This window comes from Plantactinospora alkalitolerans, from assembly GCF_015690345.1.
Taxonomy (GTDB): domain Bacteria; phylum Actinomycetota; class Actinomycetes; order Mycobacteriales; family Micromonosporaceae; genus Plantactinospora; species Plantactinospora alkalitolerans.
Genome location: NZ_JADPUN010000226.1, coordinates 1 through 42209 on the forward strand (window position 1 = coordinate 1; position 42209 = coordinate 42209).

Below are 42209 nucleotides of genomic sequence, written 5' to 3' on the forward strand. Positions count from 1 at the left end.
CCCGCCAGCCCGTCCTTGGCGAACCGGGCGTGCGCCTCGGACGAATGCGCGAAGGTCAGCACGTCGGCGACCCGGAGAGTGAGGTGACCCCGCTCGACGAACTGGACCAGCTCGCGGAGCTGGGCGCCGTCGCTGTGCGGGCCGACGATCTCCATCCGGACGCCGCGCTCCGTCGGCGGTGTGGCCGGCGGTACGACGCTGACGAAGCCTCGTCGTCGCGGACCGCTCCTGGACTCGGATCCGGACCTGACCGTCGAGGGTTCGGGCAGGGCGACGTCGACGACGGACAGTACTTCCGGGCCACCGAAGGAGGTGAAAGCCACGGCTCACATAGTGTCTCCGGGACGTTGGTGGGAGAATTAGTTAGCCGCGTAAAGATTGTGCGCGTAGTTGGTTGGTGTGCAACCCGGAGGTCCACGGTGAAGTACGAGCAGGCCGACGCGCTCAACGGAGCGATTCGGGTGATCGCCATCCGGCACCGGGCCCGTGCCGCCGCGAAACTGGCCGAACTCGGCCTGCATCCGGGGCACGAGGCGATCCTGCTGCTGCTCGACGCGTACGGGCCGCAGACCCAGAAGCAGTTGGCCGTCGGGGCAGGCTGTGAGCCCCCCAGCATCACCCTGATGGTGCGCAAACTGGAGGCGGCGGGCCTGCTGAGCCGGCGCTCCTCGACCCAGGACGCCCGGGCGGTCGTCGTCGCGCTGACCGACCAGGGGCGGGCGGTCATCGCGCCCCTGAAGGAGCTGTGGCGCGATCTCGCGGACGAGACCGTCGCCAGCCTGACCAGCACCAGTGCCGAGCAACTGCTCGCCGTCCTGACCGACCTCGCCAACGGCCTGCGCAGGCCGTTGGCGGGCGACGGGTCGGGCAGCCCGGCGTCGGGCGACGGGTCGGGCAGGCCGTTGGCGGGCGACGGGTCGGTCTGAGGCGGCACCGGCCTTCTCGGGGCCGGCTGCCCGCGGCGGCCGGTTGCGGGGCTAACCTGCGCAGGTGACCGACCAACAGCAGGTGATCGAGGAGCAGCAGGCCGCGGATCGGAAATGGCCGTGGCCGGTCGGGGCGGCGACCGGCATCGGCTCGATGCCCGGCACCGACATCGCCGAGGCGCAGCGGATCGTGCTGGGCGAGCTGGCCCTGCCGCACCTGCCCGAACTGCCCGCGCGGGGGCCCGGTGCCGACCTGATCGGTCGGGCCGCCGCGCTGCTGGTCGACCTGCCGGTCGAGCTGTACGCGGCCCGGTGGCGGATCGCCGGACGCCCGGGTCGGGACCTGCGCCGTGCGCTGGACTTCCTGGAGCGCGACCTGGACCAGATGACCGAGCAGGCCGGCGAGTACACCGGCACCTTCAAGGTCCAGGCGGCCGGGCCGCTCACCCTGGCCGCCGGCCTCGAACGGCCGGTCGGTGGGCGGATGCTCCGGGACCCGGGCGCGGTCCGCGATCTCACCGAGTCGCTCGCCGACGGGCTGCGGGCACATCTGACCGAGGTACGCCGTCGGCTGCCCCGGGCGACGGTACTGCTCCAGCTCGACGAGCCGACGATGCCCGCCGTACTGGCCGGACGGATCCCGACCGAGAGCGGGCTGGGGGCGTACCGGCCGGTCGAGGCGAGCACCGCCGCCGGGCTGCTCCGGACCGTCATCGCGGCGGCCGGCGTACCGGTCGTCGTGCACTGCTGCGCGCCGGACGTACCGCTGGAACTGATCCGGTCGACCGGAGCGGTCGCGGTCGCGCTCGACCTGAACCTGGTGGACCGGCTCGATCCGATCGGTGAGGCGATCGACGCGGGCCTCGGGCTGTTCGCCGGTGCGGCGCAGACGCTGCCTCCGCCGTCCGGTCAGGAGCCGTCGTCGGCCCAGGTCGCCGAGCGGATACGCCAGGTCTGGGACCGGCTCGGCTTTCCCCGTGGCCAGTTGGCGGAACAGGTCGTCGTCACCCCGGCCTGCGGGCTGGCCGGTGCCTCCGACGGGTACGCCCGGGCCGTGCTCACCGCCTGCCGGGACGCGGGCCGACGAATCGCCGAAGAGTAGGTTTCCCGTCGTACCGGCGGGGCAGGATGTCGGCATGATTGGTCAACTGCGCAGTGTGGTGATCGACTGTCCGGACCCGCGCGCCCTCGCCGGCTTCTACTCCGAACTGCTCGGCCTGCCGGTCGACGATTCCGGCGCCGACGACGACGACGGCTGGACCGTGGTCGGTGGCGGGCTTGGACAGCATCCCCGGCTCGCCTTCCAACGGGCGACGAACCTGCGGGAGCCGCGCTGGCCCGACCCGGACCGCCCGCAGCAGTTCCATCTCGACGTGACCGTCGAGGACATCGACGCGGCCGAGGCCCAGGCGTTGAAGCTCGGGGCCACCCGGCTGCCCGGCCAGGGTGAGGGCTTCCGGGTGTACGCCGATCCGGCCGGCCACCCGTTCTGCCTCTGCTGGGACGACTGAGCCGCACCTCCCCGGGGGCCGCGCCGCCCGGTGGCGGTGCCCGGACGACTGGTGAATGATGGCCGCCATGGTTGATCAGGTCACCGGTTCGCGGAGCGCCCCCATCGACGTGCGGCGCGCCTCCGGGTCGCTGTTCGGACTGGCCTACGGGGACGCCCTCGGGGCGCCGACCGAGTTCCTGTCGCTGGCCGAGATCGAGCGGCGGTACGGGCCGGCCGGCCCGCGTGACCTGGCCGGGGAGCCGGCCCGGGTCACCGACGACACCCAGATGGGCCTGGCGGTCGGCTGGGCGCTGCACGAGGCCGGCTCGGCGGCCACCCCGGAGGTGCTGGAGCCGTTGCTCCGGCAGAAGTTCGTGGCCTGGGCGCACAGCCCGGAGAACAATCGCGCGCCCGGGATGACCTGCCTGCGGGCCTGCGGCGGGCTGGCCGAGGGACTGCGCTGGCAGGACGCGACGATCGCCGGCTCGAAGGGATGCGGCGCCAACATGCGGGTCACGCCCGTCGGCCTGGTGCCCGGATACGATCTGGACACCCTCGCCGGGGTCGCCCAGCTACAGGCCGGACTGACCCACGGGCATCCGACCGGGCTGGCCGCGAGCGAGCTGACCGCGTACGCCGTCAGGGTGTTGCGGGACGGCGCGGCCCTGACCGACCTCCCCGCCCTGCTCCGGCGCCGGGCCGAGGAACAGCGCACGGTCTACCGGGCGGACTGGTTGGGCGACCTGTGGCAGCAGCCCGCGGTCGAGGACCCGTCGACCTTCATCTCCCGGGGCTGGGACGAGTGCCTGGCGGTGCTGGCCCGGCTCGACGCGGCGCTGCTCTGGCCGGATGACGGAGCCGACCCGTGCGAGGCCACCGGAGCGGGCTGGATCGCCGAGGAGGCCCTGGCCACCGCGTTGCTCTGCGCCGTACGCCACCACGACGACCCGGTTTCGGCACTGGCCCGCGCCGCCACCACCTCCGGAGACTCGGATTCGATCGCCTGCCTGGCCGGCGCCTTCGTCGGCGCGGCGTACGGCATGGCGGCCTGGCCGGTCGACTGGCGGAACCGGATCGAGTACGCCGACCAGCTCACCGCCCTCGGTACGGCCTGGGACTGAGCGAACCGGCGTCCTGTGTGGGCGGACCGCGCCGCCCCTGCTCGCCGTCGGCAGAGCCACGGCGTCCGGTCTGCTCGCCGTCGGCAGAGCCACGGCGTCCGGCCTGATCGCCTAAGATCCTCTGGGCATGGTGGTCAATCGGGGAACGCGTCCGCCGGTTGGGCCGACCACGGCGGGGAAGGTCCGATGAGCGGCACCGAGGCCGGACTGTGGACACTGCTCGCCGGCACCGACCACATGGCACCCGGACCGGCGCGGACGGCGCTGCTCGAGGACGTCATGTGGCGCGCGGACATCGGCGGCCACGCCAAACTCGCCTCCGTCGCGCGTCGCCTGGTTGCCGAGGCGTACTGCCAGGACGGTCAGTGGGAGCGGGCATTTCCGCTGTTCGACCAGTGCCTGCGCGAGTTCGACCTCCGACCCTGGGAGTTCGGCCCGGCCGAGGTGACCGACCTGGTCCGGTGGCTCACCTTCACCGCCCAGTCGATGGCGGACTTCCCGGACATCCCGCTGCGGCAGATCCACGACACGCACCAGGAATTGGAGGAGCGGCTGCGGGCGGCCGGGCACAGTCCCCGGGGCCTGTACGCGGCGCGACGCCGGCTGGCCCAGATGACCGGCGACTGGGATGCGGAGGAGCGGGCGTACCGGCAGTGGATCGCTGCCGGTGGGCCGGATCCGCACGACGTGTGGGACTTCGAGGCCGAACTCGAACGGCTGGTGCTGCGCGGCGACGCGGCGTCGATGGACCGGGCGCACGCCCTCGCCGGGCCGGTGCTCTCCGGCGAGCGCCGGTTCGCCGAGCCAGCGGTGCCGGTCCAGTGCCTGATGTTGCTGCCGCTGGTCAGGGCCGGCGAGCACCGGACGGCGGCGCTGGTCGAGCGGCGGATCCGGCGGGCGATGGCCCAGGGCGCGCACCGCTACGAGTACCTCGGGATGCGGGTCGAGTTCTACGCGCACACCGGCAACGAGGAGGCCGGGATCGACCTGCTGGGGCTGATGGAGGGCTTCGACGCGTTCGAACGGCCGAGCGGCAAGCTGGAGTTCGCCGCCGCCGTCGCGGTGCTGACCGGGCGGTTGACGGAACTCGGCCGGGGCGGGTCGCCGATCGACCTCGGTGACGGCCGGGGGGCGGTCTCCTTCCAAGCGTTGCACGACCGGACCCGGGGGATCGCCCTCGAGTTGGCCGCGCGGTTCGACGCCCGCAACGGCAGCACCGCGTACGGCGACCGGATCAGGGCGCGGCTGGTCGCGGAACCGGTGACCGACTTCGTACCGCTTCGGCAGGGCAGCCGCCGACTGGTCGGTCTGCTGCCGTCGCCCGGTCTCTCCGACGAGCAGATGCTGGACCGGGCGGAGTGGCACAACCACCGCTGCGAACCCGACGAGGCACGGGCCTGCCTGGCTGCCGTCGGGGACCTGCCGGAGCGGCTGGCGGCCCGTGCGGTGGAGCTGCGGGCGATGTTCTTCCAGGGCCCCGAGACCGAGTCCGGGTTGCGCTGGGCCGCCGAGGTGCACCAGCGGTACGGCGACCGTCAGCGGTCCCTGCTCACCCGGTGCTGGCTCGGCCTCTGGGTCGCCTACGACGGACGTGCCGAGGAGGGCGTGGCGTTGACGGCGGAGGCCGTTTCGGGGCTGCGCGACGACGGCTCCGAGTGGGCCCGCGCCTGGGGCGAGCACTGGCTGGCGTACGTCCTGGCGGGGCAGGGGCGCCGCGACGACGCGTACGCCGCGCTGCGGCGGGCCGAGGCACACGCGGCGCGGTCCGGCGATTCGCTGGTTGTCGGCGTGGTCGCCGGTCTGGCGGCGACGTGGCGGAACGCCGACCTCGCCGATCCCCGGCAGGTGATCGAGCTGGCCACCTCGGCCGTGGAGTCCTTCGTCGCCGCGTCTGCGGGGCAGCGGGCGGTGGAGGCAGTCGAGCAGTTCCGGATCGCCGCCGTTCGGGCCGGAGCCGAACGGGAGTTCGCGGCGTTCGTCGATCGGCAGTTGGCGGTGCTGCCCGGAAAACCCGCCGGCGGGGACCGGGCCGATTCTCTCGACCGGTTCCGCGGACACCTGCGTTACCTGCGGGGCCGGCGGCTCGTCGAGGCGGGACGGGCGGCCGAGGCGGTCGACGACCTCTACGAGGCGGTCGGGCTGGCGGCCACGACGAGGCAGGACGGTGCGGAGCTGTGGTACCACCTGGTCGTCGCCGCGCACGCCGACGGCCGGTTCGCCGAGGCGGTCGACGCGGGCCTGCGGGTCACGGACTGGTTGGACCGGCTGCGGGAGACAGGTGATCCGGCCGGGATCGAGTGGGCGGACAACTGCCGGCTGTTGCTCGCCGACAGCTACCGGGGGATCGGTGAGCGCGTGGTCGCGCTCACCGAGTACGAACGGGTCGTCCGGAACATCGAGGACCACACCGGGGGCGTCGGCGTGCCTCCGGCCAGGGCGCTCTCGGCGATCGCCGAGCTCTACGCCGAGTTGGACCGGGGCGGGTGACCCCGGGGCCTGGCCGGTTCGCCGGAAACCGGTCGCACCGGCGCGCCTCCGCCGGTCGCCGTCGAGCCGGGCGTGGTCGAGTCGTGCGCGGCCCCGTCGGGAGCGCCTCCGCCGGGTGAGGTCCGGTCGGATGCGGTTCCGTCGGCCGGGTGTGCGGGTCGGGCCGGGCGGTTACGGTTGCGGGGAGTGCGATCACGGAGGTCGACGGTGTCTGAGGAAGCGATCCCGCAGCAGGTCAGCGCCGAGCAGGAGGCGGCGGCTGGCGCGGAACCGACCGCGCGGGCCCGGGAACGGCACGCCGAGCTGAGCACCGAGATCACCGATCACCAGTACCGCTACTACGTGCTCGACGCACCGGTCGTCTCGGACGCCGAGTTCGACGAGCTGCTGCGGAAGCTGGAGGCGCTGGAGAACGAGTTTCCGGCGCTGCGTACCCCGGAGTCGCCGACCCAGCGGGTCGGAGGCACCTTCTCGACGCTGTTCACCCCGGTCGCACACGTCGAACGGATGATGTCGCTGGACAACGCGTTCGCGCGGGAGCAGTTGACCGGTTGGGTGGAGCGGATCGAGCGGGACGCCGGTGGTCCGGTCGACTACCTGTGCGAGCCGAAGGTCGACGGGTTGGCGATCAATCTGACGTACGAGCGGGGGCGGCTGGTCCGGGCCGCCACCCGGGGTGACACCTGGACCGGCGAGGACGTCACCGCGAACGTCCGGACGATCCGGGAGGTGCCGGAGCGGCTGACCGACGGCACCGATCCGGTCCCCGAGCTGCTGGAGGTACGCGGCGAGATCTACTTCCCGGTCGAGGCGTTCGCGGACCTCAACGCCGGCCTGGTCGAGCAGGGCCGGCCGCCGTTCGCCAATCCCCGCAACGCCGCGGCGGGAAGCCTGCGGCAGAAGGATCCGCGGATCACCGCGTCCCGACCGCTGCGGCTGGTCGTACACGGTCTCGGCGCACGTCAGGGCTTCGAGCCGGCGGCCCAGTCCGAGGCGTACGCGACGCTGCGGGCCTGGGGGCTGCCGACCAGTGACCGGTGGCGGGTCGTGCCGGACCTGGCCGGGATCGAGGGCTACATCGACTACTACGCGAAGCACCGGCACGACGTCGAGCACGAGATCGACGGTGTGGTGATCAAGGTCGACCCGGTCGCCATCCAGGGCCGGCTGGGCTCGACCAGCCGGGCGCCCCGGTGGGCGATCGCCTACAAGTACCCGCCGGAGGAGGTGACCACGAAGCTGCTCGACATCGCCGTCAACATCGGTCGGACCGGCCGGGTCACCCCGTTCGCCGAACTCGAACCGGTCAAGGTGGCCGGCTCCACGGTGGCTCGGGCGACGCTGCACAACGCGCACGAGGTCGAGCGCAAGGGCGTACTGATCGGCGACACGGTGGTGGTACGCAAGGCGGGCGACGTGATCCCGGAGGTGCTCGGGCCGATCGTGGAAGTGCGTCCCGCCGATGCCCGCCGGTTCACCATGCCGACCCACTGCCCGGCCTGCGGGACCGAGCTGGCGCCGGCCAAGGAGAGCGACGTCGACATCCGGTGCCCGAACACCCGGACCTGTCCGGCCCAGCTCCGTGAGCGGATCTTCTACCTGGGCAGCCGGGAGGCGCTCGACATCGAGGTGCTCGGCTTCAAGGCGGCGGGTGCGCTGCTCGACTCGGCGGAGATCGTCGACGAGGGTGACCTGTTCGGGCTCGACTCCGAGCGGCTCGGCCGGGTGCCGTTCTTCGTGAAGAAGGACGGCAGCCTGGGCAGCAATGCGCGGAAGCTGCTGGACAGCCTCGTGGAGGCGAAGCAGCGGCCACTCTGGCGGGTGCTGGTAGCGCTGTCGATCCGGCACGTCGGCCCGACCGCGGCCCAGGCACTGGCCCGGGAGTTCGGCACGATGGCGGCGATCGAGGCGGCGGATGAGGCGGAACTGTCGGCCGTGGACGGTGTCGGCCCGACGATCGCGGCCAGCCTGCGCGAGTGGCTGGCCGTCGACTGGCATCGGGAGGTGGTGCGCAAGTGGGCCGAGGCCGGCGTACGGATGGCGGAGGAGCGCGTCGCGGAGGGGCCGCGCCCGTTGGAGGGCCTGACCGTGGTGGTGACCGGAACGCTCACGGGCTTCACCCGGGACCGGGCGGCGGAGGCGGTGCAGGCCCGGGGCGGGAAGGTGAGCGGTTCGGTGTCGAAGAAGACCGACTTCGTGGTGGTCGGCGACAATCCTGGTTCGAAGGCGGAGAAGGCAGCGGCGCTCAAGGTGCCTATGCTCGACGAGGCAGGCTTCGTCGCGCTGCTCGCCGAGGGTCCCGAAGCGGCAGGTAGGCTCGTTCTCAGTAACGATCAGTGATTGATTGCTCAGCTCTCTGTTAGCAAAGGCACCGAAGCAAGATGCGTAGTATTTCAAGTTAGTCACGACTCGACCCGATTCGCGTCTGTCGCCCCCCGCGCGGCATGGGTCAGGGCGTTTCATGGGAGGCATGCCGCGCGGTACCGGCCGCGCCCTGGACCGAAAGGCTCGGGAGGTCCCATGGAGGCCGCCGTGCTGCGGAACTCCGTTCCTCCGAATCGGACGGCGCCGTTCTTCGGTTTCGTCTGGGTGGTCGTCGGCCTGGCCGCCGGAGTCTCCGCCGTGCCGCTCGTCGGGCTGCCCGAGCGGATTCCCGGGCTGCCCGTGGCGTTCTGGTTGATGGCGGTGCTCGCGGTCACCTTCGACGCCCGCCCGTTCAGCCCGCACGGCGAGCGGCAGAGCCAGTCCGTCTTCCCGTCGATCTGCTTCACCTTTGCGATCGGCCTCGAATGGGGACTTGGGCCGGCGATCGCCGTACAGGCGGCGGCGGTGGTGGCCTCCGGCTGGCGGATGCGGTACGCCGCCTGGCGGACGATCTTCAACATCGGCCAGTACGCCTGCTCCCTGGCTGCCGCCGACCTGATCATCCGGTTCGGCCCCACCGGTGGACCCGGGTCGGAGGGCCACCTGCGGCTGGCCGAGGTGGCCGTCGCGATCGGCGCCGGAGCCGCCTGGCTGACCGTCAACCACGGCCTCGTCGCCACCGCCGTCTGGATGCGCTTCGGCGGCCGATGGCGATCCCGGATCCGGCAGGGGCTCGGTTTCGAACTGCTCGCCACCGGATCCCTGTTGCTGCTCGGCCCGGTGCTGGTCGCCGCCGCCCGGTCCAACGCCGCGCTGATTCCGATGATCGTGCTGCCGCTCTACGCGGTCTCCCGGATGGCCCGGCTCTCGGCCGAACGGGAGCAACTCGCCCGGCTGGATCCGCTGACCGGCCTGGCCAATCGCAAGGCGCTGCGCGACAGGGTCACCGAGCAGGTGTCGATCCACGCCGAGTTGGCCGGCAAGGAGACGCCCGGCGGCCAGTTGGCGCTGCTGCTGCTCGACCTGGACCGGTTCAAGCACGTCAACGACGCCCTCGGGCACGCCGTCGGCGACCGCCTGCTGGTCGAGGTCACCCACCGGCTGACCGCCGCGGTACGCCCACAGGACGTGGTCGCCCGGCTCGGCGGCGACGAGTTCGCCATCGTGGCGACCCGGCTCTGCGGGGTCGACGATGCCCGCCAGCTCGCCGACCGGATCGTCGGAGCCCTGACCGAGCCGGTTCCGCTCGACGGGCTGCCGCTCGACGTCGGCGGGTCGATCGGGATCGCGCTCTACCCGGAGCACGGCGCCGACTTCGCGACCCTGATGCGGCACGCCGACGTGGCGATGTACGACGCGAAACACCGTGGCGACCCGGTGGCGGTCTACGCCGCCGAATCCGACCACAACTCCGCCGAACGGTTGAGCCTGCTGGCCGACCTGCGCCGGGTGTTGGAGACCGGCGGCACCGCCCCACCGGCCGGCGGGTCGGACCCGGCCGACGGCGACTCCGGCACGTCGACCTCCACGGTGGCCGGCGGCGACGCGGGCGAGATCACCCTCTACTACCAGCCCCAGGTCGCGATCGACACCGGCGAGGTGATCGGGGTGGAGGCGCTGCTGCGCTGGCGGCACCCCCGGCGCGGCATGGTCGACCCGGAGGAACTGATCCGGGTCGCGGAGCAGAGCGCGGTGATGCGGCTGCTGACCCGCCGGGTCATCGACGACGTCGTGGAGCAACTGGCGAAGTGGGCCGCCGCCGGGCTGGACCTGCGGGCCGCGGTCAACGTCAGCGTCCGTGACCTGCACACCGGGGAGATCGCCGACCAGATCGCCGAACGGCTTGCCCAGTACGGCGTACCGCCGTCGCGGATCCAGTTGGAGATGACGGAGGGGGCGCTGATGGCGGATCCGCGCCGGGTCCTCGCCACCATCACCCGACTGGACCGGATCGGGGTGGCGATCGCGCTGGACGACTTCGGCACCGGCTACTCCTCGATGCAGCATCTGCGCCGGCTGCCGCTGGCGGAGGTGAAGGTCGACAGGTCGTTCGTACTCGGGATGGCGGCCGACGCCGACGACGCGGCGATCGTCCGGTCGGTGATCGAGTTGGCCGGAGCCCTCGGGTTGCGGGTCGTCGCCGAGGGGGTGGAGGACGAGCGCACCTGGCGGCTGCTGCACGCGGCGGGTTGCGACGCCGCCCAGGGCTGGTTCTTCGCCCGACCGATGCCGGCGGAGGACCTGGTCACCTGGCTGGCCCGGTACCGGCCGGTCAGCCCGACCGGCAGCGGAGTGGTCCGGGCCGACCGGCGGGCGGCGCCGGAGGCATCACCGGCGACCCGGATCGACCTTCCGGTGGACTCGGTGGAGCCGCCGACGGTGCTGGTGGTGGAGTCGATGGAGCCGCCGACGGGGCTGGCTGTGGAGTCGATGGAGCCGCCGACGGTGCTGATCGAGACCGTCCAGGCGCCGGTCCGGCCGGGGCCGGCCGAGTCGATCGCCGGGTTGCATCCGAGCGTGGAGTGACCTGCGGCACCCTCGCCCGGAGGATCTTCGGGGGAGCCGGGGACGGCGGCGGTCGGCGGCACAAATAGACTCGCTGCGGTCACGGCGCGCGTGCCACGCTGCGCCGGGAAGACGCCGGCGGAAGCCGCGTGGACGCCTGAGGCATGAAGGGGGCACCGATGTCCGCCATCTCCCGCGAGGAGGTCGCGCACCTGGCGCGGCTGTCGCGGCTCGCCGTCACGGACGAGGAGCTGGAGACCTTTGCCGGTCAGCTCGACGTGATCCTGCAGGCCGTCGCCCGGGTCGGTGAGGTGGCCGCCGCCGACGTCCCGCCGACCTCGCACTCCGTACCGCTGACGAACGTGCTTCGCGAGGACGTGGTGGTGCCCGGCCTGACCCGGGCCGAGGCGCTCTCCGGGGCGCCGGACAGCGAGGAGGACCGGTTCCGGGTGCCGCGCATCCTGGACGAGGACGAGCCACCCAGCCCGCGTGGTGAGGGCCCGGCGGATTCCGAAGGGAAGGCGTGACCACGATGACTGACGTGACCAGGATGACCGCGACCGAGATCGCGGCCGTTCTCGCCTCCGGCGAGGCGTCCGCGGTCGAGGTGACCCAGGCCCACCTGGACCGGATCGCGGCGGTGGACGAGCGGGTGCACGCCTTCCTGCACGTCGACACCGAGGGTGCGCTGGAGTCGGCCCGAGCGGTCGACGCCCGGCGGGCGGCCGGGGAGGAACTCGGACCGCTGGCCGGGGTGCCGGTGGCGGTCAAGGACGTGCTCACCACCAAGGGCGTACCGACCACGGTCGGATCGAAGATCCTGGAGAACTGGCGCCCGCCCTACGACTCGACAGTCGTGCAGCGGCTCCGCGCCGCCGGCACGGTGATGCTCGGCAAGACCAACATGGACGAGTTCGCGATGGGCTCCTCCACGGAATACTCCGCGTACGGGCCGACGGGAAACCCGTGGGACCTGGGCCGGATCCCGGGCGGCTCCGGCGGGGGCAGCGCCGCCGCGCTGGCCGCGTACGAGGCGCCGCTGGCGATCGGTTCGGACACCGGGGGCTCGATCCGGCAGCCGGGCGCGGTCACCGGCACCGTCGGGGCGAAGCCGACGTACGGCGGCACCTCGCGGTACGGCCTGGTCGCGTTCTCGTCCTCGCTCGACACCCCGGGCCCGTGCGCCCGGAACGTGCTGGACGCGGCGCTGCTGCACGAGGTCATCGGCGGGCACGACCCGCGCGACTCCACCTCCATCCCGCTGCCGGTGCCGGACGTGGTCGCCGCCGCTCGGGCCGGCGCCAACGGTGACCTGACCGGAGTACGGCTCGGCCTGGTCACCGAGCTCTCCGGCGAGGGTGCCGAGCCGGGCGTGCTGGCCGTGTTCCGGGAGGCTGTCGACGCGCTGACCAAGCTCGGTGCCGAGGTGGTCGAGGTCTCCTGCCCGCACTTCCAGTACGCGCTGCCGGCGTACTACCTCATCGCGCCGAGCGAATGCTCCTCCAACCTGGCCCGGTTCGACGGGGTCCGGTTCGGGCTCCGGGTCGGCGACGACGGTGTCCACTCGCTGGAGGAGGTCATGTCGCTGACCCGGGACGCCGGCTTCGGGCCGGAAGTCAAGCGGCGGATCATGCTCGGCACCTACGCCCTGTCATCGGGCTACTACGACGCCTACTACGGGCAGGCGCAGAAGGTGCGGACCCTGATCACCCAGGACTTCACCAACGCGTTCGAGCGGGCCGACGTGCTGATCTCGCCGACCACCCCGCTGGTGGCGTTCCCGTTCGGTTCGCGTACGGCTGATCCGTACCAGATGTACCTGGCGGACCTCTTCACCATCCCGACCAACCTGTACGGCGGGCCCGCCATCTCGGTACCGTGCGGCCTTTCCGAGGGGCTGCCGGTGGGTCTGCAGATCATGGCGCCGACGATGGCGGACGACCGGATGTACCGGGTCGGCGCCGCACTGGAGTCGGCGGTCGGCACTCTCACCCCGCCGGAGCTCTGACCGGAGGTCCACGTCCCCGTCGGAGACCCGCGGCCCCGACAGCCGGGTGCGTCAGGAGAGCGCCCTGTTGCGCATCCCGGTGATCAGTGCGGCGGCCTCCGACGTGTCCGGCACGATCCCGGAGTACCAGCGCATCGAGGTGTCCGGCTCTCCCGGACGCTCGCCGGGACGCCCTCGCCGGTAGATGGACAGGGTGCCGTCGTCCGACTCGTGCACCCGGACCACCTCGGCCCAGCGCAGTGACGGCTGCTCTCCGGGGCCCAGCCCGACGCCGCTTGTGACGGAGAGCCCGCCCTGCGTCACCGCCAGGTTGCCGAAGACCGCTCCGGCGCGGTGCAGCACCGCCTTCGCCGAGCGGGCGCTGGGCCGGCCCGCGCGGCGGGCCCGGATGGCGTCGACGAACCGGTCCTGGTGGCGGTAGCCGTGGTACTCCAGGACCAGCGGTTTTCCGTCGCGCTCGGCGACGATCCGGGCGGCGGCGCCGGTGGCGGTCACGGTGCGGGCCATCCCGGCCGGCACCATGCCGACGGATTCCCTGCTCTGGTCGACCCGCCGGATCTGTTCGAACCGCACCGGCCGGATGACCAGGTCGTGTTCGGGCATCCCGCCGGAGGGGTCGGAGAAGGGCCGGGTGATGTCGATCAGGCCGTGCTCGTAGAGCGCGACCCAGCGGTCCGGCCCGTCGGGTGGCAGCAGTCGGGCCGCGATCGGCCCGGACAGCACCAGGCCGAGGATGTGCAGCGTGGCGACGAAGGCGAAGTACGCACCGTCGGGGTAGAGACGGTACTGGTGGTAGCGGGAGTACTGCTGGTCCCAGAGCACCCAGAGCAGGCCGACGAAGAGGCCCCCGAGGATCAGCCACAGCCACCGGGCCCGGAAGCGGATCAGCGGCCGTTCCTGCCGGTGCAGGCTGACCAGCGAGCCGAGTTGGTGCCTCTCTGCCGTCGGGGCGAGCGCGGAGCTGAGGTACCGCTTCACGATCCCACCCGGCGCGGGACGCCCGGCCGCCGGACGCGTGCCGGAAGAGGGCGCCGACTCGATGCATCGAAGAACCGCACGACCGCAGACTACGGCGGCGCGGCCGGTTCTCGTGGTGGCCGGACAGCCACCACCGGGGCGTGGTGGTCCGCGATGCCGGTCACAGGGTCGGGGCTTATTGCCAATAGTTTGCAATAGTGTGGGGGCGACCCGGCCGCTCCGCGAGAGGAGAAACTCATGCCGTACGCCACCGATCCTGCCGCCCCTCGGGACAGCTACTCGGTGCCCGAGTTGACGATGGCGTGGGGGCGCGGCTGGGCCGTCTCCCGTGGCACCTCCGCCCCGGTCGGGGTGCCCGGCGGCTTCCGGGTCGACGTGGGCCTGCCAGGTCACCGGGTACGCCACGTGCTGCACACCCACGACGCGGACGTCCTCGGCCGGCTGGGCCGGAAGTTGACCGCCCCGGGCAACTGGATCAAGGCGTGTGGGGACCCGGACGAGTTCCGGTCCGCCCTGCCCGACGGATGGACGATGGACACCGCCGGATACCTGATGACCGTACGGTTCCGCGAAGGCGCGGCCCGGCCACAGCCGGGGTACGCGGTCCGGGTCGACACCGATCCCGACAGCGGGGTCGTCGTCGCCACGGTGCTCGACCGGGCGGGGGAGAAGGCGGCGTCCGGTCGACTGGCGCCGGCCGGCGAGTTCGGCATCGTCGACAAGGTCGAGACCGAGCCGAACCACCGGCGACGGGGGCTGGGCACCGTTGTCATGCGTACCCTCGCCGACCGGGCGGCGGCGGACGGTATGCGTACCGGAATCCTCGTCGCCACGGACGACGGACGAGCGCTGTACCGGTCACTCGGCTGGACCGTGCGCTCCGACGTCGCCGGCGCGTTCCGCCCGGGAGGAGGGAAGTGGTCCGCCGGTGGTACGGGCATGTACCGCGACCAGCGGGCGAGCGGGATAACGTCCAGGCATGACGCCACGACCGAGCGGTGACCCCGGCATCGGTGAGCGCATCCGCGCACGTCGCCTGCTTCGTAGCTGGAGCATCCGGTACGCCGCCAGCCGCGCCGGCATCTCGCACGCCACCTGGAGCCGGATCGAGCGGGGCAGGCAGGCTGCCGACAACCGGTTCACGCTGGCCGACATCGCGACGGCGCTGGACTGCGCGCCGGCCGAGTTGACCGGTGTGGTGGTGCCGGCGGCCGATCGGGACGTGGTGGCCGCGCACGCCGAGGTGCACGCCATCCGGCAGGCCCTGGTCGACGTCGACCTGTCCGAACCGGGCACCCGGCCGCCGGCCCCGATCGCCGAGCTGGCTCGTACGGTCACCCTGCTCGACACGTTGCGGCAGGCGTGTGACTACGCCGGCGCCGCCCGCCTGCTGCCAAACCTGCTGCGCGACCTGCACACGGAGACCGCCGGCCCGGACCGGGAAGTCGCGTTGCGGATGCTCTGCGACGTCACGTTCGTCGCCTCGTCGGTGCTGCGCAACCTCGGCCGCCCGGCCGACGCGTGGCTGGGTGCCGAGCGCTGCCGGGACGCGGCCGAAGCCGCCGACGACCTGGCGCTTCGCGGGTACGCCGCCTACGCCCGTGCCTGCGCGGCCACCGCCTGTGGCTCCTACCAGCGTGGCCTCACCCTGGCCGAGCGTGCGGTGGACGAGCTGCGCGGGCACACCGGCCAGCCGGGCATCGCCGAGGTGCTCGGCTCGCTGCTGCTCACCTGCGCGCTGGCCAGCCGCGGCCGCGGTCGCCTGGACGACAGCCGGGCCTGGTCGGCCGAGGCCGCCGGGCTCGCCGACCGCACCGGCGAGACCTCCACGATGGGCCTGTACTTCGGCCCGACAAACGTCGCCATCTGGCAGATCGGCATCGAGGCGGACGGCGGCGATCCGGGCCGGGCCGCAGTGATCGCCCGCGCCACGAAGCCGGCGGCCATCCCGGCCAGTTTCCGGCAGGTGTTCTACTACGCCGATACCGCACGGGCCCTGGCCCGGCTGGGCGGCCGGGACCGGGAGGCGATCCGCTTCCTGCTCACCGCCGAACGGCTGGCGCCCCAGCACGTACACACGTCGGCCCTGGCCCACGAGACCACCCGCGCCCTGTTGGATCGCTCGATCCGCCGTGCCGGTGGCACGGAACTCCGCGGCCTGGCCGAGCGCCTACAGATCACGGGCTGACCGCGACTGCCCGGAGGCGGTCGACGGTGGCATAGCTGGCGGCATCGCCGGGGTTGCGTCGGTCGCCGATCATTGACCGGTGATGAGCCCTGCCGCGCCGTCCGTGGAACCAGGCACGTTCTCGTTTGCCACCCCGCCGCTGTTCGCCGCCCTGGCCCCGGCCCGCAGCGTCCTGATCGCCGGTGCCGGCGGTGGTTTCGACGTGTACGCGGGTCTGCCGCTGGCCCTCGCGCTGTGGCACAGCGGCGTGCGGGTACACCTGGCGAACCTGTCCTTCTCGGAACTCGAACTGATGGACCGGAACTCGTGGGCGGCGGAGCACGTGGCCGCGGTCACACCGGACTCGACCAGCCCGGACTGGTACTTCCCCGAGCGCACACTGGCCCGGTGGCTGGCGGCTCATGACCTGCCGTCGACGGTGTACGCCTTTCCTCCGCTCGGTGTCCAGCCGTTGCGGGACGCCTACCGGTACCTGGTGGAACGCCTGGACATCGACGCGGTGGTGCTGGTCGACGGTGGCACCGACATCCTGCTGCGCGGCGACGAGACCACCCTCGGCACACCGGTGGAGGACATCACCAGCCTCGCCTCGGTGGCCGGCCTCGACCTACCGGTGAAGCTGGTCACCTGTCTCGGCTTCGGTATCGACGCCCACGACGGCGTCAACCACGTCCAGGTGCTGGAGAACATCGCCGCGCTCGACCGCGACGGTGGTTACCTCGGCGCGTTGTCCATACCCGGCGCGAGTCGGGAAGCGGTGCTGTACCGCGACGCCGTCGCCGACGCCCAGGCAGCCACCCCGACGCGGCCGAGCATCGTCCACGGCCAGATCGCGGCCGCCACCAGCGGCGCGTTCGGAGACGTCCACTTCACCAGGCGCACCAGCGGCAGCGCGTTGTTCGTCAACCCGCTAATGGCGATTCACTTCACGGTCGATCTCGACAAGCTCGCCGCCCGATGCCTCTACCTCGACCGTATCGAGCACACCCTCGGCAGGCGCCAGGTGATCGGGCGCATCGAGGCGTTCCGGAACGAGATCTCCACCCGCATCCCCCGCGCCTATCCCCACTGAACGCCGTGCAGTGGCACTCACGCCAGTTCGGCGATCACTGCCCGGACCATTCGGCGGCCGTGCTCGGCCATTCGCGGAAAGGTACGCCGGTAGTAGTCGATGCCGGTCAGTGACGGTGCGAGGGCCCAACCGCAGGCGCGGCGCCAGGTGGCGTCGTCGTACCCGATTGCGTCCCGGTAGGCGTCCCGGGCCGCGCCGGTGAAGGTCCACAGCGCCGGAGCAACGTCCGGCGCCGGATCGCCGACACCGAGTGCGCCGAAATCGATGACCGCGGTCAGCCGGCCGCTGTCGATGATCAGGTTGCCTGGCTGCAGATCACCGTGGATCCATACCGGGTCGCGGTCCCAGTCAGGAGCGGCCAGGCAGGCCTCCCAGGCCGCCTCCGCCGCGGTCACATCGAAGCCGTCGTCGTGCCCGGCGAGCCGGGGCAGCACCCGGCGGACGGCTTGGTCGGCGTGGAGCAGAGCGGATCCGCGGGAACCCGGTGGCTTGACCGGACCACCGGCCGGATCCACGCCGTGCAGGGCGTGGACGAACGCCGCCAGATCGCGGGCCAGGCGTACGTCGTCACAGCCGAGCCTGGGAGGCGTACTTCCCACGACCCACGGCACCACGGTCCACCGCCACGGGTACCCCGCGCCCGGCCCGCCCAGGTGAAGCGGAACGGGGATCCGCGCGGGCAGGTGGGACGCCAGCAAGGGCAGCCACCGCGCATCAGAATCGGCCTGGCCTACCGCCGAGGCAATCTTGGGCATCCGGGCGACGAGTTCGTTGCCGATCCGAAAGAGTACGTGGTCCGTGCCCTCCAACTCGTCGGGCAGGGGTGTCACGGGAAGGTCGGCCCACTGCGGGCACTGGGCCGCCACCAGACGGCGTACCTGCCCGACGGTGACTCGGACCTCGTCATCATGGATGGGCACGCGGTCACTCAGTCGAGACAGAACTCGTTGCCCTCGATGTCCTGCATCACGATGCACGACTCGTTGTCTTCATCGGCAGCCAGTAGTCGCTCGCGTACCGCGCCGAGCGCGACCAGGCGGGCGCATTCGGCCTCAAGTACGGCCAGCCGCTCCGCACCGACGAGCCCGGTGCCGACCCGCACGTCGAGATGCACCCGATTCTTGACGACCTTTCCTTCCGGAACGCGCTGGAAGTAAAGCCGCGGACCCACGCCAGTGGGATCAACGCAGGCAAACGCCGCACCCTGCTGCTCGGGCGGCAGCGCGCGATCGAAATCGTCCCAGGTAGCGAACCCCTCCGGTGGCGGCGGTACGACGTACCCCAACACCTCGCACCAGAACCGGGCGACGCGCTCGGGTTCCGCGCAGTCGAAGGTGACTTGGATCTGCTTGACCGACGCCATCGCTCAACCATAGGGGCGGGGTCTTTCGTCGGGTCCACGGGCCCCTGCCAGGGCCAGGTCGGGAAATCCGGCCCGACGAATTACCGCCCACCCGCTAAGTACGATGACGATGCGAACGGAAGGCGGCACGGGTCGATGAGCGGTGTGCGGGTCGCGGTGGCCGGTGCCGGCCTCGGCGGGCTGTGCCTGGCCCAAGGCCTCGTACGGGCCGGTGTCGACGTCCAGGTCTACGAGCGTGACGTCGCGGCCGGCATCCGCCGGCAGGGCTACCGGCTGCACGTGGACGCGCGGGCCGGCCTCGCACTCGACAGGTGCCTGTCGCCGGAGCTGTTCCGGCTCTTCCTCGCGACGGCGGGCCGGCCCAGCCGGAAGTTCAGCGTGCTCTCCGCCCAGTTGCGCGTCGTGCACGAGACACCGGAGGACCCGAACCGGGATCTGGACAGGCCGGAGACGCTCAGCACAGCGGTCAACCGTGGCACGCTCCGCGAGATCCTCGGTACCGGCCTCGACGACCGGATCCACCACGGCCGCGAACTCGTCGGGTACGAGCAGGACGCGCACGGTGTGACGCTGCGGTTCGTCGACGGCCCGACCGAGCGCGCCGACGTGCTCGTCGGCGCGGACGGCGTGAACTCGGCGGTCCGCCGTACGATGCTGCCCGAGGCGATGATCATCGACACCGGTTCACGCATCGTCTACGGCAGGACGCCGCTCGACGGCGAGACGCGGCGGCTCCTTCCACTACGGCTTCGCCGCGGTCGAAGCATTCCGGCAGGCGGAGGCGCAGACCACCCGGCGGAGGAACCCGCTGTGGCGCTGGATCATCAGCCACCTGCCGAGGTAGCACCGCAGCCAGCACCGCTGGCGACGGCACCGTGGTGTGGCAGAAGGGATCCCACCTGTCGGCCATCCAGGCCCGCTTCACCTGGTGAACCTTTGCCGGATCCGCCGCTCGGGGCGCTCGCACCGAGCCCCCGAGCGGCCTCCTCGGGTAGCCGCTTACCGCCCCTGCGGCTGTCCGTCCAGGACGCGGTCCCAGTCGACGGTGCGAGCCCAGTCGGCGTAGCTGTGCCAGGCCACATCCGGATACCTGCCGTGCAGCGCGTCGATGTCGAGGAAGTCGGTGTTGTCCTCGAAACGCTGGAACATGTCGGCGATCTCGTCGCCGGCCCACTGACGGACCTGGTCCAACGGCATCTGCTGGTACGGGATCTCGCGGCCGAGCACTTCGCTGAGGATCCGGGCCGCCTCTTCGCCGGTCACCCGGTCGGAGGCGACGTCGATCCGCTCGCCGACGAACCGGTCCGGGTGCTCGATGGCGTGCACGGCGAGGCCGGCAATGTCCCGGACGGTCACCTGGTCCAGCGGCTTGCCGGGAGAGAGCGGGTTGGCCAGGACGCCGTCGGGAAGGCGGCTGAACCCGGTGTTCAGGGCGTTCTCCATGAAGTACACCGGTCCGAGGACGGTTGCGCGTACCGGCTGGTCCCGCAGGTACGCCTCGACGAGCTGCTTGCTGTCGGCGTGGTCGAGGTCGGTTTCGCCCAGCCGGTCGGCACCGCGTACCGAGGAGTAGACGAGATGCGCCCCGGCCTGCCCTGCGGCGTCGGTCAGGAGGCGACCCTGGGCGACCTCCTCGTCCTTGCCACCGGAGCCGAACGGTACGGACAGGCCGAAGACCGCGTCGACGCCCTTGGTGGCACTGGCGAGCGCCTCCCTGTCGGCCAGGTCGCCGGTGACCAGTCGAGCCCCGGCGGCGGATAGTGCCCGGGCGGACGGCGACTCGGGTGACCGCACGTACGCGGTGACGTCGTGGCCGTGGTCGAGCAGCAGGTCGGCCACCGCGCCGCCCTGCTTTCCGGTGGCGCCGATGACGAGAACAGTGGTCACGAGGAGACTCCCAGATCGCATTGGTGGACAACGATGCCGATCCTGCGGGCTCAACTGCGGTTGAGGTCAAGCGCGCCGGACGGCCCCGTGCCGGAAGTTCGACCACATGCCGCCACCTTGATGGAGTTGATGCGGGTTTCTGAGAAGGTCGCCCCGCGGATCAAGGCATCTCCGCTGACCCGGGCCGGTTCGGGGTTCGCCGTGGCCTGGTGGTGATACGTCCGTTCGATGCCAGTCAGGATTGAACTTTCGGCAGTGCCGGATGGTCCGCGTCTTACATACCGTCATGTCTGTGAACGCGACCACGACCGGGAAGAGCGCGGCCGGAGGCAGCCTGGCTGGCTTCCGGCGGGTGTTTGATCCAGGCAACCTGCTGGCGGCGGCTACGACGGTAGCGGCCGGTTTGAGTGTGGTAAGTCCGTGGTGGGCCGTGCCAACCGTGGCCACCGCGTTCCTGGCAGGGCGGCGACCTGGGAAAATCCGTCCGACAGTACTGGTATTGGTTGCAGTTGTCGCGGCCGGAATAGTGTCCGCGTCCGTGGTGCCCTCGTGGCTGGGTGTAGGGAGTCGGTTCGTGGGGGTGGTGGTGCTCGCCGCCATGCTGCCCTGGTTCGCGGGTCGGTTCTGGCGCCAGTACCAGGAACTGATCAGGGCCGGTTGGGAGCGGGCCGAGCACCTGGAACGAGAGCAGCGGTTGGTCGCTGAGCAGGCCAGGCTGCTTGAGCGGGCTCGCATTGCGCAGGACATGCATGACGTTCTCGGCCATGACCTCAGTCTGATAGCGCTGTCGGCCGGCGCACTGAAGCTCGCGCCTGGCCTGGAAGACCATCATCGGCTGGCTGTTCAGAACATCAGGGCCAAGGCCGCGGCTGCGGTGGAGCGTCTCGGCGAGGTGATCGGTGTCCTGCGCGAGGAATCAGATGACGCACCGATGCGGCCGTCCAGGTCCAGCCTTACGCATCTGGTGGACGAGGCATCCGCGTCCGGGATCGCGGTCGAACTGCATGTCGATGGCGAGAGAGCAGGACTTCCCCCGGTGGTCGAGCGGGCCGCACATCGCGTCGTGCAGGAAGCGCTGACCAACGTGGCCAAGCACGCTCCCCATGCGGCGACGACCGTCCACGTGTCGCATACGGCGACAGAAACAGCGGTTTCGGTGAAGAACGGCCCCGCGTCGGCTGCGGCCGGCTCTCGTCCACGGAGCGGAGGCCGCGGCCTCATCGGTCTCGATGAACGAGTCCGGTTGGCCGGAGGCTTCTTCGAGTACGGCCCTCAAGGCGGCGGATACGCAGTCGTCGCCCGGCTGCCGCACATGCCCCCAGCGCAGGCACCGCTCCCGGCCGACCCCACTCCTCATCGACAGAGGGGCGAACTGCCGCAGGAATACCGCCGTGCTCGACTCCGTGCCGGCCGCACCCTAGTCACAGCGGTGATGCTGCCTCTTGTCACCGGCGCGGTGCTGAGCGGAACGCTGATGGTGTGGGAGACGCTGTCGGCGTCACGTTCGGTGCTGGATCCGCGCGACTACGCCCGCCTGCGGGTGGGGCAGGATCGCTCCGAGGTCGAGCGTGTGCTGCCGGACCGTCAGACGATCCACCGCCCGTCGGCTACCGAACCAGAGGGACGAGGTATTACGTGCGAGTACTACGCGATGACGGCCGATCGGTTCGACGACCGGTCCGGAGACGCGTACCGGCTGTGCTTCCAGCGGAACGTGCTGGTGTCTCTCGATGCCCTGACGCCGTGAGCGTTCGATGATCCGGGTCCTGATAGCCGACGACGAGGCGATGATCCGTGCAGGCGTGCGGGCCGTGTTGTCCACCGATCCCGGCATCGACATCGTCGCCGAGGCAGCCGACGGGCATGAGGCTGTGGAACTGGTCCGGCGCCACCGCCCCCAGGTGGCCGTGATCGACATCCGGATGCCGAAGGTCAACGGCATCGATGCGGCGGCGGAGATCCGCAGGACGGTGCCGACCACCGGTGTGATCATGCTGACGACGTTCGGGGAGGACGACCACATCCTCCAGGCGCTGGGCGGCGGCGCCGCCGGTTTCCTGATCAAATCGGGCGAGCCCGAGGAACTGATCGCGGGAGTCCGTGCGGTGGCTGACGGCGCCGCCTACCTGTCACCGAGGGTCGCGGCCCGAGTGGTGGCGTACCTCGCGTCGAGCGGCGCCGGTGCCCTGGCCAGTCGGCGTGGCGCCGCCCGTGAACGGGTCAATGTGCTCACCACCCGGGAACGCGAAGTGCTGTCCTTCCTCGGCAGCGGGTTGTCCAACGGCCAGATCGCCCGCCGACTGCATGTGGTGGAAGGAACGGTCAAGGCGCACGTCAGCTCCGTCCTGGCCCGTCTGGGTGTGGACAACCGGGCCGCTGCCGCCGTTGTAGCTCATGAGGCCGGCATCGTTCCGCCACCAGCGCCTGACCAGCAATGATGTTGCCGGTACCGCGAGCGGCATCACAGCGAGCAACACAGCAGCCGCGACGGTACCGCCGAGAATCGCACCGGCGAGCACATCGTGGGGGTAGTGGACTCCCACCAGGACGCGGAGCAGCGCCGCCGCCCCGGCCAACGGCAGTGTCACGAAAACCAGACGAGGCCGCAGCACGGCCAGCCCGACCGCGAGAGCGGCGGCCAGGGTGGCGTGGTTACTCGGGAAAGACCAGTCGCCCACTTCCGGACACTCCGCGATCGCCTCGACCCCTCGCAACGCTCGGCAGGGCCGCTCCTCGTTCACGACCAGTTTCAGGGCCTCGCTGATCGCGTAGGCGGCAACGGTGCCGACACCGATCACGACGGCCCCTGCGGCGCTGGCCGCGTCCTTGCGGCGGACTGCGGTCCAGCACAGCCAGACCAGCAACAGTCCAAGGATCACCAGGGTGCCCTCGGTGGCCACCTCAAGAAGCGAGCCCATCCATGCCGGCGCGTCCGCCACAGCTCCGGTCACCGACCGGTACGCGGACACCGAAGTTCCCCGCATGACCTCAGTTGCGTCAACCTTGCCCAACCCACCTGGGGACAGCCAGACAATCGCTCCAACTCCCGCTCCCAGCAATGCCACGGAGCCCAGCAGGCGGGTGACCCGTAAGCTTTCTCGAGACTGCGTTTCCATGGCCTCGAACGTAGGAGCGGCAGCAGTCGGATGCCTGCGCCGAATGGCAAGGTCGGACTTGGACGATGGTCAGGGTTGACGCCACAGGAGACCTCGTCGTTATGCGGCTGCTCTTGCCGCACAAGCCCTCGGCTCGGCAAGTCTCCCAGGTTAGGCTCGGCGCGGATTCCTGACCTCGGGGGAGTTGTCGATGCGCGTCACCGCCTGGCTCCGGAGACCGTCCATCCGCAGGCGCCTGATCATCGCCGCCGTGCTGGTCGGCTGTTTCGTCTGGGCGATGGTCGTCGTCGGGCTCTCGTTCGCGATGGTGGAGCACGGCGGCGGACAGTGGTGGGTGATCCCGCTTTTCGGGGCGTTCGTGCTGACGATCACGGTGCTGGCCGTCCGCCGGGCCCCTGCGGCCCCGGCCAGCGCCGGCACGGCGGCGGCAGACGTTCCCGTACCGGCCGTCCCCGTCGCCGTACCCGTACCCGTCGCCGTCCAGGGTCCGCCGCCGGTCGCGGTGCGGCGCACGCCCGCCGAGACGCTCAGCCCGCGCGAGATGGAGGTGCTGCACCACCTGGCGGCCGGCCGAACGAACGCGGAGATCGCCAGGGTGCTCTTCGTCGCGCCCGGCACGGTGAAGGCGCACCTCAACCACATCTTCCGCAAACTCGAGGCGGCGAGCCGTCTGCAGGCCGTTGCGCACGCCCGCGAGGCCGGACTGCTCGACTAAACCCGGTTTAAACCACAGGTAGTTCTTTCGGCAGATGCCGCACCCGATGGTCCTGCCTAGCGTCCGGGGCATGAAGCAACGTATCGACCAGCTCACGCCGCTCGCCCTCGTCGCGGTATTCACCGTCGTGGTGCAGGGCCTGTCTCTGATGGAGTTCCTGCCACCGCCGATCGCACTGCTGATCGCAGCCGGCTGGGCGGTCCTCATCGGACTCGCCGCGCGCTGGGCCAACCGCAGGCCGGCGCTGAGCGCCTGGGCCGAGGACGGCCTCGTGGCGCTGGGCTGCGTGACCATGGCACTGTTCGCGTTCGGCGGTGCCGTCGGGCTGATGATGCTGGGCACCGCGCTGGACAGCTCGTCGATCACCGGGGAGACGATGGTGACGATGTTCCTGCCCAGCATTCCCATCGCTATCGCGGCGAACGTCCCCACCGAACTCCTCGTCATCCCGGGCCTGCTGGTCCTCGGATGGCGTCCCGGCGCCCGCCGGATCCTCTTCGTCACCGCGGCCACGCTCTACTTCGTCCACCGCATCTGGACGTACCTCGTGTTCGTCCCCGACCGCCTGGACTTCGCCGCGGCGGAGCGCTCCACGGCGGTGCTGACCGCGGCGGAAAAGGTGCAGTTCGCCGCGGCGCTGCACGTCGACGACCCTCGGTGGATCCTCAATCTGCTGATCTTCGGGGTCTTCCTACTGTCGGCGTTCTTCTCCCGGTCGCGTCGGCGCGGGCGACTGCTCGGCGAAAGTTCTCGTTCGGCGGCAACCTCGCCGACCCGGATCGGCTGTACCTGAACGTAACCGTCGATCCCGGTCCGGAGGAACGATGAACGTGAAGCGTCTGTGGGTCCTCGTGCCCGTCACCCTGCTGGCGGGGTTGGCAGCCTGCACCGCTGCCTCGCCACGACCGGTACCTCTGGTCGGCACTCCGCTGCCCGAATCCAGTGCCACGTCGGCCACACCGACCACGGCCACGGCAGCGTCCACCGCTGCCGTGGAGCCGGTGAAGGCCGCCTGTCCGGCCAGCGTCGCGGCCCTGGAGCGGGCGGCGGGGGTGTCCGATGGCTACCGGATCGATCCGGACCAGATCCGCTGCGCCCAGAGGTGGGCCACGGCCAGCCTGATCGCCCCCAAACCCGAGTTGCAGGGCGATGGTGTGATTCTGTTCGAGTACAGGGCCGGTAGCTGGACGATGGTGGTCGAGGGCAGCGCGCTTGAATGCACACCGCACGGCATCCCGAAGGAGATCGGTGACCAGGTCGGCTGTCGCGACGACTGAGATGTCACCGGCATCCGGCGCCGTACTCCCCGCAGGGGATGACCCGGTCGAGGTGCGGTTCAACGAGTTCGTGCGGACCCGCACCGCGGCACTGCTGCGGAGCGCCTTTCTGCTGACCGGCGACCGGTACCTGGCTGAGGACCTGGTGCAGGACGGGTTGGCACGCACCCATCGGGCACTGCGTCGGCTCGCCGACGACGGGCATTTCGAGGCCTACACCCGTACCGCGATGTATCACCTGCATCTCCGCCGGTGGCGCCGGCGCCGCGTCACCGAGACGCTGCCCGGCGAAATGGCCGACCTCGCCCAGCCGGCCAGTGACCACGCCGACCGCGTCAGTTTGAAGATCTCGCTGCACCGGGCGCTGGCTCAGCTCACCCGGCGGCAGCGGGCCGTGCTGGTGCTGCGGTTCTTCGAGGACCGCAGCGAGGCAGAGGCCGCCGAGATCCTGTCCTGCTCCGTCGGCACGATAAAGAGCCAGACCAGCAAGGCGCTGGCCCGGATGCGCACCATCGCGCCGGAGCTGCTGGCGCCCGCCACGGCGCGGGGGGCATCCTGATGACCGACGACCTCGATCCGCTCCGCCGTGCAATGGGCGACCTGGCCGAGCACGGCGGCAACGCCGACCTGTACGAGCGCTCACTGGCCACGTCCCGGCGGATGCGCCGACGCGGCACCATGCTCAACGTCGGTGCCACGGCGATCGCCGTCCTGGGGATCGGCGCAGGCATCGCTGCAATCAACGGCGGAGCGCCAGGACGCGGCCCGGTCGTCGGTCTCTCGGGCCCCGTATCCACCCCGACGCTGCGGTCACCCTCACCCGCACAGTCCCCGCCAGCTTCGTCGCCGCCGACCCGCTCGCCCGCCTCATCCGCCTCATCGAGGGCCCCCGTCAGCGACGGCTGCCCGGTGCGGGCGTCCACCTTGCAGCGGGTGGCGCAGCTGTCGGACGGCTACCGGATCGATGCCGATTCGGTGGAATGTTGGAAGGGCTGGGCCAGTGCCGGTCTGACTGCTCCCACGCCCGATCAACAGGGCGATGGCGTGATCCTCTTCCGATACGATCCGGACCGCGGCTGGCGAAGGCACTCCGAGGGCAGCGCCTTCGACTGTGCGGACCTGGGGATCAAGAAGACGTCCGGCGACCAGCCGCCATTCTGCACGTACAACTAGGTTCCAGAGCGGGCGTCGCGGGCGTCGGCGTCCGGCGCCGCCTGTTCCCGGCCGACCAGACGTCCAGGCGTGTCCAACCACGTCCAGGATGCCCGGCGACCGTGCTGGACATCGATGACGATCTCCCCAGTAGTCGCGCCGGAGGGGTCGGCGCGATGCCTACCGAGGAGGAGACGGTACATGAGAGTTCTCGCGAACAGGGCCAACTGGGCGACAAAGGTGGCGGTCGCACTGGTGTTGGCTGCGGCGCCCGCGCTGGCGCTGGGCCAGTCGGCGAGTGCCGCACCGGCACCGGGCCTGGACCCCGGTGCCACCGCCGACGCGTGGGCCGCCGGTCGGGCCGCGTACGGAGCGGGCGCCACCGAGCACCAGGCGATCGTGGCGTACTGGACGCCGGAGCGGATGCGGGCGGCGCAGCCGGCCGAGGAGTCGCCGGCCTACCGGCAGGCGGTCAAGCGGTACGTCGACAGTGGCCAGGCCGCCCCTCAGTCGGTCGACCGGGGCGCCCGGCTGACCGTCCCGCCGGCCGCCGGTGCGCTGGGCGTACCGAACAACGGCCCCGTCCCCGCGGCGCTGAACCCGAACTTCGCGTCCAACCATCCGACGGCCCGGACCAGCGGCAAGGTGTTCTTCACCCTGAACGGTGGCAACTTCGTCTGTTCCGCCACGGTGATCAACTCGGAGGGTCAGGACACCGTCTGGACCGCCGGGCACTGCACCCACTCCGGCGGCGCGGCCGGCGCGTTGGCCACCAACTGGGCGTTCGTGCCCGCGTTCGACGACGACCTGGCCAACCAGCGGCCGTTCGGCACCTGGACCGCGGCGCGCCTGATTCCCGCACCGGCCTGGCAGGCCAGCGGAAACTTCAACGAGGACATGGCCGTGGCGATCATGAACACGCTCAACGGCCGGCACATCGTCACCCAACTCGGCGGGCAGGGCCTGGACGTCAACCGGGGCCTGAACGTCGCGATCAACGCCTTCGGCTACCCGCAGGAGGCGCCCTTCGACGGCGGCAACCTGATGCGCTGCTCCGGCGCCTCGCAACCCGAGTTCCCGGGCGCGACCCAGACCATCCGGATCCCCTGCGACATGACCCGTGGCTCCAGCGGCGGCGGTTGGCTGCTGAACTGGGACGGAAACTTCGGCTACCTGTACGGCGTCAACAGCCGGATCGACCGGATCGTCTCTCCGACCATCATGATCTCGCCGTTCTTCGACAACACCGCACTGAACCTCTACAACCAGACCAGGAACCTCTGATCACCTGATCGGCCGTCCTGTGGTGCGGCTCCAGCGGGTGGACCCGGTGCAACGGGTTCGCCCGCCGGGGCCGTGCCTGTCTGGTACTAGCGGGCCATGGCCGGTTGAGCCTGCATCCGGCCGAGGAACTCCCGGACGTGGCCGGCGATCTCGTCGACGTTGGTCTCCAGCGCGAAGTGCCCGGCGTCGAGCAGGTGAACCTCGGCGTTGGGCAGGTCCCGTTTGAAGGCGCGGGCACCATCCGGGCCGAAGATCTTGTCGTTGGCTCCCCAGACCGCGAGCAGCGGCACCTGGGTCTGCCGGAAGGACTCCTGCGCCTGCGGGTAGATGTCGAGATTCGTCTTGTAGTCCCGGAAGAGCTGCAACTGGTTCTCGTCGTTTCCGGGCCGGGCGAGGACCTCCAGAGCGTGCCGCCAGGCGTCCGGGCTGACCAGGCTGACGTCGGATACGCCGTGCTCGTACTGCCAGCGGACCATCTTCTCGCTGAAGGCCTGCCGGGCGGCGGCCTCCGTCTCGGGTCCGGGAGAGCTGGCGTACGCGAACAGCGGGTTCCAGAACTCCTCCACGAATCCTTCCGGGTACGCGTTCCCGCTCTGGCTGATGATCGCCGAGATGCTCTCCGGGCGGCGTAACAGCAGTCGCAGCGCGATCGGCGCTCCGTAGTCCTGCATGTAGACCGCGTACCGGCGGATGTCGAGCTGGTCCAGCAGGCCCGCGGTGACGTCGGTCAGCGCGTCGAAGGTGTACGGAAAGTCGCTCAGCGGCGGCGCCGAGGAGTAGCCGAACCCGATGTGGTCGGGGGCCACCAGGTGGTACTGGTCGGCCAGCGCCGGCATCAGCTCCCGGAACATGTGCGAACTGGTCGGAAAGCCGTGCAGCAGGACGAGCGGTGGCGCCCCGGGCGTGCCGGCCTCGCGGTAGAAGACGTCCAAGCCGTCGACCGTCGCGGTCCGGTGATGTACGCCGCCGACCATGATGCCCCCCCGTTCGCCCACCCGAGCTGTGATGTCCTCCTCATACTGCCGGGCCTGCGGTCCTGCTCGGGCGGGTATCGACATCGGCGTACCCCGTCGGCGTACCCCGTTCGTGGTCTGCCGGCCGCCGGGCGTGCCGGTCAGGCCGAGGGCAGCTCGTGCGCGGTGAGAAGTTCCGCACCGTCGAGGATCAGCGGCGTCCACTCCGCCGCCCCGGTGCGCCCGTGTTTCGGATCGATCGCGGTGAAGACCCGGCCGCCGACCCGTACCCGGACGTGCCGGGCGGACCAGTCGACGGTGGCGCGCTGGCGTACCCGGCCGGGGCAGCGCCAGGTCCGGTCGGCGAAGCGTACGGGCTGGGAATGCCCGTGTACCTGGCCGAACGGCACGAACCCGCCACCGGCGTAGAACTCCAGCCAGGGTTCGTGCAGTTCCCAGCCGGCCTCGGCCCAGAACGGGCCGGCCGCCCGGTCGACCCCGAACTCCCCACCCCGGAAGATCAACGGCTGCGGGCGTTCGTTGAGCAGCCGGGCGGCGATCGCGGCGGTCGGCGGCTCGGCCAGCTCCCGCCACGCGCCGACCGTCAGCCCGGCGTGGGTGACCAGCAGGTCGTCCCCGTCCGCCGTCCGGATCGCGACGGCCACCCGCAGTCGGCCCTCTGCCCACCAGGACCGCAGCAGGTCCGCGTCGGCGTCGTCCAGGCGTTCCGGCCAGAACTCGGCGCCACCGGGCAGGTACTGCGACTCGTGGTTGCCAACCAGCTGGATCCATCGCTCCGGCTGATTTTCGAGGTATCCGCGCACGATGGCCAGCACCGCCCGGCTGTCCGGACCACGATCGACGAGGTCACCGACCTGGACCACCGTCATCCCCTCGGGCAGGTGATGCCGGTCGACGTCCGCGCCGAGCGAGGAGAGCGCGTCGCGAAGTTGGCCAGGGTGGCCACCGACGTCTCCGACAACAACTACCCGGGCCATCTCCACTCCCGTTTCCCGTGCTGAGTCGACCTCACGCCCGGCGAGCGTATCCCGCCGACACCACCGATCCCGGGGCACGGCGGTGGCCGGTCAGCGGCCGGAGCGGCGGGTCACCGCCCGGACCAGAGCACCCGGGCCAGGATGCCGGGGGCGAAGAGTGCCGTTGGCGGGGTCATCAGGTTCGCCACGCTGAGGAAGCGCCGGCCGACGACCGGATGCCGCTCCGCCGCGACGTGCAGCCTGCCGACGTACGCGTTGAGGAAGTTCGTCTTCCGGCTGCGCGGGCCGACCACGGCCGGATACCGGAGGTCGGCGCCGACGGCGATGTCCCACGCCACGTCGTTGACCTTCGCCGCCCCGGCGAAGTACTGCCGCGTCAACCCGCCGCGTCCCTTGTGGAGAAGCAGGTCCCGCAGCACATTCGCCTGCGCTGCCGCGACGGTCATCCCCTGGGCGTACGCGGGATTGAAGGTGCAGACCGAGTCCCCGACCGCGATGAATCCCTCCGGTAGGCGGCGCAGGTGCTCGTAGCGGCGCCGGACGCTGGTGGGCAGCCGGATGGGCCGTGGCGGGCCCAGCGGCTCGGCCCGGTGAAGCAGGTCACGAAGCTCCCGGGCGGGCAGCCGGGCGGTGAATTCGAGATAGCCGTCGGGGTCCGTCGGCGGGGGCTCGGCGCCGCCCGCACTGAACAGGGTGACCATCCACCGGTCTCCCTCGGTGGCGATGGCGATGCCACCGTGCGGGTTGGCGGGCGAGGGCGACGTCACGGTCGCGGCGAAGTCGGCGTCGCCGGGCGACCGGCGGTAGTCGCGGGACACGTAGGTCGTCTGCGGGTCGACCCGTTCCTCCGGCGGGCGCTCGAAGCCGATCTCGGCCAACCAGGTCGGCCCTCGGTTGCCCCGTCCGGTGGCGTCGACCACCAGTTCGGCGTCGTGTCGCTGCTCGACGCCGCCCTGGTCGCGTACGTCGTGTCCCGGCGGCGGGCCGGTGTCGTGTCCCGGCGGCGGCCCGGTGTCGTGTCCCGGCACCGGGCCGGTGTCGTGCCCCGGCGGCAGGCGGACGTCGTTCCTCGCAAGCACGCGGGCGCCGCTGACGGCGTCGCCGGTGGCGTCGGTGAGCAGGCCCAGCGCCTCGTGACCGGCGCGGATCTCGACGTGCGCGATCGCCTGGACCCGGTCGCGGACGTACGCCTCCAGTGCGGGGCGGCTGAGACAGATCCCGCGTATTCCGGAGGAGGCCCGGGGAATGGCCCGGCCGTCGTTTCGCCAGATGCAGTCCCGTTGCACGTCGACCGGAACGGCACCCTGGGCGGTCAGGTCGCCGGTGAACCCGGGGAAGAATTCCTCGAGGATCTGTCGTCCCCGGGCGAGCAGCCCGTGCAGATGCTCGCCCTGTGGTACGCCCCGGCGGTTGGTCGCGCCGGCCGGCAGGTCGTCACGGTCGAAGACGGTGACCTTCTCGAACGACTCGCTGAGCGCCCGGGCGGCGAGCAGGCCACCGATGCTGGCGCCGAGCACGATGGCGTGACCGGATCTTCTGTCAACAGACATGCTTGGCTCCAGTGATGAGATGTACTCAAGTTATGGAGGCGCACTGGTCGTCAAGAATCGCGATGAATTGACGTCAATGGGACGGTTGTTGTCGCATTCGGCCTGATCGATCGTTCTCGACGATTTATCGAACTTCACGACCCGTCCTGCGGGCCGGTCCCGTTCTCGTCCTGCTCGTACGTCGGAAGTTCCGGCAGGTGTCCGTCGACGATGGCGGACTCGGCAGCGTGGCGTCGGGATGGCATTACAACGGGGGCATCGAAGAGTGATCGTAGAGTGACTCTCTGGTGTACGTCAATGTCTGCCGCCGCTGGCACAGGTGGCTTTACCAGCCAATTCGGATGGTTGGGCCGGCTTCGCCCCCGCGAAGATCTCCCGTCGGAAGGAAGGGCGGGATGATCCAGATGAAATGATCGACTAGGGTCCTTGCCATGACCGGTGGCTCAGGCGACGGCTTCACCGTGGACCCGGCGGCGCTGGAGACCTTCTCCAAGACCAGCTACGCGCGGGCGGACGACTTCGACGGGATACGCGGGCGGCTACGCGACGGCGCGGTCGGGCGTTCCTCGTTCGGCATCATGCCCGCCTCGTTCACGCTCTACGACCAGTACGAGACGTGCCTCGACGACTGCCTCCAGGCGCTGGCGGACGGCGTCGAGGTGATGGAGGTGATCGCCGACGCGATCACCGCCGAGCGGGACGCGTACCTGGCCAGCGACGCCGCCGCACAGGGGCGGTTCCGGACCGGTGGCTGACCGGACGGGCGGCTGACCGGACCGGTCGGCGGGGCCGGTCGACGACCACCGGCAGCCCCGGGCGGATCACCCATGACGACGCGTGCAGAAACCACGAAGGGGGATGGCTGAGTGTCGGCCGTCGCGCTGGAGCGCAGCAAGACCTATTTCGAGCAGTTCGTCGGCTCGGTGCCGGAACCGTTGCAGGGCTTCACCCGTACGGTGTTGTCGCCGTTCGAGCAGCTCCTGGAACAGGTGGCCGGCGACCCCGACGACCTGATGCGGGGCGCCGAGCGCTGCCTCGCCGCGTCGACCGACGTACTCGGGATCGCCGCACAGCAGGCGAGCGACCGGGCCCGGCTGCAACCGCCGGCCTGGGGCGGAGAGGCCGCGAACGCGTTCCAGACCGGCCTGGCCAACGTCGAGGAGTCGATCCGGCAACTCGGGGACGGGCTGGCGGCGGCGAAGGAGGTGCTGGTCGAGGCGGCGAACGCCGCGGTGGACGCGTTCAACCTGCTCTGCGAGCTGATCTTCGAGTTCCTGACCGCCTTCCTGATCGAGGCGATCATCGCCGCCGCGGCGGCGTTCCTCAGCTTCGGCGCGTCGATCGCCGCGTTCGCCGTACGCTGGCTCGCCCGGCTGGCACTGACGCTGGGTCGCGGCGCCCGGATCGTGAGCAGGCTGGTCCGGGTCCTGGTGAAGCTGGCCCGCAAGCTCGACGACGTCAAGGCCCTGCTCACCACCTACCGCAAGCGGGTCATGGAGCTGCGCAAGCTCAAGAAGCAGTACGCGATGTGGCGACAGCAGGGTCGGACCCCGCAGGGCCTCGCGGTGGCGAAGGAGTACGGCCTCAAGGTCGGCCTGCCACGCTTCGTCTTCAACCAGGCGTCGCCGGTCAACCTGAGCGGCAAGGGCGGGGCGGTGCTGGACACCGTGGTCGGCGGGCAGGACATCCGCGACGGCCAGAAGGACCGCAACTACGCGACCGACGGCACCTACCGGGACGACATCGGCCCGTACACCAAGAGCGTGCAGGATCTGATCGACTCGGTGGGCTGACCCACCGGGCCGGCGGTCGCCCGATCCGGGCGGACGAGGGCAGGAGAGGAACGACGTGGAATACCCCGCGCTGGATCGGCTGGAGCAGCTCGCGAACAGCCTGGACGGCCTGCAGGACAGGATGAACCGCCGGGTCGAGGAACTCCGGCAGCAGCCGGTCGAGCTGGAGAGCGAGAGCGGCGCCGTGCGGGTGTCGGTCGACCACGGCGGTCGGGTGGACCGGGTGGACATCACCTCCCGGGGCATGCGGTACAGCCCCGACCAGCTTGGTTCGGAGATCACCGGCACGATCCGGCGGGCGCAGCGGGAGGCGACCAGGCGGCTGCAGGATTCGATGCGGGAGGTGCTGGGCAGCGCCGCCGACGACTATCCGCTGGGCTGAGCCGTGGGTACCGACCACCACCACCTGTACGGGGACGCGGTCGCCCACCGGCTGGAACCCGGCGAGGCGATGCTCGCGTGCAGCGAGGCCAAGCGTCCGCACGGACTGGCGCCGGACCCGCCGCCACGACCGCCGGAACCGGCCCCGGGCGACGGGGCGAAGGTCGCCGGAATGGGCCTGGCCGGCGCCGCGCTCAGCGGCATCGAGTTCATCGACAACCTCGGGGGCGGCGGCCCCACCGACTGGCTGATCCGGCTTTTTTTTGGTCGCGCGGCGCGCGGCCGGCTCGACTCGGTCGCAGCCGGCTACGTGCGCGCGGTGCCGACCGACGACAAGCTGCTGGTCGTGGTGACCGACCGGCGGCTGATGGTGCTGCGGGTCGGCCGTTCCAACGAGGTCCGACCGTTCGGCGAGCCACGCAAGCCGGTGGTGGCGGCGAAGCTGAAGCCGCTGTGGTCGGTGCACCGGGCGGAGATCACGGGCGCCCGTCAGCGCTGGCACCGGCTGCACGGTGCCCGGCTCCGGGTGATGTTCCGGGACGGCTCCTGGTTGGAGGTGACCGGTCCGCTGTGCATGGGCCGTCGTCGGGCCGGTGAACTGCGCGACGCCCTGTGCGGCTGAGTATGCGCCGCGCAGTACCGTGGCCGACGGACGACGGGTACGGGGGCCGCCCGGCGCGAAGGAGGTTCGACCATGAGCCGGGGCTGGGTGCTGGACGACTGGCGTGAGGCGTTCCTCGTCGAGGCCCGGCTGCGCCGGCTGCCCGGCACCGAGATCGGTGAGGCGCTCGCCGAGATCGACACGTACTGCGCCGACTCCGGCGTCGATCCCACCGAGGCGTTCGGCGAGCCGGCGGAGTACGCCACGGCCCTCGCCCACGGTCGCCGATCCGGGCGGGGTTCTCCGGCCGGGCGACGCCAGCTCTGGCGCGGCGTACTCGTCGCGAGCGGCACCCTGACCGGCGTGATGTCCCTGCTCGCCGGGGTCGACGCGGCCACCCGGGACGTCCGGGCCACCGTCACGGTCGGTCAACTCGTCTCGGTCGCCGTCGGGGTCGCCGGGATCGTCGGCGTCGCCGCGTTCCTGCTCCGGCCGGGTCGCCGCCGCTTCGGTGGCTTCGACTGGCGGTTCGGCCTGGTCGCGGGCGTCGGGATCGCCGTGACGACCGTTCCGCAACTGGTCTGGCCGCAGGAGGTGCTCCGGGCATCGGCCTGGCCGCTGCTCGGCGTCGGCCTGGTGGTGCTGTTGTTCGCCTGGTGGCCCCTGCTCTCCGGCCGGCTGCTGGCCGACCGGGTGGTCGATCCCGTCACCGGGGCCGAATCGGTCAGAACCCGGGGGTGGCTGCTCGGCGCCGTCCGGTGGGGCCTGCCGGTCGCGCTGCTCTGTGCCGTGCTCGTCGCGGTCCTGTTCGGTACCACCGGCCCGGGCTGAGGCGCCGCCGCGGTGCCGATGCCCCTCATGCTCCGAGGGGCGTCGGGTGCCGTCTCGACGGACCCGCCCACGGGGCGCCGCCACGGTGTCGCCCGGCTCGGCCAGTACTAGGGCACCCGCCCGGACGCGAGCAGTGCGGCGGTGGGCAGCGCCAGGACGCCGCCGTCGGTGAGGTGAATGGTGGTGAGGCGGTCGTAGTGCTGTCGGATCTGCTCGACCACCTCCGGCGGTTGGGCCGCCATCACCCTGCCCAGACGTCCGATGCCGCTGGCGGTGCCGTACCACCAGTCCTCGGGATCGGTCTGGTGGACCCAGGCGATGGTTTCGCAGCGCACGTCCGTCAGCGAGGCGGAGCGGAGCAGCTCACAGAATCCCTCGGCGGTATGCGCGAAGTCCCGCTCCGGCGGGACGGCCGGCTCATCGGCCGGACGTCGGACCCCGGCGGCGTCGAAGACCTGTTCCCAGAGTCGCTGCAACGGCGGTCGGGGACTCGGCCAGACCGTCGCGGCGATCCGACCGCCCGGACGGACGATCCGGCGCAGCTCGGCGACCGAGACCGCCGGGTCCCCGACGTGGTTGAGTACGAAGTTCGCCACCACCGCGTCGAAGTGGTCGTCCGGAAACGGAAGCTCGGGCAGGACGGCGTGGCACAGCCCGGCCTGCGGTACGCGGCGGCGGGCCAGCCCCAGCATGCTGAACTCGGCGTCGACCGCCATTACCCGCGCCTCCCGGGCACAGGCGAGGCCGGCGACCGTCCCCGGACCCGTGCCGACGTCCAGCACCCGCGTTCCGGCCCGGACCCGCGCGGCGTCGAGCAGCGCCGCCGCCGGATGAGCGCAGAGCTGGACGAAAGAGCGTTCGTACGCCTCCGCCTGTCCCGCCCAGTGCGTTCGTTGCATGCGGTCGAACGCGGTCATTGGCAGCGGGCCCCTTCTCTGACGCGGCGTCGACGCCTGACCGGCGCACATTAGCAGGATGGCGGGCCACGGATGGCGGGCCACGGATGGCGGGCCACGGATGCCGCGCCACGGATGCCGCGCCAGGGAGCCCGGTCGGTACGCCGGCTACCGCGTCTGGCGTAGGTCGTGCTCGGTTGGCGTACCCGGGGATGACGGCCGTTGGTCGACGCGGCGGCAGTTGGCTATGCCTAGCGTCGGTGTCGTCAGCTTCGCCGAGGAGGGACGACCGACATGAAAACAGAAACCGGATACGCGGACCAGCAGGTCCCGGACCGGAGTCGACCGGAGATCGGGCATGCTCGACCGATGGTGGCAGGTGGTGGGCCCGGGACCGGAGCCGGATCGGCGGTTGTGCGCCGGCCGGTCTGGCGGGACCTGGCGCTGGCCGGCCTGACGACGTTCGGCGTGCTGGTCGGTACGGCCGTCGCCGGGGCGCCGATCACGTACGAGGGCACAGTGCCGATGGCCACCACGCTCGGCCTGCTCCTGCTGGCCCACCGCCGCTGGCCGGTGGCCGTGCTGCTGACCAGCCTGGCCGCGATCATCGCGATGCGTACGGCGGAACTGACCGACGCCGGCTGGGTGTGGCCGGCAGCGGTGATCTTCTTTGTCGTCGCGGCGGACGACACCTCCGCCCGCCCCAGGCTGCGCTGGGCGATCGGGGCGGGCCTGTTCCAGCTGCTCTTCGCCGTCAACTGGCAGTGGTCGGTGGACGGGCAGGCTGCGCAGCGGGCGATCGGCGAGGTCGGCGGCGAGGCGGTCAGCCTGGCACTGCTCATCGCCGTGGCCGTGGCGTACCGCAACTGGTCGCGGTGGCGTACCGAACTCGCCGCCGGGCTGGCCCATGCCGAGCAGGAACGGAAACTGGAGGCGGATCGGCGGTCCGCCGAGGAGCGGTTGCAGATCGCCCGGGAACTGCACGACGTGGTGGCGCACACCCTGACCGTGGTGGGCGTACAACTGCGGGTCGTGGACGAGGCGCTGGACGACTCCACCGCCGAGGCGCGAGCGGCACTCCGTACCGCCCAGGAGGTCCGGGCCAAGGCGGTGGCCGACCTGCGGTCTCTGATCGACGTGCTGCGGTCGCCGGATGAGCGTTCCGAGGCCGGTGCCGTACCCGCACCCCAGACCGACCTGGCCGGCCTGGCCGACCTGGTGGTACGGAGCCGGAACAGTGGGCTGGAGGTCGTCGTGGAGACCAGTGGCGATCCGGCAGTGGTCTCCGCGCCGGTGGCCCTGGCCAGCTATCGGGTGATCCAGGAGTCCCTGACCAACACCGTCAAGCACGCCGAGGCCCGCCGGGCCACGGTGCGGCTGGACATCACCGCCGACTCGGTGGGCGTGGTGGTCACCGACGACGGGGTCGGTCCGGGACCGGATGCGGTGCCCGGTCACGGCATCAACGGGATGCGGGAACGGGTGGCGGCGCTCGGCGGTACCTTCCGGGCCGGTGCCGCCGAGGGCGGCGGCTACGCGGTGCACGCCACGATCCCTGTGGCAGGCTTCCGGCCGTGACGATCACCGTGCTGCTCGCCGACGATCAGGCCCTGGTCCGGGCGGGGTTCCGCAGCCTGCTCGGCCGGGGCCGGGACATCGAGGTCGTCGGCGAGGCGGCCAGTGGCGACGAGGCGGTCCGGCAGGCCCGTACCCTTCGGCCCGACGTGGTGCTGATGGACATCCGGATGCCGGGGATGGACGGGCTCGCCGCCACCGAACGGATCGTGCGGGACCCGACGCTGTCCGGGTGCCGGGTCATCATCCTCACCACCTTCGAGACCGACGAGTACGTCTTCGCCGCGCTACGGGCCGGGGCGAGCGGTTTCCTCACCAAGGAGATCGAACCGGCGCAACTCCGCCAGGCGGTCGGGATCGTGGCCGCCGGCGAGGCGCTGCTGTCGCCCAGCGTCACCCGCCGGGTCATCGAACAGTTCGCGCACCGGCCGGTGGCGCCCACCGACACCGAGGCGCGGTTGTCGGTGCTCACCGAGCGGGAGCGTGAGGTGCTGCAACTGATCGCCACCGGCCTGTCGAACGAGCAGATCGCGCAGCGCCTGTTCATCAGCCCGCTGACCGCGAAGACCCACATCAGCCGGGCGATCGGCAAGCTCGGGGTCCGGGACCGGGTCCAGCTCGTGATCCTGGCGTACGAGACCGGCCTGGTCCGCCCCGGCTCGTCGCCAGAACCGCCGGTCTGAGTCCCCGCCGCCGGCCGGTCGACGTGATCTCCCGTCGCCGGCCGGTGCGGTTCGGTCCGGTTCAGGCGACGGCCGCCACCTCGGCGACCCGCTCGGCGTCGGGTCGCAGTTGCGGGCTGGCCAGGGTGAGGAGCACGTTGGCGACCGCGAACGCCGCCGCGACCAGCAGGCCCCGGTGGAAGCCCTCCACCAGCGCCTGCTGCTGGCCGGCTCCCTGGGCGAGCGCGTCGCCGACGCGGGTGGTGGAGAGCGTGGTGACGACGCCCAGGCCCAGCGCGCCACCGACCTGGAAGAAGGCGTTCACCACGCCCGATGCGGCGCCCGCCTCGTGGTTGGCAACGTCGGCGACGGCGACGATCTGGGCCGGCACGCTGAGGCTGACGATGCCGAACCCGAAGAGCAGCAGTCCGGGGAGCAGTTCGGTGGTGTAGCTGCCACCGGCTCCGGCCTGGCCGAGCAGCAGCAGGCCGACGAGGCCGACGGTGGCCCCGGTGAGCTGCACCGTACGGGTGCCGAGCCGGTGCACCAGTTGGCTGGCGAGGACGGCACCGAGGATGGCCGAGGCGCCCATCGGCAGGAAGTGCAGCCCGGCTTCCAGAGCCGAGTCGCCACGTACCTGTTGCAGGTAGATCGCGGTCAGGAAGAACATCGACAGGAACGCGGCGCCGTTGAGGGCCAGGGCTGCGCTCGACACGCCCAGCGCCCGGGACCGGAACAGACGCAGCGGGACCAGCGGGGCGGCGGAGCGGGCTTCGACGGCGACGAAGGCGATGAGCAGGGCGACACCGCCGAGAAGGAAGGTGAGCACCTCCAGTGATCCCCAGCCGCTCGGTTCGGCCCGGACCACTCCGAAGACGACCGAGAGCAGCCCGGCGGTGCCGAGCAGCGCTCCGGCCGCGTCGAAGGTTCGGGCGCCGTCCGGGTTGTGCCGGATGTCCCGGACGTAGCCGGGGATGACGGCGACGAGCCCGATCACGATCGGCACGTTGACGAAGAAGACCCACTGCCAGCTCAGCGAGTCGACGAGCAGGCCACCGGCGACGACGCCGAGGGTGCCGCCGAGTCCGGCGAGGCCGCCCCAGACTCCCATCGCGATGTTCCGTTCGCGGCCGTGCGGGAACGTGACGGTCAGCAGGGCCAGCGCGGCCGGGGACAGCATCGCGCCGCCCAGGCCCTGGACGGCCCGCGCGCCGATCAGGAAGCCGGGGGAGTCGGCCAGCCCGGCGACCAGCGAGGCGGCCCCGAACAGGACGAGCCCGGCGATGAAGACCCGGCGCGGGCCGAGCAGGTCGGCGGCCCGGCCGCCGAGGAGCAGGAAGCCGCCGAAGAGCAGCGTGTACGCGCTGATGACCCATTGCAGGCTCTCGGGCGCGAAGCCCAGGTCGGCCTGGATGTGCGGCAGCGCGACGTTCACGATCGTCACGTCGAGCACCACGATGAACTGCGCGAGTGCCAGCACCGCGAGTGTGGCCCAGGGACTGCGTCGCATTACCTACCTCGTCTGCGGAAGTGGTCGGATGTATACGGCGTACGTCTACGTAGTATGTCTACACCGTAGACCAAAAGTCTACGGTGTAGACTTGGCGACGTGGCAGGTATGAGCAAGGACACCGGCCGGCAGCGGCGCCTCGATCCGGACAGGATCGCGGAGAGCGCCCTGGCCATCGCGGACGCCGAGGGGCTGTCCACGCTGACGGTCCGGCGGCTCGCCCAGCACCACGGCGTCACCCCGATGGCCCTCTACCGGCACTTCCGGGACAAGGACGAACTCCTCGACGCGATCGCCGAACGGCTCTTCGCCGCCGTCGTCGTGCCCGAGCCCGGCGACGCGCCCTGGCACGAACAGCTACAGGATCTCCTCGCCGCGATCCTCGCCGCGCTGTCGCCGCATCCCAACGCCGCCGGGCTCACCCTGCACCGGATCCTCGCCTCGGAACCCGGCCTGACCGTGGCCGAACGGGCCCTCGCACTCCTGGCCGAAGCCGGCTTCTCCACGGACCAGGCCGCCGAGATCGGTAGTCAGGTGATCGGCTCCCTGATCGCCATCGTCACCCCCGCACCGGGGACCACGGAGGATTCCGATCCCGAGGTCAGGGACGAGCGGTTCCGGGCCAAGCGGGCGGCGCTGGCGGCCCTCTCGCCACGGCGTTACCCGCACGTCGTCGCCTCCGCCGAAACCCTGGTGCACTGCGCCAGTGGACGGCGCGACCAGGCCCTGGCCGTACACCTCATCGTGGCGGGCGTCCGGGCCGTGCGGCCGACCGGCTCCCCGGCCGCCGCCGGGGTCTGACCGCCGGTGGCGGTGCGCCGATGGCGCGCCACGATCCCCCGCCAAACCCGGGCGAGGCCGGGTCGGGTGAGCCATTAGGCTTGCAGGGTTCTGTCCGGATGTTTGCCGGGGGCGGTTGCCGCCCGAGAGCTGGAGTCTTGATGAGCACGACCGTCCTGCCCTCGTACGACGAGGTCGTCGAGCGCTACGCCCCGGTGATCGGCCTGGAGACCCATGTCGAGCTGGGCACGAACACCAAGATGTTCTGTGGCTGCCCGACCGACTTCGGCGGCGAGCCCAACACCCGTGTCTGCCCGGTCTGTCTGGGTCTGCCCGGTTCGCTGCCGGTGGCCAACAAGGCGGCGATCGAGGCGACGATCCGGATCGGCCTGGCGCTGAACTGTTCGATCGCCTCCTGGAGCCGGTTCGCCCGGAAGAACTACTTCTACCCGGACATGCCGAAGAACTTCCAGATCAGCCAGTACGACGAGCCGCTCTGCGTGGACGGCTTCCTCGACGTCGAGGTCGACGGGGAGATCGTCCGGATCGGGATCGAGCGGGTGCACCTGGAGGAGGACACCGGAAAGAGCCTGCACGTGGGCGGCGCCACCGGTCGGATCCAGGGTGCGACGGAGTCGCTGGTCGACTACAACCGGGCCGGCATCCCGCTGGTGGAGATCGTCACCAAGCCCATCCCCGGTACCGGGGCGAAGGCGCCGATCGTCGCCCGGGCGTACGTGACCGAGCTGCGGGACGTGCTCCGCACGCTCGGAGTCTCCGACGTCCGGATGGAGGAGGGCTCGCTGCGCTGCGACGTGAACACGTCGCTGTCGCCCGCCGGGTCGGCCGAGTGGGGCACCCGGACCGAGACCAAGAACGTCAACTCGCTGCGCTCGGTCGAGCGGGCGGTCCGGTCGGAGATGCTGCGCCAGGCCGCCGTACTGGACGGCGGGGGCCGGATCGTCCAGGAGACCCGGCACTTCCACGAGGACAGCGGCGACACCACCTCGGGCCGGTCGAAGGAGACCGCCACCGACTACCGCTACTTCCCGGAGCCCGACCTGGTGCCGCTGGCGCCGGACTCGGCCTGGGTCGCCGAGCTCAAGGCCGCACTGCCGGAACTGCCCCGGGTGCACCGTCGGCGGTTGCAGCAGGACTGGGGCCTGTCCGACCACGACATGCAGTCGGTGCTGAACGCCGGTGCGGTCGAGCTGATCGAGCAGACCGTGGCCGCCGGGACGACGCCGGCCGGCGCCCGGAAGTGGTGGCTGGGCGAGCTGTCCCGGCGGGCCAACGAGGCAGGTGTCGAGTTGTCCGCGGTCGGCGCCAGCCCGGCACAGGTCGCGGAACTGCAACTCCTGGTCGACGAGGGCAAGCTGAACGACAAGCTGGCCCGTACCGTGCTCGAGGCCGTGGTGGCGGGTGAGGGCTCGCCGCGCGAGATCATGGCCGCCCGGGGCCTGGAGGTCGTCTCCGACACCGGCGCGCTGACCACCGCCGTCGACGCGGCGATCGAGGCCAACCCGGACATCGCCGCCAAGGTCCGGGACGGCAAGGTGGCCGCGGCCGGTGCCCTGGTCGGGGCGGTCATGAAGAGCACCCGGGGAGCGGACGCCAAGACCGTCCGCTCGCTGATCCTGTCCCGGCTCGGCGTCGAGGGCTGACCTGTAAGGAAGGGCCCCCGCTTATCGTTTTCTGCATAAGCGGGGGCCCCTTTTAACACCTCAGCCAGTGGGGGTGGGGG

The 42209-nt window shown here is 71.3% G+C and carries 38 protein-coding genes and 2 pseudogenes; 29 read left to right on the forward strand and 11 right to left on the reverse strand.

All coding sequences use genetic code 11. From position 1 onward, the window contains the following. A pseudogene (locus I0C86_RS45160) lies at positions 1-323 on the reverse strand (hypothetical protein); the annotation flags it as partial. Between the two features lie 96 nt (positions 324-419). Here I0C86_RS45160 and I0C86_RS45165 point away from each other — a divergent pair. From I0C86_RS45165 to gatA, 9 genes are all read left to right on the forward strand, one after another. Beyond that, positions 420-926: a MarR family winged helix-turn-helix transcriptional regulator gene (locus I0C86_RS45165; protein WP_196203812.1), complete on the forward strand. Its 507-nt coding sequence runs from the start codon at positions 420-422 to the stop codon at positions 924-926. Positions 927-1080: 154 nt separating this feature from the next. Further along, the gene (locus tag I0C86_RS25505) at positions 1081-2028 is read left to right on the forward strand and encodes a uroporphyrinogen decarboxylase/cobalamine-independent methonine synthase family protein (protein ID WP_196203843.1); all 948 of its coding nucleotides are present in this window, start codon (positions 1081-1083) and stop codon (positions 2026-2028) included. A 34-nt stretch (positions 2029-2062) separates the two neighbouring features. After that, positions 2063-2437 (forward strand): VOC family protein, encoded by a 375-nt coding sequence (locus tag I0C86_RS25510; RefSeq protein ID WP_196203813.1) that lies wholly within the window; start codon positions 2063-2065, stop codon positions 2435-2437. Positions 2438-2504: 67 nt separating this feature from the next. Beyond that, positions 2505-3539 carry an ADP-ribosylglycohydrolase family protein gene (locus tag I0C86_RS25515; protein ID WP_196203814.1) on the forward strand — a complete coding sequence of 345 codons (1035 nt, stop codon included), beginning with the start codon at positions 2505-2507 and terminating at the stop codon, positions 3537-3539. A 186-nt stretch (positions 3540-3725) separates the two neighbouring features. Next, positions 3726-6026, forward strand: a complete 2301-nt coding sequence (locus tag I0C86_RS25520) for a hypothetical protein (protein WP_196203815.1) — start codon at positions 3726-3728, stop codon at positions 6024-6026. A gap of 207 nt (positions 6027-6233) precedes the next feature. After that, a complete protein-coding gene (ligA, locus tag I0C86_RS25525; protein WP_196203816.1) occupies positions 6234-8366 on the forward strand; it encodes an NAD-dependent DNA ligase LigA in 2133 nt (710 codons plus the stop codon). A 180-nt stretch (positions 8367-8546) separates the two neighbouring features. Next, the gene (locus I0C86_RS25530; RefSeq protein WP_230394772.1) at positions 8547-10916 is read left to right on the forward strand and encodes a putative bifunctional diguanylate cyclase/phosphodiesterase; all 2370 of its coding nucleotides are present in this window, start codon (positions 8547-8549) and stop codon (positions 10914-10916) included. A gap of 158 nt (positions 10917-11074) precedes the next feature. After that, positions 11075-11422, forward strand: coding sequence for an Asp-tRNA(Asn)/Glu-tRNA(Gln) amidotransferase subunit GatC (gene gatC / locus I0C86_RS25535; RefSeq protein WP_196203817.1), 348 nt, complete (start codon positions 11075-11077; stop codon positions 11420-11422). Between the two features lie 5 nt (positions 11423-11427). Then, the gene (gatA, locus tag I0C86_RS25540; RefSeq protein WP_196203818.1) at positions 11428-12903 is read left to right on the forward strand and encodes an Asp-tRNA(Asn)/Glu-tRNA(Gln) amidotransferase subunit GatA; all 1476 of its coding nucleotides are present in this window, start codon (positions 11428-11430) and stop codon (positions 12901-12903) included. Positions 12904-12954: 51 nt separating this feature from the next. Here gatA and I0C86_RS25545 read toward each other — a convergent pair whose 3' ends face one another. After that, positions 12955-13881 carry a hypothetical protein gene (locus tag I0C86_RS25545; RefSeq protein ID WP_196203819.1) on the reverse strand — a complete coding sequence of 309 codons (927 nt, stop codon included), beginning with the start codon at positions 13879-13881 and terminating at the stop codon, positions 12955-12957. Between the two features lie 237 nt (positions 13882-14118). Here I0C86_RS25545 and I0C86_RS25550 point away from each other — a divergent pair, with 237 nt between their 5' ends. The 3 genes from I0C86_RS25550 to I0C86_RS25560 all read left to right on the forward strand — a co-directional run bounded on the left by I0C86_RS25550 (position 14119) and on the right by I0C86_RS25560 (position 17141). After that, on the forward strand, positions 14119-14883 hold the full coding sequence (locus I0C86_RS25550) for a GNAT family N-acetyltransferase (protein WP_196203820.1): 765 nt from the start codon (positions 14119-14121) through the stop codon (positions 14881-14883). Next, complete coding sequence (locus I0C86_RS25555) at positions 14861-16069, forward strand: helix-turn-helix domain-containing protein (protein ID WP_196203821.1); 1209 nt, start codon at positions 14861-14863, stop codon at positions 16067-16069. The genes I0C86_RS25550 and I0C86_RS25555 overlap by 23 nt, the downstream gene beginning before the upstream one ends. 82 nt (positions 16070-16151) lie before the next feature. Next, positions 16152-17141 carry a DUF1152 domain-containing protein gene (locus I0C86_RS25560; RefSeq protein ID WP_196203844.1) on the forward strand — a complete coding sequence of 330 codons (990 nt, stop codon included), beginning with the start codon at positions 16152-16154 and terminating at the stop codon, positions 17139-17141. 17 nt (positions 17142-17158) lie between these two features. Here I0C86_RS25560 and I0C86_RS25565 read toward each other — a convergent pair whose 3' ends face one another. The 3 genes from I0C86_RS25565 to I0C86_RS25575 all read right to left on the reverse strand — a co-directional run bounded on the left by I0C86_RS25565 (position 17159) and on the right by I0C86_RS25575 (position 20391). Next, positions 17159-18061, reverse strand: coding sequence for an aminoglycoside phosphotransferase family protein (locus tag I0C86_RS25565; protein ID WP_196203822.1), 903 nt, complete (start codon positions 18059-18061; stop codon positions 17159-17161). Positions 18062-18069: 8 nt separating this feature from the next. After that, complete coding sequence (locus I0C86_RS25570) at positions 18070-18504, reverse strand: VOC family protein (protein ID WP_196203823.1); 435 nt, start codon at positions 18502-18504, stop codon at positions 18070-18072. A gap of 999 nt (positions 18505-19503) precedes the next feature. After that, positions 19504-20391 (reverse strand): NmrA/HSCARG family protein, encoded by an 888-nt coding sequence (locus I0C86_RS25575; RefSeq protein WP_196203824.1) that lies wholly within the window; start codon positions 20389-20391, stop codon positions 19504-19506. A 574-nt stretch (positions 20392-20965) separates the two neighbouring features. Between I0C86_RS25575 and I0C86_RS25580 the strand changes: the two genes are divergently transcribed. Together I0C86_RS25580 and I0C86_RS25585 are read left to right on the forward strand one after the other, a co-directional pair. Next, positions 20966-22138 (forward strand): sensor histidine kinase, encoded by a 1173-nt coding sequence (locus I0C86_RS25580; RefSeq protein WP_323373843.1) that lies wholly within the window; start codon positions 20966-20968, stop codon positions 22136-22138. A gap of 7 nt (positions 22139-22145) precedes the next feature. Then, complete coding sequence (locus tag I0C86_RS25585) at positions 22146-22829, forward strand: response regulator transcription factor (protein ID WP_196203826.1); 684 nt, start codon at positions 22146-22148, stop codon at positions 22827-22829. A gap of 39 nt (positions 22830-22868) precedes the next feature. Here I0C86_RS25585 and I0C86_RS43760 read toward each other — a convergent pair. Beyond that, positions 22869-23507: pseudogene (locus I0C86_RS43760) on the reverse strand (phosphatase PAP2 family protein); the annotation flags it as partial. Positions 23508-23697: 190 nt separating this feature from the next. Here I0C86_RS43760 and I0C86_RS25595 point away from each other — a divergent pair. The 6 genes from I0C86_RS25595 (at position 23698) to I0C86_RS25620 (ending at position 27935) form a co-directional block, all read left to right on the forward strand. Beyond that, positions 23698-24222, forward strand: a complete 525-nt coding sequence (locus I0C86_RS25595) for a helix-turn-helix transcriptional regulator (RefSeq protein ID WP_196203827.1) — start codon at positions 23698-23700, stop codon at positions 24220-24222. A 70-nt stretch (positions 24223-24292) separates the two neighbouring features. Then, a complete protein-coding gene (locus tag I0C86_RS25600) occupies positions 24293-25015 on the forward strand; it encodes a hypothetical protein (RefSeq protein ID WP_196203828.1) in 723 nt (240 codons plus the stop codon). 31 nt (positions 25016-25046) lie between these two features. Then, positions 25047-25499: a hypothetical protein gene (locus I0C86_RS25605; RefSeq protein ID WP_196203829.1), complete on the forward strand. Its 453-nt coding sequence runs from the start codon at positions 25047-25049 to the stop codon at positions 25497-25499. 1 nt (position 25500) lies between these two features. After that, positions 25501-26058 (forward strand): SigE family RNA polymerase sigma factor, encoded by a 558-nt coding sequence (locus tag I0C86_RS25610; RefSeq protein WP_196203845.1) that lies wholly within the window; start codon positions 25501-25503, stop codon positions 26056-26058. Beyond that, entirely contained in the window at positions 26058-26672 is a 615-nt protein-coding gene (locus tag I0C86_RS25615) for a hypothetical protein (protein WP_196203830.1), read from the forward strand. Before I0C86_RS25610 ends, I0C86_RS25615 begins: the two co-directional genes overlap by 1 nt. A 180-nt stretch (positions 26673-26852) precedes the next feature. Then, positions 26853-27935, forward strand: a complete 1083-nt coding sequence (locus tag I0C86_RS25620) for a trypsin-like serine peptidase (protein ID WP_196203831.1) — start codon at positions 26853-26855, stop codon at positions 27933-27935. 86 nt (positions 27936-28021) lie between these two features. Here I0C86_RS25620 and I0C86_RS25625 read toward each other — a convergent pair whose 3' ends face one another. The 3 genes from I0C86_RS25625 to I0C86_RS25635 form a co-directional block, all read right to left on the reverse strand. Continuing rightward, complete coding sequence (locus I0C86_RS25625) at positions 28022-28930, reverse strand: alpha/beta fold hydrolase (protein ID WP_323373844.1); 909 nt, start codon at positions 28928-28930, stop codon at positions 28022-28024. A gap of 119 nt (positions 28931-29049) precedes the next feature. Beyond that, the gene (locus tag I0C86_RS25630; RefSeq protein WP_196203832.1) at positions 29050-29886 is read right to left on the reverse strand and encodes a metallophosphoesterase; all 837 of its coding nucleotides are present in this window, start codon (positions 29884-29886) and stop codon (positions 29050-29052) included. Between the two features lie 110 nt (positions 29887-29996). Further along, complete coding sequence (locus I0C86_RS25635; RefSeq protein WP_196203833.1) at positions 29997-31436, reverse strand: FAD-dependent monooxygenase family protein; 1440 nt, start codon at positions 31434-31436, stop codon at positions 29997-29999. 431 nt (positions 31437-31867) lie between these two features. Here I0C86_RS25635 and I0C86_RS25640 point away from each other — a divergent pair, with 431 nt between their 5' ends. From I0C86_RS25640 to I0C86_RS25660, 5 genes are all read left to right on the forward strand, one after another. Further along, positions 31868-32191 (forward strand): hypothetical protein, encoded by a 324-nt coding sequence (locus tag I0C86_RS25640; protein ID WP_196203834.1) that lies wholly within the window; start codon positions 31868-31870, stop codon positions 32189-32191. A gap of 111 nt (positions 32192-32302) precedes the next feature. Beyond that, entirely contained in the window at positions 32303-33229 is a 927-nt protein-coding gene (locus tag I0C86_RS25645; protein WP_196203835.1) for a WXG100 family type VII secretion target, read from the forward strand. A gap of 55 nt (positions 33230-33284) precedes the next feature. Continuing rightward, positions 33285-33611, forward strand: coding sequence for a YbaB/EbfC family nucleoid-associated protein (locus I0C86_RS25650; RefSeq protein ID WP_196203836.1), 327 nt, complete (start codon positions 33285-33287; stop codon positions 33609-33611). Between the two features lie 3 nt (positions 33612-33614). Further along, the gene (locus I0C86_RS25655; protein WP_196203837.1) at positions 33615-34232 is read left to right on the forward strand and encodes a hypothetical protein; all 618 of its coding nucleotides are present in this window, start codon (positions 33615-33617) and stop codon (positions 34230-34232) included. A 72-nt stretch (positions 34233-34304) separates the two neighbouring features. Continuing rightward, a complete protein-coding gene (locus I0C86_RS25660) occupies positions 34305-35042 on the forward strand; it encodes a hypothetical protein (protein ID WP_196203838.1) in 738 nt (245 codons plus the stop codon). Between the two features lie 107 nt (positions 35043-35149). Here I0C86_RS25660 and I0C86_RS25665 read toward each other — a convergent pair whose 3' ends face one another. Next, on the reverse strand, positions 35150-35959 hold the full coding sequence (locus I0C86_RS25665; RefSeq protein ID WP_196203839.1) for a class I SAM-dependent methyltransferase: 810 nt from the start codon (positions 35957-35959) through the stop codon (positions 35150-35152). Positions 35960-36232: 273 nt separating this feature from the next. On the opposite strand from I0C86_RS25665, the gene I0C86_RS25670 reads away from it, so the two are divergent. Beyond that, the gene (locus tag I0C86_RS25670; RefSeq protein WP_230394773.1) at positions 36233-37516 is read left to right on the forward strand and encodes a sensor histidine kinase; all 1284 of its coding nucleotides are present in this window, start codon (positions 36233-36235) and stop codon (positions 37514-37516) included. Further along, entirely contained in the window at positions 37513-38196 is a 684-nt protein-coding gene (locus I0C86_RS25675) for a response regulator (RefSeq protein WP_196203840.1), read from the forward strand. The genes I0C86_RS25670 and I0C86_RS25675 overlap by 4 nt, the downstream gene beginning before the upstream one ends. Before the next feature lie 61 nt (positions 38197-38257). Here the strand turns inward: I0C86_RS25675 and I0C86_RS25680 are convergent, their stop codons facing one another. Continuing rightward, entirely contained in the window at positions 38258-39685 is a 1428-nt protein-coding gene (locus I0C86_RS25680) for a DHA2 family efflux MFS transporter permease subunit (RefSeq protein ID WP_196203841.1), read from the reverse strand. A gap of 108 nt (positions 39686-39793) precedes the next feature. Here I0C86_RS25680 and I0C86_RS25685 point away from each other — a divergent pair, with 108 nt between their 5' ends. Together I0C86_RS25685 and gatB are read left to right on the forward strand one after the other, a co-directional pair. Continuing rightward, positions 39794-40486: a TetR/AcrR family transcriptional regulator C-terminal domain-containing protein gene (locus tag I0C86_RS25685; RefSeq protein WP_196203848.1), complete on the forward strand. Its 693-nt coding sequence runs from the start codon at positions 39794-39796 to the stop codon at positions 40484-40486. Positions 40487-40626: 140 nt separating this feature from the next. Next, positions 40627-42129 carry an Asp-tRNA(Asn)/Glu-tRNA(Gln) amidotransferase subunit GatB gene (gene gatB / locus I0C86_RS25690; protein ID WP_196203842.1) on the forward strand — a complete coding sequence of 501 codons (1503 nt, stop codon included), beginning with the start codon at positions 40627-40629 and terminating at the stop codon, positions 42127-42129. Positions 42130-42209: the final 80 nt, after the last annotated feature.

Bases quoted from the DNA above. Each gene is read 5' to 3' on its own strand.
- I0C86_RS25505 (WP_196203843.1), top strand. From the start codon at position 1,081: ATGCCCGGCACCGACATCGCCGAGGCGCAGCGGATCGTGCTGGGCGAG.
- I0C86_RS25510 (WP_196203813.1), top strand. From the start codon at position 2,063: ATGATTGGTCAACTGCGCAGTGTGGTGATCGACTGTCCGGACCCGCGC.
- I0C86_RS25515 (WP_196203814.1), top strand. From the start codon at position 2,505: ATGGTTGATCAGGTCACCGGTTCGCGGAGCGCCCCCATCGACGTGCGG.
- I0C86_RS25520 (WP_196203815.1), top strand. From the start codon at position 3,726: ATGAGCGGCACCGAGGCCGGACTGTGGACACTGCTCGCCGGCACCGAC.
- I0C86_RS25530 (WP_230394772.1), top strand. From the start codon at position 8,547: ATGGAGGCCGCCGTGCTGCGGAACTCCGTTCCTCCGAATCGGACGGCG.
- gatC (WP_196203817.1), top strand. From the start codon at position 11,075: ATGTCCGCCATCTCCCGCGAGGAGGTCGCGCACCTGGCGCGGCTGTCG.
- gatA (WP_196203818.1), top strand. From the start codon at position 11,428: ATGACTGACGTGACCAGGATGACCGCGACCGAGATCGCGGCCGTTCTC.
- I0C86_RS25550 (WP_196203820.1), top strand. From the start codon at position 14,119: ATGCCGTACGCCACCGATCCTGCCGCCCCTCGGGACAGCTACTCGGTG.
- I0C86_RS25555 (WP_196203821.1), top strand. From the start codon at position 14,861: ATGACGCCACGACCGAGCGGTGACCCCGGCATCGGTGAGCGCATCCGC.
- I0C86_RS25560 (WP_196203844.1), top strand. From the start codon at position 16,152: ATGAGCCCTGCCGCGCCGTCCGTGGAACCAGGCACGTTCTCGTTTGCC.
- I0C86_RS25570 (WP_196203823.1), bottom strand. From the start codon at position 18,504: ATGGCGTCGGTCAAGCAGATCCAAGTCACCTTCGACTGCGCGGAACCC.
- I0C86_RS25585 (WP_196203826.1), top strand. From the start codon at position 22,146: ATGATCCGGGTCCTGATAGCCGACGACGAGGCGATGATCCGTGCAGGC.
- I0C86_RS25595 (WP_196203827.1), top strand. From the start codon at position 23,698: ATGCGCGTCACCGCCTGGCTCCGGAGACCGTCCATCCGCAGGCGCCTG.
- I0C86_RS25600 (WP_196203828.1), top strand. From the start codon at position 24,293: ATGAAGCAACGTATCGACCAGCTCACGCCGCTCGCCCTCGTCGCGGTA.
- I0C86_RS25605 (WP_196203829.1), top strand. From the start codon at position 25,047: ATGAACGTGAAGCGTCTGTGGGTCCTCGTGCCCGTCACCCTGCTGGCG.
- I0C86_RS25610 (WP_196203845.1), top strand. From the start codon at position 25,501: ATGTCACCGGCATCCGGCGCCGTACTCCCCGCAGGGGATGACCCGGTC.
- I0C86_RS25615 (WP_196203830.1), top strand. From the start codon at position 26,058: ATGACCGACGACCTCGATCCGCTCCGCCGTGCAATGGGCGACCTGGCC.
- I0C86_RS25620 (WP_196203831.1), top strand. From the start codon at position 26,853: ATGAGAGTTCTCGCGAACAGGGCCAACTGGGCGACAAAGGTGGCGGTC.
- I0C86_RS25630 (WP_196203832.1), bottom strand. From the start codon at position 29,886: ATGGCCCGGGTAGTTGTTGTCGGAGACGTCGGTGGCCACCCTGGCCAA.
- I0C86_RS25635 (WP_196203833.1), bottom strand. From the start codon at position 31,436: ATGTCTGTTGACAGAAGATCCGGTCACGCCATCGTGCTCGGCGCCAGC.
- I0C86_RS25640 (WP_196203834.1), top strand. From the start codon at position 31,868: ATGACCGGTGGCTCAGGCGACGGCTTCACCGTGGACCCGGCGGCGCTG.
- I0C86_RS25660 (WP_196203838.1), top strand. From the start codon at position 34,305: ATGAGCCGGGGCTGGGTGCTGGACGACTGGCGTGAGGCGTTCCTCGTC.
- I0C86_RS25665 (WP_196203839.1), bottom strand. From the start codon at position 35,959: ATGACCGCGTTCGACCGCATGCAACGAACGCACTGGGCGGGACAGGCG.
- I0C86_RS25670 (WP_230394773.1), top strand. From the start codon at position 36,233: ATGAAAACAGAAACCGGATACGCGGACCAGCAGGTCCCGGACCGGAGT.
- I0C86_RS25680 (WP_196203841.1), bottom strand. From the start codon at position 39,685: ATGCGACGCAGTCCCTGGGCCACACTCGCGGTGCTGGCACTCGCGCAG.
- I0C86_RS25685 (WP_196203848.1), top strand. From the start codon at position 39,794: ATGAGCAAGGACACCGGCCGGCAGCGGCGCCTCGATCCGGACAGGATC.
- gatB (WP_196203842.1), top strand. From the start codon at position 40,627: ATGAGCACGACCGTCCTGCCCTCGTACGACGAGGTCGTCGAGCGCTAC.